This is a genomic window from Pseudovibrio exalbescens DSM 16456 (assembly GCF_000422785.1).
Taxonomy (GTDB): Bacteria; Pseudomonadota; Alphaproteobacteria; order Rhizobiales; family Stappiaceae; genus Pseudovibrio; species Pseudovibrio exalbescens.
Genome location: NZ_KE383920.1, coordinates 1 through 57,671 on the forward strand (window position 1 = coordinate 1; position 57,671 = coordinate 57,671).

52 protein-coding genes (1 of these 52 running past the window's edge) are annotated in these 57,671 nt (G+C 56.1%); 44 read left to right on the top strand and 8 right to left on the bottom strand.

Features of this window, described 5'->3' with window-relative positions:
- Window positions 1–449 precede the first annotated feature (449 nt).
- The gene (locus tag G512_RS0118690) at window positions 450–1,355 is read right to left on the bottom strand and encodes a MurR/RpiR family transcriptional regulator (protein ID WP_228130542.1); all 906 of its coding nucleotides are present in this window, start codon (window positions 1,353–1,355) and stop codon (window positions 450–452) included.
- 114 nt (window positions 1,356–1,469) lie between these two features.
- Between G512_RS0118690 and G512_RS0118695 the strand changes: the two genes are divergently transcribed.
- From G512_RS0118695 to G512_RS0118725, 7 genes are all read left to right on the top strand, one after another.
- Complete coding sequence (locus tag G512_RS0118695; protein ID WP_028483022.1) at window positions 1,470–2,252, top strand: N-formylglutamate amidohydrolase; 783 nt, start codon at window positions 1,470–1,472, stop codon at window positions 2,250–2,252.
- Window positions 2,252–2,761: a TRAP transporter small permease subunit gene (locus G512_RS0118700; RefSeq protein WP_028483023.1), complete on the top strand. Its 510-nt coding sequence runs from the start codon at window positions 2,252–2,254 to the stop codon at window positions 2,759–2,761. Before G512_RS0118695 ends, G512_RS0118700 begins: the two co-directional genes overlap by 1 nt.
- Window positions 2,751–4,076, top strand: a complete 1,326-nt coding sequence (locus G512_RS0118705; protein WP_028483024.1) for a TRAP transporter large permease — start codon at window positions 2,751–2,753, stop codon at window positions 4,074–4,076. The genes G512_RS0118700 and G512_RS0118705 overlap by 11 nt, the downstream gene beginning before the upstream one ends.
- Window positions 4,077–4,133: 57 nt before the next feature.
- Window positions 4,134–5,168 carry a TRAP transporter substrate-binding protein gene (locus G512_RS0118710; protein ID WP_028483025.1) on the top strand — a complete coding sequence of 345 codons (1,035 nt, stop codon included), beginning with the start codon at window positions 4,134–4,136 and terminating at the stop codon, window positions 5,166–5,168.
- A 68-nt stretch (window positions 5,169–5,236) separates the two neighbouring features.
- The gene (locus tag G512_RS0118715; protein WP_028483026.1) at window positions 5,237–6,601 is read left to right on the top strand and encodes a glutamine synthetase family protein; all 1,365 of its coding nucleotides are present in this window, start codon (window positions 5,237–5,239) and stop codon (window positions 6,599–6,601) included.
- 10 nt (window positions 6,602–6,611) lie between these two features.
- On the top strand, window positions 6,612–7,994 hold the full coding sequence (locus tag G512_RS0118720) for an aldehyde dehydrogenase family protein (protein ID WP_028483027.1): 1,383 nt from the start codon (window positions 6,612–6,614) through the stop codon (window positions 7,992–7,994).
- The gene (locus tag G512_RS0118725; protein WP_028483028.1) at window positions 7,991–9,136 is read left to right on the top strand and encodes an iron-containing alcohol dehydrogenase; all 1,146 of its coding nucleotides are present in this window, start codon (window positions 7,991–7,993) and stop codon (window positions 9,134–9,136) included. The genes G512_RS0118720 and G512_RS0118725 overlap by 4 nt, the downstream gene beginning before the upstream one ends.
- A gap of 136 nt (window positions 9,137–9,272) precedes the next feature.
- Here the strand turns inward: G512_RS0118725 and G512_RS0118730 are convergent, their stop codons facing one another.
- Window positions 9,273–10,514, bottom strand: coding sequence for a Zn-dependent hydrolase (locus G512_RS0118730; protein ID WP_028483029.1), 1,242 nt, complete (start codon window positions 10,512–10,514; stop codon window positions 9,273–9,275).
- A gap of 145 nt (window positions 10,515–10,659) precedes the next feature.
- Here G512_RS0118730 and G512_RS0118735 point away from each other — a divergent pair, with 145 nt between their 5' ends.
- From G512_RS0118735 to G512_RS0118840, 22 genes are all read left to right on the top strand, one after another.
- Window positions 10,660–12,213, top strand: a complete 1,554-nt coding sequence (locus G512_RS0118735; RefSeq protein ID WP_028483030.1) for an ABC transporter substrate-binding protein — start codon at window positions 10,660–10,662, stop codon at window positions 12,211–12,213.
- A 79-nt stretch (window positions 12,214–12,292) separates the two neighbouring features.
- Window positions 12,293–13,237 (top strand): ABC transporter permease, encoded by a 945-nt coding sequence (locus G512_RS0118740; protein WP_028483031.1) that lies wholly within the window; start codon window positions 12,293–12,295, stop codon window positions 13,235–13,237.
- Window positions 13,237–15,180 (top strand): dipeptide/oligopeptide/nickel ABC transporter permease/ATP-binding protein, encoded by a 1,944-nt coding sequence (locus tag G512_RS0118745; protein WP_028483032.1) that lies wholly within the window; start codon window positions 13,237–13,239, stop codon window positions 15,178–15,180. Before G512_RS0118740 ends, G512_RS0118745 begins: the two co-directional genes overlap by 1 nt.
- Entirely contained in the window at window positions 15,177–16,199 is a 1,023-nt protein-coding gene (locus tag G512_RS0118750) for an ABC transporter ATP-binding protein (protein ID WP_081657574.1), read from the top strand. The genes G512_RS0118745 and G512_RS0118750 overlap by 4 nt, the downstream gene beginning before the upstream one ends.
- Before the next feature lie 30 nt (window positions 16,200–16,229).
- Window positions 16,230–17,000: a FadR/GntR family transcriptional regulator gene (locus tag G512_RS0118755; protein WP_028483034.1), complete on the top strand. Its 771-nt coding sequence runs from the start codon at window positions 16,230–16,232 to the stop codon at window positions 16,998–17,000.
- Between the two features lie 154 nt (window positions 17,001–17,154).
- A complete protein-coding gene (gene ehuR, locus G512_RS0118760) occupies window positions 17,155–18,558 on the top strand; it encodes a MocR-like ectoine utilization transcription factor EhuR (RefSeq protein WP_028483035.1) in 1,404 nt (467 codons plus the stop codon).
- A gap of 155 nt (window positions 18,559–18,713) precedes the next feature.
- Window positions 18,714–19,523: an ectoine/hydroxyectoine ABC transporter ATP-binding protein EhuA gene (gene ehuA / locus G512_RS0118765; RefSeq protein ID WP_028483036.1), complete on the top strand. Its 810-nt coding sequence runs from the start codon at window positions 18,714–18,716 to the stop codon at window positions 19,521–19,523.
- 24 nt (window positions 19,524–19,547) lie between these two features.
- Window positions 19,548–20,420 (top strand): ectoine/hydroxyectoine ABC transporter substrate-binding protein EhuB, encoded by an 873-nt coding sequence (ehuB, locus tag G512_RS0118770; protein ID WP_051269679.1) that lies wholly within the window; start codon window positions 19,548–19,550, stop codon window positions 20,418–20,420.
- A gap of 111 nt (window positions 20,421–20,531) precedes the next feature.
- A complete protein-coding gene (gene ehuC / locus G512_RS0118775; RefSeq protein ID WP_028483038.1) occupies window positions 20,532–21,188 on the top strand; it encodes an ectoine/hydroxyectoine ABC transporter permease subunit EhuC in 657 nt (218 codons plus the stop codon).
- 9 nt (window positions 21,189–21,197) lie between these two features.
- The gene (gene ehuD, locus G512_RS0118780; protein WP_028483039.1) at window positions 21,198–21,857 is read left to right on the top strand and encodes an ectoine/hydroxyectoine ABC transporter permease subunit EhuD; all 660 of its coding nucleotides are present in this window, start codon (window positions 21,198–21,200) and stop codon (window positions 21,855–21,857) included.
- Window positions 21,858–21,864: 7 nt separating this feature from the next.
- Entirely contained in the window at window positions 21,865–22,638 is a 774-nt protein-coding gene (locus tag G512_RS21870; protein WP_051269683.1) for an aspartate racemase/maleate isomerase family protein, read from the top strand.
- Window positions 22,635–23,627, top strand: a complete 993-nt coding sequence (gene eutB, locus G512_RS0118790) for a hydroxyectoine utilization dehydratase EutB (RefSeq protein WP_028483040.1) — start codon at window positions 22,635–22,637, stop codon at window positions 23,625–23,627. Before G512_RS21870 ends, eutB begins: the two co-directional genes overlap by 4 nt.
- Before the next feature lie 8 nt (window positions 23,628–23,635).
- Window positions 23,636–24,619 carry a cyclodeaminase gene (locus G512_RS0118795; protein WP_028483041.1) on the top strand — a complete coding sequence of 328 codons (984 nt, stop codon included), beginning with the start codon at window positions 23,636–23,638 and terminating at the stop codon, window positions 24,617–24,619.
- A gap of 28 nt (window positions 24,620–24,647) precedes the next feature.
- Complete coding sequence (doeA, locus tag G512_RS0118800) at window positions 24,648–25,841, top strand: ectoine hydrolase DoeA (RefSeq protein WP_036490303.1); 1,194 nt, start codon at window positions 24,648–24,650, stop codon at window positions 25,839–25,841.
- A gap of 24 nt (window positions 25,842–25,865) precedes the next feature.
- The gene (gene argE / locus G512_RS21875; protein WP_036490306.1) at window positions 25,866–27,029 is read left to right on the top strand and encodes an acetylornithine deacetylase; all 1,164 of its coding nucleotides are present in this window, start codon (window positions 25,866–25,868) and stop codon (window positions 27,027–27,029) included.
- A gap of 12 nt (window positions 27,030–27,041) precedes the next feature.
- Complete coding sequence (locus tag G512_RS0118810) at window positions 27,042–27,542, top strand: Lrp/AsnC family transcriptional regulator (RefSeq protein ID WP_028483043.1); 501 nt, start codon at window positions 27,042–27,044, stop codon at window positions 27,540–27,542.
- 119 nt (window positions 27,543–27,661) lie between these two features.
- The gene (locus G512_RS0118815) at window positions 27,662–29,149 is read left to right on the top strand and encodes an NAD-dependent succinate-semialdehyde dehydrogenase (RefSeq protein ID WP_028483044.1); all 1,488 of its coding nucleotides are present in this window, start codon (window positions 27,662–27,664) and stop codon (window positions 29,147–29,149) included.
- A gap of 41 nt (window positions 29,150–29,190) precedes the next feature.
- Window positions 29,191–30,573: an aspartate aminotransferase family protein gene (locus G512_RS0118820; protein WP_028483045.1), complete on the top strand. Its 1,383-nt coding sequence runs from the start codon at window positions 29,191–29,193 to the stop codon at window positions 30,571–30,573.
- A 183-nt stretch (window positions 30,574–30,756) separates the two neighbouring features.
- Window positions 30,757–32,151, top strand: coding sequence for a glycoside hydrolase family 1 protein (locus G512_RS0118825; RefSeq protein ID WP_028483046.1), 1,395 nt, complete (start codon window positions 30,757–30,759; stop codon window positions 32,149–32,151).
- Window positions 32,152–32,312: 161 nt separating this feature from the next.
- A complete protein-coding gene (locus tag G512_RS0118830) occupies window positions 32,313–33,062 on the top strand; it encodes a class I SAM-dependent methyltransferase (protein ID WP_028483047.1) in 750 nt (249 codons plus the stop codon).
- Window positions 33,063–33,506: 444 nt separating this feature from the next.
- Window positions 33,507–34,574 carry a class II fructose-bisphosphate aldolase gene (gene fbaA, locus G512_RS0118835; protein WP_028483048.1) on the top strand — a complete coding sequence of 356 codons (1,068 nt, stop codon included), beginning with the start codon at window positions 33,507–33,509 and terminating at the stop codon, window positions 34,572–34,574.
- A 167-nt stretch (window positions 34,575–34,741) separates the two neighbouring features.
- The gene (locus G512_RS0118840) at window positions 34,742–35,635 is read left to right on the top strand and encodes a sugar kinase (RefSeq protein ID WP_028483049.1); all 894 of its coding nucleotides are present in this window, start codon (window positions 34,742–34,744) and stop codon (window positions 35,633–35,635) included.
- An 85-nt stretch (window positions 35,636–35,720) separates the two neighbouring features.
- Here G512_RS0118840 and G512_RS0118845 read toward each other — a convergent pair whose 3' ends face one another.
- Window positions 35,721–36,599, bottom strand: a complete 879-nt coding sequence (locus tag G512_RS0118845; RefSeq protein WP_102867391.1) for a LysR family transcriptional regulator — start codon at window positions 36,597–36,599, stop codon at window positions 35,721–35,723.
- 106 nt (window positions 36,600–36,705) lie between these two features.
- Between G512_RS0118845 and G512_RS0118850 the strand changes: the two genes are divergently transcribed.
- From G512_RS0118850 to G512_RS0118870, 4 genes are all read left to right on the top strand, one after another.
- Complete coding sequence (locus G512_RS0118850) at window positions 36,706–38,277, top strand: NADH-quinone oxidoreductase subunit L (protein WP_028483051.1); 1,572 nt, start codon at window positions 36,706–36,708, stop codon at window positions 38,275–38,277.
- A gap of 10 nt (window positions 38,278–38,287) precedes the next feature.
- Window positions 38,288–40,807: a YbcC family protein gene (locus tag G512_RS21880; protein ID WP_051269689.1), complete on the top strand. Its 2,520-nt coding sequence runs from the start codon at window positions 38,288–38,290 to the stop codon at window positions 40,805–40,807.
- 1,178 nt (window positions 40,808–41,985) lie between these two features.
- Window positions 41,986–42,396: a transposase gene (locus G512_RS0118865; protein WP_051269692.1), complete on the top strand. Its 411-nt coding sequence runs from the start codon at window positions 41,986–41,988 to the stop codon at window positions 42,394–42,396.
- Window positions 42,397–42,591: 195 nt separating this feature from the next.
- Window positions 42,592–44,217 carry a GMC family oxidoreductase gene (locus G512_RS0118870; RefSeq protein WP_028483054.1) on the top strand — a complete coding sequence of 542 codons (1,626 nt, stop codon included), beginning with the start codon at window positions 42,592–42,594 and terminating at the stop codon, window positions 44,215–44,217.
- An 8-nt stretch (window positions 44,218–44,225) separates the two neighbouring features.
- Here G512_RS0118870 and G512_RS21885 read toward each other — a convergent pair whose 3' ends face one another.
- Window positions 44,226–44,843: a TetR/AcrR family transcriptional regulator gene (locus G512_RS21885; RefSeq protein ID WP_051269695.1), complete on the bottom strand. Its 618-nt coding sequence runs from the start codon at window positions 44,841–44,843 to the stop codon at window positions 44,226–44,228.
- Between the two features lie 102 nt (window positions 44,844–44,945).
- Here G512_RS21885 and G512_RS0118880 point away from each other — a divergent pair, with 102 nt between their 5' ends.
- On the top strand, window positions 44,946–45,449 hold the full coding sequence (locus G512_RS0118880; protein WP_028483055.1) for an HPP family protein: 504 nt from the start codon (window positions 44,946–44,948) through the stop codon (window positions 45,447–45,449).
- Window positions 45,450–45,598: 149 nt separating this feature from the next.
- Window positions 45,599–46,087 (top strand): GyrI-like domain-containing protein, encoded by a 489-nt coding sequence (locus G512_RS0118885; protein WP_143181320.1) that lies wholly within the window; start codon window positions 45,599–45,601, stop codon window positions 46,085–46,087.
- 38 nt (window positions 46,088–46,125) lie between these two features.
- Here the strand turns inward: G512_RS0118885 and pobA are convergent, their stop codons facing one another.
- Complete coding sequence (pobA, locus tag G512_RS0118890; RefSeq protein WP_028483057.1) at window positions 46,126–47,316, bottom strand: 4-hydroxybenzoate 3-monooxygenase; 1,191 nt, start codon at window positions 47,314–47,316, stop codon at window positions 46,126–46,128.
- A 306-nt stretch (window positions 47,317–47,622) separates the two neighbouring features.
- On the opposite strand from pobA, the gene pcaD reads away from it, so the two are divergent.
- From pcaD to G512_RS21890, 9 genes are all read left to right on the top strand, one after another.
- Window positions 47,623–48,441, top strand: coding sequence for a 3-oxoadipate enol-lactonase (gene pcaD / locus G512_RS0118900; protein ID WP_028483058.1), 819 nt, complete (start codon window positions 47,623–47,625; stop codon window positions 48,439–48,441).
- Window positions 48,431–48,829, top strand: coding sequence for a 4-carboxymuconolactone decarboxylase (gene pcaC / locus G512_RS22890; protein ID WP_028483059.1), 399 nt, complete (start codon window positions 48,431–48,433; stop codon window positions 48,827–48,829). The genes pcaD and pcaC overlap by 11 nt, the downstream gene beginning before the upstream one ends.
- Entirely contained in the window at window positions 48,826–49,557 is a 732-nt protein-coding gene (gene pcaH, locus G512_RS0118910; protein WP_028483060.1) for a protocatechuate 3,4-dioxygenase subunit beta, read from the top strand. The genes pcaC and pcaH overlap by 4 nt, the downstream gene beginning before the upstream one ends.
- A gap of 2 nt (window positions 49,558–49,559) precedes the next feature.
- Entirely contained in the window at window positions 49,560–50,171 is a 612-nt protein-coding gene (gene pcaG / locus G512_RS0118915) for a protocatechuate 3,4-dioxygenase subunit alpha (RefSeq protein ID WP_081657575.1), read from the top strand.
- A 9-nt stretch (window positions 50,172–50,180) separates the two neighbouring features.
- Window positions 50,181–51,035: a CoA transferase subunit A gene (locus G512_RS0118920; RefSeq protein WP_028483062.1), complete on the top strand. Its 855-nt coding sequence runs from the start codon at window positions 50,181–50,183 to the stop codon at window positions 51,033–51,035.
- Window positions 51,032–51,823 (top strand): CoA-transferase subunit beta, encoded by a 792-nt coding sequence (locus G512_RS0118925; RefSeq protein WP_028483063.1) that lies wholly within the window; start codon window positions 51,032–51,034, stop codon window positions 51,821–51,823. The genes G512_RS0118920 and G512_RS0118925 overlap by 4 nt, the downstream gene beginning before the upstream one ends.
- Complete coding sequence (pcaF, locus tag G512_RS0118930) at window positions 51,823–53,028, top strand: 3-oxoadipyl-CoA thiolase (protein WP_028483064.1); 1,206 nt, start codon at window positions 51,823–51,825, stop codon at window positions 53,026–53,028. The genes G512_RS0118925 and pcaF overlap by 1 nt, the downstream gene beginning before the upstream one ends.
- Before the next feature lie 5 nt (window positions 53,029–53,033).
- A complete protein-coding gene (locus G512_RS0118935; RefSeq protein ID WP_028483065.1) occupies window positions 53,034–54,086 on the top strand; it encodes a 3-carboxy-cis,cis-muconate cycloisomerase in 1,053 nt (350 codons plus the stop codon).
- Window positions 54,087–54,234: 148 nt separating this feature from the next.
- Window positions 54,235–54,708, top strand: coding sequence for a YbjN domain-containing protein (locus tag G512_RS21890; protein WP_051269698.1), 474 nt, complete (start codon window positions 54,235–54,237; stop codon window positions 54,706–54,708).
- Window positions 54,709–54,790: 82 nt separating this feature from the next.
- Here the strand turns inward: G512_RS21890 and G512_RS0118945 are convergent, their stop codons facing one another.
- The 3 genes in view from G512_RS0118945 to G512_RS0118955 are tightly spaced (at most 1 nt apart) and all read right to left on the bottom strand, a layout consistent with a single transcriptional unit that may run on beyond the window.
- Complete coding sequence (locus tag G512_RS0118945; RefSeq protein WP_028483066.1) at window positions 54,791–56,149, bottom strand: TRAP transporter large permease; 1,359 nt, start codon at window positions 56,147–56,149, stop codon at window positions 54,791–54,793.
- Window positions 56,142–56,666 carry a TRAP transporter small permease gene (locus tag G512_RS21895; protein WP_051269701.1) on the bottom strand — a complete coding sequence of 175 codons (525 nt, stop codon included), beginning with the start codon at window positions 56,664–56,666 and terminating at the stop codon, window positions 56,142–56,144. The genes G512_RS0118945 and G512_RS21895 overlap by 8 nt, the downstream gene beginning before the upstream one ends.
- Window position 56,667: 1 nt before the next feature.
- On the bottom strand, window positions 56,668–57,671 hold the 3' portion of the coding sequence (locus G512_RS0118955) for a TRAP transporter substrate-binding protein (RefSeq protein ID WP_028483067.1). Its footprint extends 40 nt past the window's final position; only the last 1,004 of its 1,044 coding nucleotides appear in the window; the start codon falls outside the window, past its right edge; the stop codon is at window positions 56,668–56,670.

Genomic DNA, 57,671 nt, shown 5'->3' on the forward strand with positions numbered 1-57,671 from the left:
TGACGACCTGGGGCAGTTCCTCGGTGAACCCGTATCCGTCTGCCATCACCCACCGATGTCATGCCGGACATGCGCCGCGCAGATCCGGCATCCAGAGCCACCAAGCCCGGAGAGCCTGGCCACCGCTCCGCTGGATCCCGCGTCAAGCGCGGGAGGACAAATGAGGCAACGAAAGGAAAGCGGGAAAGAGGATAAAGCCCCGGCAAGGGCATATGAGGAGGGATGCAACAATCAGCGGCTTCACAATAAAATAGGCCGAGCGACCACTACCACCCGCTTCATGCGGGACACAGATCCGGCATCCAAAGCCACCAAGCCCGGAGAACCTGGCCACCGCTCCGCTGGATCCCGCGTCAAGCGCGGGATGACAAATGAGGCAACGGGAGGGGGCGGGCGAAATTTTCAGTCGCATCGGAGGGCGTGTGCAGGTGTGACCTGTTGCAGCCTCGTCAACTGACATCATCCTCGGTTTTGCCAAGATCTCTGAATATAGGTGTTTCACCCAGCATCTCCTCGAGCGTCTTGATGCGCTCCGTGCTGCGGCTGGCATGACGTTTCTGGATTTGCGCGATCATGGCCTCTACGATCAGGTTCAATGCCAGTGATGAATCCCAGGCCGAGGGGGCCTCAACCATAGCGCGGAAAGAGGCCGAGGCCTGCTTTTCGATGGGTGAGCCCCACTGATCCGTAAACAGGATGATTCGAGCGCCCTGACCCACGGCAAGCGATGCAAGGCGCTCCAGATCTTTTTCGTAGCGCCGTATGTCAAACAACACCAGCACTGTGTCTGCCGTGAAATCCAGCAGCGTCTGAGGCCAAACATTTGGCGAGGAGTCCATCAGGGTGACGCCGGGCCGAATAATCTGCAAGTGATTGAAAAAATTTTGCGCATTTGCGCGGGTTATCCGACCTCCCAGCAGATACACAGCTTTGCTTGTGTCCGCGAGTTCTTCCGTAACATCATCGAATGCGGCCAAATCCAGATGGGATAGGGTGCGATTGATATTACTGACTGCTTGCTGAGCAAAGCGGTTGAGAATGTGGTCCTGCTGGCCGGCCATCTCTGCGGCCTCAAGCTTTGCCAAGGGCTTCTTGATCCGATCGGCCAATTCCGCCCTGATGGCGTTTTGCATATCATGAAACCCGTCGAAGCCCAGCTTGCGCGCAAATCGCACAATGGTAGGCGTGGAGACCTCCGCCGCCTCGGCCAGCTTCGTGATGGATTGTAGCGCAACCTCCAGCGATTCACCTTGAAAAAACGGTGCAACGCGGCGCTCTGCCGGGGTGAATTGACGGGAGTGTGCTTTCACCAGATCCCTGACGAGGGGCTTTTCATCCATCCACTTGCCTAACACGCTGATCAATCTCTCATTGTAATATAGTATACAGAAAAATTATTGACAAAGAAATATATTCTGTAATTACTGTTACGTAAGAGGGGTAAGAAAAAGAACCTAAGTGAGATAACTATGCCGGACGATAATTGGTCGCCGGTAGGCGTGCGGGGTGTGTTTGGGCGCTCTCCGATCGTACTTGCGTGCGAGCATGCCTCCCGTCATATACCGGTTGAATTGAATAATCTGGGCTTGGATGAGGCCGCGCGGATTTCTCACGCAGCGTGGGATCCCGGCGCGCTCCACGTGGCTGAAAAGCTGTGTGATCTGCTCAAGGCGCCGCTGATCTTTGGCGGCGTGTCGCGGTTGGTTTATGATTGCAACCGCCCCCCGGAAGCCTCCGACTGCGTTCCCGCCCGTAGTGAAATCTTTGAGATCCCCGGCAATGCTGCTTTGACCGACCAGGAAAAAGACCGGCGGTTTGCTCTCGTTCATGAGCCTTTTCATACCACGCTTGCAAATGCGATCACCCAACAACAGCGGGCGCTGGCCGAGCCCATCGTGCTGGTCACCGTTCACAGCTTTACGCCAGTATATCATGGTGAGCGGCGATCTGTTGAGATTGGATACCTTTACGATACCCGAAGTGATCTCAGTGAAGCGGCGTGCACGACGGAGCAGACCAAGGGCCAGTATAGCGCAGCTTTGAATGAACCGTACGGGCCGGGAGATGGTGTGACCTACACCTTGCGAAAGCATGCGGAAGCGAACGGTCTGTCCTCCACCATGATTGAGATCCGCAACGATTTGATCCTGACACAGGAAGCGGCGCATTCCATGGCCAGCCACTTGGCCGGGGTACTGCGGACGGCATTAGCCAGCCTCTCGCGATCGCAAGAAGGAAGGAGCACGTCCTGATGGAGCTTTACATTCGCTTCGTCGAGAGGATCAACCGGCGTATTGGTCGGGTTGCCATGTATGGCATCTTCGTCATCATGGCCATTCTGCTTTGGTCCTCCATCTCTAAAACATTCTTCAATCCATCTTTATGGACACTGGAAATGGCTCAGTTTGCCATGGTCGCCTATTACATTCTGGGCGGGCCGTATTCCATTCAGATGGGCGCCAACGTACGGATGGATCTGCTCTATGGAGGCTGGAGCGTCCGTCGCAAGGCTGTCGTAGACTGTATTACAGTGCTGTTTCTTATCTTCTACCTTTCCGTGCTGCTTTGGGGTGGCATCGACAGCACGATTTATTCCTTTCAGTACGGCGGTGAACGAAGCCCAACGGCGTGGCGCCCCTATCTTTGGCCGATCAAGGTGATCATGTGCTTCGGCATTGTCCTCATGCTGCTGCAGGCCATTGCGGAACTATTCAAGGACATCCTGCGCCTGCGAACGAAAGGGGGCATCGATGTCCTATGAGATGATTGCCATTTTCATGTTTGCCACCATGATGGCCATGTTGCTGACGGGCCAGCGTGTGTTCGGTGCTATCGGCTTTGTGGCGGTTGTCGCCGCTCTGGCGCTATGGGGCGATCGGGGCGGTTATGACATCGCGTTTTCAAGCGCCATGAAGCTGATGAAGTGGTACCCGCTTCTCACCCTGCCCATGTTCATTTTCATGGGCTATGTGCTTTCGGAATCCCGCATCGCAGATGATCTTTACCGTATGTTTCATGTCTGGATGGGCGGTGTTCAGGGTGGGTTGGCGATCGGCACAATCGGTCTGATGGTGTTGATTTCCGCCATGAATGGCTTGTCCGTTGCAGGCATGGCCATTGGTGCCACTGTTGCTCTGCCAGAACTGCTCAAACGGAACTATGACAAGCGAATGGTCACCGGCGTCATCCAGGCGGGGTCCTCACTGGGCATTCTGGTGCCGCCTTCAGTGGTGCTGGTGCTCTATGCCATGATCGCTCGGCAGCCGGTCGGCCAGCTTTGGCTGGCTGGTGCCATTCCCGGTCTGATGATGGCGACCATGTTCATCTTCTACATTGTGATCCGCTGCCGATTGAACCCGGAGCTGGGACCGGTGCTCAGCAAGGAAGATCGGGATCTGCCTCTGGGCGAGAAGCTTGCCTTGTTGCGCGCAGGCCTGCTGCCGGTTGGCATTTTCGCGTCAATGATGGTGCCGTTCGTCAATGGCTGGACCTCCTTGGTGGAAAGCTCTGCTATCGGGGCACTGGCAGCTTTTGCCGCTGCCGTTCTGAAGGGACGCATGACACGTGAGGTCTTTGAAACCTCGCTTCGTCAAACCCTGGGCATCTCCTGCATGTTCATGTGGATCATCCTTGCCGCACTGGCCTTTGGCGCCGTTTTCGACGGTCTGGGTGCCGTGAATGCCATCCGCGATTTGTTTACCGAGCAGCTGGGCCTCAGCCCGTGGATGATCCTGATCCTCATGCAACTGAGCTTCATCATCATGGGTACCTTCCTTGATGATACGGCCATGTTGGTTATCGTGGCGCCCCTTTACGTGCCGTTGGTCAAGGTCTTGGGCTTTGATCTGGTCTGGTACGGCGTCCTTTACACCATCACCACGCAGATCGCCTACATGACACCGCCATTCGGCTACAACCTGTTCCTCATGCGCGCCATGGCGCCACCGGAAATCACGCTGCGCGACATTTACGGCTCCATCCTTCCTTTTGTTCTGGTGATGGTACTGGCTTTGTCGCTGGTGATGATTTTTCCGCAGATCGCGTTGTGGCTACCTGAAACCATCTATCAGAACTAACCAAAAGAGAGCTTTGCCAAAAGGCCAGAAAACTCAACCTTCCAAGGGAGTCTCGTTATGACAACAAGACGCAAGTTTCTGAAAACCGCAGGTGTCGGCCTTGCCGCCGCACCACTGGCAACCCCGGCACTGGCCCAGTCCACCATTCGCTGGCGGATGCAGACCTATGCCGGTCCGGCACTGGCCGAGCATGTCATCAAGCCAGCCATTGACATGTTCAACAAGATCGCCGGCGACCGTATGCAGATCGAGTTGTTCTTTGCAGATCAGCTGGTGCCGACCGGAGAGCTTTTCCGGGCGCTGCAGCGCGGCACGATTGACGCTGTCCAGTCCGACGATGACTCAATGGCATCGCCGACTGAAGTTGCCGTGTTCGGTGGCTACTTTCCATTTGCCTCCCGCTATTCACTGGATGTGCCTGTCCTGTTCAACCAGTACGGCCTGGCAGAAATCTGGGATGCTGAATACTCCAAGGTGGGCGTAAAACACATTTCAGCCGGGGCGTGGGATCCTTGCCACTTTGCTACCAAGGATCCGATCCGGTCGCTGGAAGACCTGAAGGGCAAGCGTGTCTTCACCTTCCCAACGGCTGGTCGGTTCCTGTCCCGCTTCGGTGTTGTGCCAGTAACTTTGCCTTGGGAAGACATTGAGGTTGCTGTTCAGACCGGAGAGCTGGATGGGGTTGCCTGGTCAGGCATCACGGAAGACTACACGGTCGGCTGGGCGGATGTGACCAACTACTTCCTCACCAATAACATCTCGGGTGCTTGGGCTGGCTCTTTCTTTGCCAACATGGAACGCTGGAATGAGCTGCCAGAGGATCTGCGCACCCTGTTCCAGGTCTGTTGTGATCAGTCGCACTACTATCGCCAATGGTGGTACTGGGGCGGCGAAGCGAACCTGCGCGTCAACGGCACAAAAATGGAACTGACCTCCATTCCAGATGCAGAATGGGCACAAGTGGAAGAGGCCGCCTTGTCTTTCTGGGATGAGATTGCCGAAGAGTCTGAAACCAAGGCCAAGGTCGTAGAGATCTTCAAGAAGTATAACGCCGACATGCAAAAAGCAGGGCGTCCATACCGCTACACCTGATCCTTGTGAGACCGGATGGCTCCTGAATGCGGTCAAGCATTCAGGAGCTCCCCATGAAAGAGCACTCAATGAACGGGCAACTCAATCTAGATACATTGCAAGGTCTCATTGCCGATGGCAACATTGATACGGTGCTGACCTGCATCGTGGATATTCAGGGTCGGTTGATGGGCAAGCGGTTCCATGCCGAAGCCTTTCTTGAAATGGCGGAGGACGAGACCCACTGCTGCAACTACCTTCTGGCGACAGACCTTGAGATGGCCACACCCGATGGTTTCGCGTCGACAAGCTGGCAGCAGGGATACGGTGACTATGTCATGAAGCCGGATCTGACCACGCTTCGTCTGGTGCCGTGGATCGAGGGTACGGCGATGGTACTCTGTGACGTGTTGGATCATCATACCCACCAGCCTGTTCCCATCGCGCCGCGCGCCGTTTTGCAAAAACAGGTGGCACGCGCCGAGGCGATGGGATTGACGCCGGTGATGGCGACGGAACTGGAATTCTTCCTGTTCAATGGCACGCATGATGAAATCACACGAAACGGCTTCCAAAACCTGCAGCCTATTTCGAATTACAATCAGGACTACCACATCTTCCAAACTTCCAAGGAAGAACATGTGATGCGCCCGATCCGCAACAAGTTGCGGGAGATGGGCATTCCCGTGGAGGGTACGAAGGGGGAGGCTGAAGCTGGTCAGGAAGAACTCAACATCAAGTATGCTGAGGCCCTGTTGACCGCAGATCATCACACGCTGGCCAAGCACGCCGTCAAGGAAATCGCCCACATGAACGGCCATGCAGCCACGTTTTTGCCAAAACTGGCCGTAAACAAGGTGGGGAGTGCCGCCCATGTCCATCAATCCATGTGGCGTGAGGGCGAGAATGCTTTTTATGATCCGGCTCGACCGCTCGGTAAATCCCGGCTGATGGACCACTACATGGCTGGTCTGATCAAGTATGCCGCTGATTACACATACTTTTTGGCTCCCTACATCAACAGTTACAAACGCTTTGCAAGGGGCACATTCGCACCAACGCAAATTGTGTGGTCCGTCGACAATCGCACGGCTGCGTATCGCCTCGTTGCCGATGGTACTCCCGGTGTTCGCGTTGAGTGCCGCACACCCGGTTCCGATATGAACCCGTATCTGGCTCAAGCAGCTCAACTGGCCGCTGGGTTGAAGGGTATCGAAGACGAGCTGGAATTGCCTGAACCGTTTTCGGGGGATGCCTATTCTGATGACGATGAGCACCATATCCCGCGCAACCTGCGCGACGCACGGGATGCGATGATCCGATCAACCATGCTGCGAGAAGCATTTGGCGATGAAGTGATCAGTCATTATGCGCGTGCGGCTGAATGGGAACTCGAAGAATTCGACCGGGTTGTCACCGACTACGAAATAGCCCGTGGTTTTGAACGCGCCTGATGAGGTACAAATGACACAAACTCTCACATGCATCTCACCCATCGACGGGTCCGTGGTTGCCGAGCGGCAAACATTGGAAACTCGGCAGGCAAGCGAGCGTATAGCGACCCTTCGTGCTGCGCAGGCCGACTGGGCAGCGCGACCGATTGACGAGCGTATTGATCTGGTCATGGCTGGTGTCGCGCGTGTCGGGGAAATGAACGACATCATCGTTCCGGAACTGGCCCGGATGATGGGCCGTCCCGTGCGATATGGCGGAGAGTTCGGAGGGTTCAACGAGCGGGCAACGCATATGGCAGCGATTGCCAAGAGTGCCCTTACCGATATTGATGTAGGCGAAGACGCCTCTTTCAAGCGATACATAAAGCGCGTGCCTCATGGCGTGGTTTTTGTTGTCGCGCCATGGAACTATCCATACATGACGGCCATCAATACGGTTGCGCCGGCATTGATCGCTGGCAACACGGTGGTTCTGAAGCACGCCACACAAACGCTTCTTGTTGGCGAGCGGATGGCCGAAGCGTTCCACGCCGCAGGTATCCCTGAGGATGTCTTTGCCAACCTGTTCCTGTCCCATGAAACCACTTCGGAACTGATTGCGGCCAATGCCTTCGATTTTGTGAATTTCACGGGATCAGTTGGCGGTGGGCAAGCGATGGAGCGCGCCGCGGCTGGCACATTCACCGGTGTGGGAACCGAGTTGGGTGGAAAAGATCCCGGCTATGTGATGGAGGATGCCAACCTCGATGCAGCCGTTGACACGCTTGTTGATGCGGCGATGTTCAATTCCGGCCAATGCTGTTGCGGTATCGAGCGCATCTACGTTCATGAAAGCCTGTTTGATGCCTTCGTTGATAAGGCGAAGAAAATCGTCAATGGCTACAAGTTAGGTAATCCGCTTGATGCGGAGACAACCATTGGCCCCATGGCCAATACGCGTTTTGCTGCCGAGGTACGCGCTCAGATTGATGAAGCCGTCGCAGCCGGGGCCACGGCGCACATCGCCAGATTTGCGGAAGACGATGGGGCGGCTTACCTCACGCCGCAGATCCTAACCGGCGTGACCCATGACATGCGGGTCATGCGTGAGGAAAGCTTTGGGCCCGTTGTTGGCATCATGCCGGTCAAGAACGATGAAGAAGCCATCGCCTTGATGAATGATAGTGAGTTCGGTCTGACTGCGAGCTTGTGGACGCAGGACCTGGCGCGTGCGGAGCGTGTTGGTGATCAGATTGAAACCGGCACTGTATTCATGAACAGGGCGGACTATCTGGATCCGGGGCTATGCTGGACCGGATGCAAGAATACCGGGCGCGGAGGTGGTCTCTCAGTCATTGGCTACCACAACCTCACACGTCCCAAATCCTATCATCTGAAAAAGGTGACGACATGACCCTCGTTGGAAACTGGTCTTATCCCACAGCCATCAAGTTTGGGGCTGGGCGTATTCGCGAACTGGCTGAGGCCTGCGCGCAGGTGGGCATCAAACGCCCTTTGCTTGTCACCGACCGCGGGTTGGCAACATTGCCCGTTACCATGTCCACGCTGGGTGTATTGGAAGAGGCGGGGTTGGGGCGTGCGATCTTCAGTGAGGTTGATCCCAATCCAAATGAAGTGAACCTTGAAGCCGGTGTAACGGTCTTCAAAGAGGGGCAGCACGACGGTGTTATCGCCTTTGGTGGTGGTTCGGGTCTTGATCTTGGCAAGATGGTCGCGTTCATGGCGGGCCAAACCCGCCCGCTTTGGGATTTTGAGGATATTGGCGATTGGTGGACTCGCGCAAACCCGGAGACAATTGCGCCGATTATCGCGGTACCAACAACAGCAGGCACCGGATCGGAGGTCGGTCGCGCAAGCGTGATTACAAACTCGCAAACTGCGGAGAAGAAGATCATCTTCCATCCCAAGGTTTTGCCATCGGTGGTGATTTGTGATCCCGAACTGACGGTTGGCATGCCCCCTGCGATAACCGCAGGGACGGGCCTTGACGCTTTTGCCCATTGCGTTGAAGCGTTTTCGTCGCCGCACTATCATCCTATGAGTCAAGGCATCGCGTTGGAAGGCATGCGCCTTGTCATTGAAAACCTGCCTCGAGCTTACAAAGAAGGGACGGATATCGAAGCGCGCGCCCACATGATGTCGGCGGCGGCAATGGGCGCGACCGCATTCCAGAAGGGCCTAGGGGCCATTCATGCACTTAGCCATCCCATTGGGGCCATGCATCATACCCATCATGGGACGACCAATGCGATTTGCATGCCGGCAGTTTTGCAACTGAACAGGCAGGTTATCTCCGCGCGGTTTGACAAGGCAGCGGGATATCTGGGTGTAGAGGGCGGCTTCGAAGGTTTTTGTGAATTCGTCAATCGCTTCAACGACAGTCTCGGAATTCCCAAGCGAGTTTCTGATCTCGGTGCCTCAGGTTATGACATGGATCGACTGATAGAGGGGGCTTTGGCTGACCCATCGTGCGGGGGCAATCCGGTGCCGCTAACCCACGGAAATGTCAAGCAACTTTTTGAAGAGGTGCTCTGATCTTACTGAATAATGAAAGGGTCATGAGACCCTGGCTGCGTTTCGCCTCCGATGAAGTGCAGCACTGGCCCTGGCTCATATGAGCCAGGGCTTTTTACTGGCGTGATGTCCCTGCCCATCATGGGGTAGGCGACGGCTATGATGTCAGCTTGATGAGAGTATGCAGAAGCGCATTCGCCCCGTTTTCAATATCGGACCATACACTGTACTCTTCCGGGCTGTGGCTGATGCCACGCTGGCTTGGTATGAAGATGAGACCCGAGGGACACAGAGTCTGCATGGTTTGGGCATCGTGCCCGGCACCAGAGGGCATGCGTTGGTAGGTGAGCCCTAACTCCTTGACCGCGTGCTCCGTGGCTTCGGCGAGTTCTAGTGCGAGCTTCTGAGGGTCCAGCCAGCTTTTTGGTGTCAGGGTAAAGGTTAATCCGTGGCGCTCCGCCGCGTCTTCTGCGCGGCGCTGCATCGCGTCACGCAGTGCGCACATCACATCCCGACTGGTGTCCCGGATGATGATGGAAAAGGTGGCTCGCCCAGCAATGGTGTGCGGGTGGTTTGGTACCAGATCTACCTTGCCAATTGTGATGCGGCTTTGCTCTGTGCCCAATTTTGCTATGAGTTCGGGAATACTGGCTGAAATGTCTGTGAGGCCGGCAAAAGCGTCACAGCGCAAGTCCATGGGCGTTGTTCCGGAATGATTAGCCACGCCAGAAAGCTGAACCTCCAGATAGCATACGCCCGAGACTTCTTCAGCAATACCAATGGCACACCCGGCGCGCTCCAGAACCGGGCCCTGTTCGATATGCAGTTCCAGAAATGCTTTGACGTCCTGCGGGCTACGCCGGGCTTCAGGAACACGCGCCCAATCAAGTCCGGCGACCCTCATGGCCTCCTTAAGCAGTACGCCATCTGAATCTCGGGCCGAATTGACCCAGTCCAGACTCGCCTGTCCGGTCATGGCTTGAGAGCCCAACATGCCTCCGAACCGGCCTTCTTCCTCTGAGGTTGCCACCACTTCAATGGCGCAGCTTGGGGCGTAGTTGGCATCGCGTAGCGCAAGTGCTGCTTCCAGCGCTGCACAAGCGCCCAGCGACCCGTCGAACGCGCCGCCATCAGCCACCGTGTCCAGATGAGAGCCAACAATCACACAAGGTCCGTCTGCAGGCCCGAACCTTCCGAAAACGTTGCCGACCGGATCCATCCGCACGTCCAAGCCTTCAGCCTGCATTTTTTCCATGAACCAGTTTCGGCATGCCATGTCTGATTCTGAAAAAGCCAGCCGGTTGTATCCACCTGTCTCCGGTGAGAATCCGAACTGATTGACGCCATCAAGCAGGCTTTTGAGGCGGGTGCCATCCACGGAAACTGTGGCGTGTTTCATACGGATTTCTCCATAGTTGGGAACAGGTTAAGCGATTGTCGGAGGTGAGGTGCAACTTCAGATTTGGTTTTATTATGAATTAAAGATTGCATGAGGACAATTAATTATGAATAATTATTTTCATAAATAACCAGGGGAACAAGTCATGAGAAAGTTTATTGCTGGGGTGCTCGCCTCGGCCTTTCTGGCGTTTGCGCCTGCCGCAACCGCGCAGATTCCGCCCAACGTTCTTGTGGTCGGTCAGATTGCCGAACCCAAGTCACTGGACCCACATGCTGTTACCGCGGTGAATGACTTCCGCATTCTGATGAACATGTACGACGGGTTGGTTCGTTACAAGGACGGGACACTTGAGGTGGAGCCTGCGCTCGCCGAAAGCTGGACCATCTCCGAAGATGGGACAACCTATACCTTCAAGCTGCGTGAAGGGGTGACTTTCCATGACGGGTCGGCGTTTGATGCAGAAGCGGTGAAGTTCAATTTTGATCGCATGCTCAACGAAGATCATCCATATCACGACACTGGGCCGTTCCCGCTGGCATTCTTCTTTTCATCGGTCGAAGATGTTGAAGTTGTTGACGAGTTTACAGTTGCCTTCAATCTGTCCGAGCCATATGCGCCGTTCCTGTCCAATCTGGCCTATCCCACTGGGCTGATCGTTTCTCCGACGGCCGTGGCGGAATATGGAGAGAACTTTGGCCGTCATCCAACCGGCACCGGCGCCTACAAGTTCGGCGAATGGGAAGCCAACGCCAAGGTTGTTGCTGTCCGCAATGAAGAGTACTGGGATGGTGCACCGGCTCTGGAAGCCGTCATCTATCGCCCCATCACGGATGCCAACACCCGTGTTGCGGAAATGTTGTCGGGCGGTCTGGACATCATGGTGGAGGTTCCACCGGACAGCTTGCAGCAGTTCAAGGGCGACAATGCGTATGCCGTGCATGAGCAGGCTGGGCCACACGTCTGGTTCTTGATCCTGAATGCCAAGGAAGCGCCGTTCAATGTCAAGGCAGCGCGTCAGGCAGCCAATTATGCGATCAACAAGACGGCTTTGGTGGAGAACATTCTGCAAGGGACCGCGGACGTGGCTGCCGGCCCGACACCTCCCGCGTTTGCATGGGCATATAACGAAGCGCTGGAGCCATACCCCTATGATCCTGCCAAAGCCAAGGAACTTTTGGCGGAGGCCGGATACGACGGTGAAGAAGTTACGTTCTACGTGACCGAAGGCGGCTCCGGCATGCTGGATCCGATTGCCATGGGAACGGCCATTCAGGCCGATCTTGAAGCTGTCGGGATGGACGTAAAGATAGAGACTTACGAATGGAACACCTTCCTGGGCAAAGTGAACCCGGGTCTGGAAGGCAAGGCCAACATGGCCGAAATGGCCTGGATGACCAACGATCCTGATACGCTACCGTTCCTGGCTTTGCGCTCCGATGCTTTCCCAGACAAGGGAGGGTTCAACTCAGGCTACTATTCCAATCCGGAGGTGGACACCTTGCTTGAAGCAGCGCGGCGCGAAACCGATCAGGAAAAGCGCGCTCAGCTCTACAAGCAGATGCAGGAGATCGTGCAGGAAGATGCCCCGTGGGTATTCGTGGCAAACTGGAAGCAGAACGCCGTTACCCGTGCTGAAGTCAAGGACTTTAAGCTTCAGCCGTCCTTCTTCCTGATGCTTCAGGACGTGAAAAAGTAAACACGCTTTTATCGCGTGACTCCGGCGGCGCCGCCATGTGCTGCCGGAGTTTGTTTTTGATGCCAGCGAGGGTGCTGCCTTGTCCGCCTACATATTGAAACGTCTATTGACGGCGATCCCCGTTCTGTTCGGCCTTACCATTATCGTGTTCTTGATCATGGCCATGATACCGGGGGATCCGGCAACCGCCATTCTCGGTTCTTATGCAACACCGGAAAACGTGGCGAAGCTCAATCAGGATCTTGGGCTCGATAAAACGCTTGTCGAGCAGTATTTCATTTGGGTTGGCAATCTGCTTCAAGGAGACCTCGGTCGCTCGTATACCTTGAATCGGCCCGTTCTGGATGAGGTCTTGGAGCGGTTCTCGGCGACGCTCATCCTTGCAGGAACGGCACTACTGCTATGTTCAGTGCTGGGGTTGATTGCCGGTATCATTTCGGCCGTTCGCCAGTATGGCTGGGCCGACAAGATGATCACGCTTTTGGTTCTGGTTGGGATCTCGACACCATCGTTCTGGCTCGGCCTTCTGATGATCTTGTTCTTCGCAGTCAAGGTTCGGTTGTTTCCGGCTTCAGGCATGTATGCGATTTACGGCGGCGGAGATCTGCCGGACCTGCTTCACCATCTTGCGATGCCCGCGTTCACGTTGTCCGTAGTGGCAACCGGTGTCATCGCCCGGCTCACCCGAACAGCCATGCTGGAAGTTTTACGACAGGATTATATCAGAACCGCCCGCGCCAAGGGGCTGAGCGAGCGCAAGGTCATATACAAACACGCTTTCAAGGCCGCATTGGTCAGCGTTGTTCCGGTCATCGGCATTCAGGCCGGATTTGTTATCGGCGGAGCTGTTTACATCGAAACGGTTTTTCAATGGCCCGGGATCGGGTCCATGTTGGTCACAGCCATTTCAACGAGAGACTTGCTGTTGGTACAAGGGGGCGTCCTTATCGTCGCTGCTTCCTATGTCCTCTTCAATCTGATGGCTGATGTCGTCCAATCACTTCTGGATCCGAGGTTGCGTTGATGACTGCAGTGGCTGATAGCACCGTGAAAACCAAATCCCGCAGCAAGTCCTCCCGGCCGGGAACAATTGCTTTGTTGCTGAACAATACGCTGGCAGCAACCGGGCTTGCTTTGCTTGTCCTCGTCTGTCTGATTGCTTTGGCCGCGCCGATCCTGCCACTTCCGGATCCGGATGTGACGGCACCGGCACAGCGTCTGCTGCCGCCCCTCAGTCCCGATCACTTGTTGGGCACGGATCATTTGGGGCGAGATCTGCTGTCTCGCCTTGTTTGGGGCACTCGCGTTTCGTTGGCCGTTGGCCTTTCGGCGACCTTTATTGCCGCCTTTTTCGGGTCTTTGATTGGTTTGGTAGCTGGATATGCCGGAGGCCGGGTTGATAACGTGCTCATGCGCGGTATCGATATGGTGATGGCATTCCCCTATATCTTGCTGGCGCTCGCCATCGTTGCGGTGTTGGGCCCCGGCCTTTTGAATGCGCTCTACGCCATCGCGTTGGTCAACATCCCTTTCTTTGCAAGAAACATTCGCGGTGTTGCGCTGGGGTTGGCCCGGCGCGAATTTGTAGATGCTGCCCGGCTTTCTGGTAAAACCCCGATCCAGATTCTGTTCACCGAAATCCTTCCGAATGTCATGCCGGTCATCGTGGTGACCATGTCCACCACTGTGGGCTGGATGATCCTCGAAACCGCTGGTCTTTCGTTTCTCGGTCTGGGGGCCCAGCCACCGCAAGCCGATCTTGGCTCCATGTTGGGTGAGGGCAGGAAAATCCTGTTCACCGCACCGCATGTGTCCATCGTGCCCGGCCTGATGATTTTTGTCCTTGTCATGAGTATCAATCTGTTTGGGGACGGCATTCGTGATGTTCTCGATCCGCGCCTGCGTGCCGGTTCTCTCACCCGCCCGGTCGCACGCACGGCAGTCACTCGTGATCCTGGAAAGCCCGTTCCAGCACCAGGTGCAGAAGACCGTCTTTTGGACATTCGCGGCATGAAAACCGAGTTTCAGATCGGGTCGTCCATTTACAAGGCAGTTGGTGGTGTCGATCTGCACTTGAAAGAAGGGGAGTGTCTGGGCGTTGTGGGTGAGTCCGGATCCGGCAAGTCTGTAACGGCCATGTCCGTCATGGGAATGGTGCCAACCCCTCCCGGGCGCATTGTCGAGGGTGCCGCCTATCTGGATGGCGAGGATCTGTTTGCGGCTTCTGATCAAAGGATCAGGGATTTGCGTGGCGGCTCGGTCGCCTATGTATTCCAGGATCCTTTGTCTACTCTGCATCCGCTGTTCTCCATCGGGCATCAATTGGTTGAAGCCATTCAAGCTCACCAGTCATTGACCAAGTCTCAGGCGCAAGAACGGGCGGTTGAGCTTCTTTCGTTGGTGCGAATTCCAAACCCCAAAGATCGCCTGTCGGCCTATCCGCACGAACTGTCCGGAGGGATGCGGCAGAGGGTCTGCATTGCCATGGCACTGGCCAATCAGACCAAGGTTATCATCGCAGATGAGCCGACCACGGCGCTTGATGTGACTGTGCAATCGCAGATCCTGTCACTGCTCAACCGACTGCGCCGGGAACGAAATGCGGCCATTTTGTTCATCACGCATGATTTTGGCGTCGTCTCCGCGCTGTGTGATCGGGTGGCGGTGATGTATGCCGGGCGCATTGTTGAAACGGGCACAACTGAAGAGGTGTTGAACAGTCCTCAGCATCCCTATACCGCCAAGCTCATTGAATGTGTGCCGGTTCTGGGGGAACCGGATCGGCGGCTTGACGCAATTGAAGGACGCCCGCCACTGGTCAACAATTTGCCGGATGGATGCGCCTTCGCGGACCGCTGTCCGCGAGTCCAAGCGGCGTGTCGCACGGCCGATATTGATCTTGTGATGAGCACGCCGGAGCGGGGTGTTCGGTGCCTTTTCCCTTTGAAAGAGGACACAAAAATATGAGTTTGGTGCGGTCAAATGAGACACCTGTCGGTTCGGCCTCCTCCTTGCTGGCCATGAAACAGGTGGAACGACACTTCGGTGGCGAGCCGCGGCTTTTTGGCGGGCGCGCACCGACGGTTCATGCAGTACAGGGGGTGACCCTGGATGTAAAACGCGGGGAAACACTTGGCATCGTAGGTGAATCTGGATGCGGCAAGTCGACTCTGGCCCGCATGATCGTAGGGCTCGACCAACCGACTGATGGCGCGATCTATTTTGATGGCCAGGACCTGAGCGCCTTGGTGCGTCAGGACCGGCGCGCCTTGGCTCGCAAGGTGCAGTACATTTTTCAAGACCCGGTATCCTCGCTGAACCCTAGAAAGACCATCGGCCGCATTCTGGAAAGTCCCCTGAAGCATCTGACGGATCTGGATGCGAGCGGTCGGCAAGCCCGATTGCGAGAGCTTCTTGAGGCTGTGAATTTGGCGCCGGAGTTTCTAGAGCGCTATCCCCACGAGTTCTCCGGCGGGCAGGCTCAACGCATCGGCATTGCCCGTGCATTGGCCGCAGGGCCGGAGCTTCTGGTTTTGGATGAACCTGTGTCTGCTTTGGACGTTTCGGTTCAGGCTCAAGTTCTCAACCTGCTTGATGATCTGAAACAGCGCTACGGCCTGACCTACGTGTTCATCAGCCATGACCTGTCTGTGGTCGAAGCGGTGAGCGATCGAATCGCCGTCATGTACTTTGGGCGAACAGCGGAACTGGGGCCGGCTGAAGGTGTGTTCTCCGCCCCACTGCATCCCTATACCGCGTTGTTGATGAAGTCTGTTCCAGTTCCGGGCCGGCGAGATCTCACCTCCGAGGATGCCTACGCCGAGTTGCCGGATCCATTGAACCCGCCACCGGGATGTGCTTTCGCAGCGCGCTGCACTTATGCCACGGCGCAATGCACCTCTGTAAAACCGGAGCTGTCTCAGGACATTGGCGTTGATAGAGACCACTCGGCAGCTTGCTTTCATCCCTTGTCACGGACTATCTAACATCCTGAAAGGCATAATAACGAAGAACGAATGAACAGCTCTCCCAACTCAACAGACTGCGGTCTACCGCGGCGCTTGCGTCGTCCGGATATCGTGGCTCGAAATCTGCGTGAACAGATCATCGAGGCCGGCTTGCGCCCCGGCGATCGCGTTCCAAGTGAGTGGATCCAGCCGGAGACGGTGAAAGCCTCGCGAGGAACATTGCGCGAGGCCTTGAAGTTGCTGGAGTTTCAGGGCTTGATCTGGACCCGAAGTGGTCCGGGGGGAGGGGTCTTCGTTTCGAGCGTCAAGCCGTCGGATGCTATCGGTTTTCTGGACAACCTCTTTCTTTTCCAGCAGCCGTCCATTTCCGACATATACACCCTGCGCAAGCAATTGGAGCCCGAGCTGGCAGCCTCTGTTGCAGGGGCGTTGTCCGAGGAGGCATTTCAAGCCCTGCAAAGTTGCATTCGGCTTTACGAAGATGAGCCACAGACGGCGGAGCAAGAATACGCACAAAGGCTTGCAGAGCTGGATTTCCATGAAGAACTGACCCGTCATTGCCCAAATCAGATACTGGCGTTCACGTGTGCGTTCCTGCTCAGTCTGCTGCGCGACATGACGGTTTGCCGATCTATATACAGTGAGCCCAACCCGGCGCTTCGGGAAACCGGATTGCATTACCAGGTCAGGCTGTTGCGTGCCATGCGCGCCGGCGACAAGGAGCTGTGTCGGATGCTGATGCGCAATCACATGATTGAAGCCGAACGATACATGCTGGAACGTGCCGAGATGCGTGGCCCAGCCCCCCAGAAATCATGACAAGCTACAGCTGCAAGTAGACAGGTGGAAGCGCTTGAGACCCGACGGCAGGAGTGTGCCCATTGCACCAAGCGCGACGACCTTCTCAACCTCTAATTGTTCGTAGTTGCTGCGGTCAATTTGCTCTTTGGGGACTCTGGTGCTATGAGAAACCATGACAAGTTGGCTTCCTAAATCAGATCAATTATCTCGGCCCGTCTACAAGTCTCTTCAGAACGAAATAATCCATGCCATTGATCGTGGTGATTTGCAGCCCGGGGCCAGGCTGCCGACGCATCGCGATTTGGCTTATGGCTTGAACGTATCTGTCCAAACGGTCACCCGCGCCTACGAGGCCCTTCGCGACCTTGGTTATCTCAGCGGGGAAGTGGGGCGGGGAACCTTTGTTCGCGAGCGTCCCACAGAGACGCCCATGCCCTTTCTACCGACCCGGGAGAGCGAGCTTATTGACCTTTCAATGCTCAAGCCGGTCATAACCGAAATGCATCACGAAGTGCTGCAAAACTCGCTCCAACGCCTCTCCGCAAACCTCACTCCCAATCTAACCCAGTCCTTTCGCCCGGAATGCGCATTTCAAAAGCACTCCATGATTGCGTGCCGTTGGCTGCAACGGCGCAATATTCCCGCCCGTCCGGCTGAGATCTTGTTCACCAACGGGGCCTCTCCCGCACTCACCGCTGCGGTCATGACGGCGGTTCCCCCCGGGGCTGCGTTGTGCGTTGAAGAAATTAGCTTTCATAACTTGAAGCCGTTGGCGAGTTATTTGGGAATTCGCCTGTGCGTGGCGGAAATGGACGAGGAAGGTCTGACCCCCGATTCGTTTGAGGCAGTCTGTGATGAGCACAAGGTGCGCGCCGTCATGCTTTGCCCAACAGTAGCTAATCCACGATCTTCTGTGATGAGCGTGCGGCGTCGCAGAGAAATCATTCGGATCGCAGAAAAGCACGAAGTTTACATCATTGAAGACGATGTCATGGGCGCAACCGTGCGCAACGCACCGCTGACTTTCAAAGCCCTCAAACCCGATTTGACGTTCTACATAACCTCCTTCAGCAAGCAAATCATGCCGGGCCTTCGAGTGGGTATTTTGCTGGCGCCTGAAGAGATGTCGGTGGCGGCTCGGAACAGGCATCTGGTCACGAACTGGATGGCGGATGCCTTAACGGTAGAGGTTGTTTGCGGTTGGCTGGCTGACGGAACGGCAGACAAACTGGTCGAATTTCAGGCAAAGGCACTGGCCAAGCGCCACAAGCTTGTCCGTAAGGTTCTGTCGGATATAGCTTTTTACGCTCACGACAACAGCACGCATGTGTGGGTGCCCCTTCCGGATGGATGGGATGAGGCCGAATTCATCAGCCGCGCTCGCAGCGAAAACGTTGCAGTGGCAGGAAGTAAGCCTTTTGTCATGATACAATCAGCTAGCGGCGGTGAGTTGGCTCATGACAATGCCATCAGAATTGCCGTTGGGGCAGGCGATGAAGACAGGCTGAAACGCGCTCTGACCTCTCTCGGGCGTCTGATCAAGTCGAGAGCCGAAAAACCGCTGCCAACTTTTTAACGACTTCCTCAAGGTTGTGGAGCTTGTTGAACCCCGCGCAAATGCGCTGGGTAATTGTTTTGATTTATTTCTGAACGATTGTAATGATTTAATATAAGTATTGACGCTTAATTGTCCTTGTTTGAAGGTACGTCGATCTCAGCTTGAGGGAGACAATGGCTCAGCCAATTATAGACATACAATCAATTACTAAGCGTTTCGGGGATCTCACTGTGCTGGACAACCTGTCGTTTCAGGTGCAGCCCGGAGAGAAACTCGCTCTCATCGGGCCGTCCGGCTCAGGCAAGACGACGATCCTGCGCATTCTCATGACGCTGGAAACACTCACCTCCGGTCATATTTTGATCGAGGGCGAGCAGCTCTGGCACATGGAGAAGGGCGGTGAGTTGGTTGATGCCGATGAAGCGCATCTGCACAAGATGCGCGAGAAAATCGGTATGGTGTTCCAACACTTCAACCTGTTCCCGCACAAGACTGTTCTGGAAAACATCACCCTCGCACCACGGCTCACGCTGGGCGTTCCAGCCCGTGAGGCGGAGCAGCGCGCGATGGAGCTTCTGGACATGGTCGGTCTGGCTGACAAGAAAGACGATAAACCGGCTTCCTTGTCGGGTGGTCAAAAGCAACGCGTGGCGATTGCCCGTGCGTTGGCGCTGGAACCCAAGATCATGTTGTTTGATGAGGTCACGTCGGCCCTTGATCCAGAGTTGGTGGATGAGGTGCTATCCGTCATGCGCCAGCTTGGCGAGGAAACGGACATGACCATGCTTCTGGTAACACATGAGATGGGCTTTGCACGCGACTTCGCAGACCGTGTGCTCTTCTTTGACCATGGCCACATCATTGAGAGCGGTCCTCCGGAACAGATCTTCACAAATCCAGAAGAGGAAAGAACGCAGTCGTTCCTGCGCAAAGTGCTGTCTGCGGGCAAACGAAAAGCAGAGAAGCAAGCTGCTGTTCTCTAAACACTCAAAAAAGGGGTATTCAATATGTTTGGCAATTTTAAGCGAAATCTTTTAGGCGTTTCGCTGGCCGTCGCGGGCATCGCGGCTGCTGGTCTCAACCCAATGGGCGTAACCTCCGCGCAGGCGCAAGACACGCTAGAGCGTTTGAAGGAGCAGGGTTATGCGCGCATTGCAATTGCAAACGAGCCTCCGTACACGGAAGTGACAGCTGGTGGCGAAGTAACCGGTGCAGCGCCGGAAGTTGCGCGCGCGGTACTCAAGCGTTTGGGCGTAAATGAAGTCGTCGCTTCCGTTTCTGAATACGGTGCCATGATCCCGGGTCTGCAGGCCGGTCGTTTCGACCTGGTAGCTGCAGGTCTGTTCATCAAGCCAGAGCGTTGTGCAGCGGTCATTTTCTCCGAACCGGATCTTTGTGACGCCGAAGCGTTTGCAGTCAAGAAGGGCAACCCGCTGGGCCTGACCACCTATGAAGAGGTAGCAGCACACGAGAGTGCTCGCATCGGTGCACCGGGTGGTGGCACGGAAGAGCGCTTGGCACTGGAAGCGGGTGTCCCGCGTGACCGCGTTGTCGTTGTTCCGGATGGTCAGTCCGGTATCAAGATGCTGCAGGATGGCCGTCTCGACGTGTACGCCCTGCCAACTTTGTCCATCGGTGATCTGCTCAAGAAAGCCGATGATCCGAACCTTGAAATGGTAACGCCAATTGAAGGTACGCCGGTGTACTGCGCAGGCGCAGCATTCCGCAAGCAGGATACTGCTTTGCGTAATGCCTATGATGAAGCGCTGGCCGAGATGAAGGAATCCGGTGAGTTTCAGGAACTGGTTGCATCCTTCGGTTTCCCAGGCGATGCACCGAACCTGACAAGCCGTGAAGAGTTGTGTGGCGGTCCTAACTAAGCCTTAGGCTCTTGTCCAAGTCATCGGGTGGGCGATGCCGCCCACCCTGCGAGTGCCTGATGCGTCGGGCACTCGTTTTGTTACCCAGGTTTTTGAGAAAGTTACATCCACATGCAACAGTGGTTAGGCTACCTTGAGTTGATCCTGGATGGGGCTGTGCTCACAGTTCAACTCACCGTATTGGGTTGTGCGCTGGCCTTGTTCATGGCCTTTGTGGCGGGATTGGCAAGAATGTCCAAGTTCCGCATTCTGCGCATACTCGCCACCACTTACATCGAGTTTTTCCGCGGAACGTCCATTTTCGTCCAGCTGTTTTGGGCCTATTTCGTGCTGCCGCTTGCTGGCATTCCCGTGTCGCCGTTCATTGCTGGCGTACTTGCCCTGGGCTTGAATGTGGGCGCATATGGCGCCGAAGTCGTACGCGGAGCCGTTCAGTCCATCGACAAGGGCCAGAAGGAAGCAGGGCTTGCGCTCAACCTGACACCTTGGCAACGCATGCGCCATATCATCCTGCCGCAGGCCGTTGTGGTCATGCTGCCCACCTTTGGCAACAATGCCATTGAGTTGTTGAAGGGAACCGCAGTGGTCTCCTTGATCTCACTGGCGGACATGACCTTTCAGTCGCAAGTTGTCCGAGCCCAAACCGGCAGTACCGCCATGCCATTCCTGACCATTTTGGTACTGTATTTCGCCATTGCCATGGTCATCTCCACCACCGTTCGCACGCTGGAAAAGCGGTTGTCGGATGGGTTGGACGTAACGAAATAGGAGGCCTCCATGGAATGGGACTGGCAATTTGTAATCGAGTCACTACCCACCTTGTGGCAGGGCGTGGTGGTCACCATTCAGGCGACCGCGCTGGGCTCTGTCCTCGCTCTTACCGTGGGGTTGTTTCTGGCAATCATGTGTCGCTCACCAAACTGGTTTATCTCGCAATGCTCGAAATGGTTTATCGAGTTCGTGCGCGGCACCCCGCTTTTGGTGCAACTCTATTTTCTGTTCTACATTCTGCCGGATGTTGGCATTTTGCTCTCGCCGTTGGTCGCCGGTGTCATTGGTCTTGGGCTTCACTACGGAACCTATACCGCAGAAGTCTATCGTGCCGGCATTGACAATATTCCGAAGGGACAATGGGAGGCGGCCAAGGCTGTCAACCTGACCAAGTCACAGACCTGGAAAGAGATCATCATTCCGCAGGCGATCCCGCCAATGATCCCGGCTCTGGCGAACTACATCATCGCCATGTTCAAGGAAACGCCATTGTTGAGCGCCATCACCGTTCTGGAGTTGATGAATCAGGCCCGCAGCCTTTCCAACTTCCACTACCGGTATCTTGAACCGATGACGATGGTAGGTGTGTTCTTCCTGCTGATCAGTATCCCCTCGGTTATCTTCCTGCGCCGGCTGGAGCAACGCTACGCACGGCCACACCATTGAGATCGCCATGAAACTTCTGAGCATGCCGATGCACTATTTGACCTCACCCGTTGAAAAACGGGTGGGGTTGATTTTGTTGGCGACAGATAACATTACCGAACTCGATTTCCGGCGCGCTATGCCGCAGGATCGGGTTGGGGTGTATTGCAATCGCGTTCGCTACGTCAATCCTACCACCGCCGACAATCTGCGGGCGATGTTGCCGCATATCGAAGATGCCGGAGGGCTGATCCTGCCGGATCAGCACCTTGATGTGTTGTACTACAGTTGCACCTCCGCCTCTGTTACCTTGGGCGAGGATGAGGTCTGCAAGCTGTTGCGAAGAGCCAAGCCGGACGCCTTACCCATTACACCCACGATTGCTGCGACCAAGGCATTGAACGCCTTGGGCGCGCGCAAGATTAGCCTGTTGACGCCTTACTTGCCGGAAACATCCGTGCCGATTCAAAGGTATTTTGAAGCCAAGCACTTCGATGTGGTTTCACACGCTTGTATGGGGTTGGGGGACGATCGCGATATGGCGCGCCTGAGTGCGGAAACCATCGTTGAGGCGGCGGTGGAAACCAGTGACCCGGCGAGCGATGCCTTGTTCATTTCCTGCACAGCGTTGCCCGCTCGGCAGACGGTGACGACAATTGAGGGAAAAATCGGAAAGCCGGTCGTGACGAGTAATCAGGCGGCTGTCTGGCTGACATGGCACCATCTGGATCTACCATTGCCAGCAGGGATCAAGGATCGTCTGTTTGCAGTCAAACCGGGACGTGAGGAAAGCGAACCATGAATCAATCGAGACAGTCGGAGCCGGATTTCACTCAGGTTTTACAGGCACAGCACCGCATTAGTGCCCACATCGCCCAGACGCCGACTGTTCTCGATCCAATCCTCTCGCGGAAGCTGGGCTGTACCGTTTCGATGAAATTCGAACATCGGCAAACCACTGGCAGTTTCAAGCTGCGTGGGGCCACGAATGCGGTTCTTTCTCTCAGTAACGAAGAAAAACGCCGCGGTGTGATTGGCGTGTCCACTGGCAATCATGGGCGGGCCTTGGCATATGCTGCGGCGCAGGCCGGCGTTTCTTGCATTGTGTGCATGTCCAAACTGGTGCCGGAAAACAAGGTGCAGGCCATACGCGACCTCGGTGCGGATGTCAGGATCATCGGCAACTCTCAAGATGAAGCGCAGAGTGAAGTCGATCGGCTGATCGAACAGGAAGGGCGAACCATGATCCCGCCTTTTGATCATCCTCAGGTCATTTCAGGGCAGGGTACGCTCGGACTGGACATCATGGCCCAGGACCCCACACCGGAGTGCCTTTTGGTGCCCCTTTCAGGTGGCGGGCTTCTTGCCGGTATTGCTGTGGCGGTCAAGACACTTCGCCCGCAAACACGCATCATCGGCATTTCCATGCAACGCGGCGCGGCGATGGCTGCCAGCTTGCAGGCCGGCAGCCCCGTTCAAGTGCGTGAAGAGGCGTCTCTGGCAGATTCGCTCGGCGGCGGTGTGGGATTGACGAACCGATATACATTCAATCTCGTGAAGCGGTATGTAGATCAAGTAATTCTACTTTCGGAGGAGGAAATAGCCTCTGGTATTCGATATGCATACTGGCAGCTTGGGGAAATCCTCGAAGGAAGCGGTGCTGTGGGAATTTCTGCTTTACTTAACGGAAAAGTAAAGCAAGCTGGTCCAGTTGCCGTTGTCTGTAGCGGCCGAAACATCGATTTACACGTTCATCACAAGTTGATTTCGGGTGAAATGGTCAATCTTTAGGAGGGGCGATGGCCGTTCGCGTATTGACGGAAGCCGAGCTCAAGGCAGCGGTCACTCTGACACCGGAAAGCATAGCCTGCATAGAACAGGCCATTGCGGCACTGTCCCTCCGCTCGGTGGTGATGCCACCGGTGCTGTCCATGGAAATCCCCGAGCATAACGGTGAAGTTGACGTAAAGACCGCCTATGTGCCTTGTCTGGACAGTTTCGCCATCAAGGTCAGCCCTGGTTTCTTTGATAATCCGAGTATTGGATTGCCCAGCCTCAACGGGTTGATGGTTGTTTTCAGCGCCAAAACCGGACTTGTAGAAGCGCTGTTGATGGATAATGGCTACCTGACCGATATCCGCACAGCGTGCGCAGGGGCTGTTGCAGCCAGATTCCTGGCGCGCCCGGACGCCCATAACGCCTTGATTGTTGGCACAGGTGTACAGGCGCGTCTTCAACTTCAGGCCTTGTGTCAGGTGCTCCCCATAAAATCCGCAGAGGTTTGGGGACGCTGTAAGGACAAGGCAGCGCGGCTCGCTCAGGATCTCGGACAAAAGCTATCCATCACGATCCAAGCCGTTGACGATTTGTCATTGGCGGTGCCAAGGGCCGATGTCGTGGTCACGACAACACCTTCCAGATCACCACTCTTGCAGGCCGAGTGGCTGCGTCCGGGTCAGCACATCACAGCGATGGGTTCGGATGCAAATTACAAGAACGAAATAGATCCAGCCTGCTTCAATCACCTTTCCAGATACGTTGCAGACCGCCGAACACAAACAATGACACGCGGCGAGCTGCGCACAGCGCTGGCGTACGGGAACGCGCCAGCAACGGAAGACATCCCTGAACTGAGTGAAATAATCACCGGTCACCGGGATGGCCGCGTTTCAGCGGCAGATATCACCCTTTGCGACCTGACGGGCATGGGGGTGCAAGATACGGCCATAGCGGCTTTTGCTCGGGAACGCGCCGAGAAAGAGGGGGCGGGTATCCTTATATAAAACAACAGGTTGATCTGGAGGAGACCGTATGGAGATCAACGCGCTGGAACCAATTTTGCATTTCGAGCGAGCCGAGTATGAGGCGCGGCTCTCGAAAACACGCAGGGCCATGCAGCAGGCAGGGCTCGACGTTATTATCGTGTATGACCCATCCAACATGGCGTGGCTGACAGGCTATGACGGGTGGTCCTTTTATGTGCATCAATGCGTGGTGCTCACTTTGGAGGGCGAACCCCGCTGGTTTGGACGAGGGATGGATGCCGCGGGTGCACGCCGCACCACCTACCTCTCGCCGGATAGTATCATCGGCTACGAGGACCATTATGTGCAGTCCAAGGACCGTCATCCTATGGACTATCTGTCACAACTTCTGGAGTCATGGGGCTTGGGGCGCGCCTCCATTGGTCTGGAAATGGACAACTATTACTTTTCCGCAAAGGCCTACACGTCGTTGCTTTCGGGGCTACCCAATGCGTCCTTCAAGGATTGCAACGGGCTGGTAAACTGGCAGCGGGCGGTCAAATCGCCACGTGAGCTGACATACATGCGGATTGCCGGCGAGATCACCAACAAGATCCACGAGCGTATTCTGGCAGTTGCCCGACCCGGAATGCGCAAGAACGATCTTGTGGCGGAGATTTTTGATGCAGGCATTCGCGGTACCGCAGAACATGGCGGCGATTATCCGGCGATCGTGCCGTTGTTGCCGTCAGGAGTGGATGCGTCTGCCTCTCATCTGACGTGGGACGATCGGCCCATGCGTGAGGATGAAGGCACGTTTTTCGAGGTCGCTGGATGTTACCGCCGCTATCATGTGCCGCTCTCCCGTACGATCTACTTCGGCAAACCACCGCAGCATTTTCGCGAAGCGGAGGCTGCGGTGCTGGAGGGAACGCTGGCCGGGTTGGAACAGGCCAAGGCTGGAAACCTGTGTGAAGACATCGCAAATGCGTTTTTTGCGGTCCTAAAAAAGCATGGAATTCATAAGGATAGCCGTACAGGATACCCGATTGGACTGTCTTATCCGCCGGACTGGGGGGAGCGTACCATGAGCCTGAGGCCCGGCGACAAGACGGTGCTGGAGGAGGGCATGACCTTCCATTTCATGACAGCGCTCTGGCGAGAGAGCTGGGGGCTGGAAATCACCGAGAGTATTGCCATTGGAGCACAAGGGGCCGAGTGCCTTGCAAACGTTCCAAGGCATTTGTTTGTAATCTCCTAATCCTTCCGGAAAGTGAGTGGCGTCATGCAAGATACCCTCGCGAACACAAAAGCAATCCTCTCTCAGTTGATTGCCTTTCCAACGATCTCGGGCGAGTCGAATCTTGACCTGATCGCGGCCATTCTGGCGTATCTGGAGGCCCATGGCATTGAGGCCTCCGTGACCTATGACGAGACGGGTGAACGCGCCAATCTGTATGCCACCATCGGCCCTGAAGTTGATGGTGGCATCGTGCTCAACGGCCATACGGATGTGGTGCCTACAACCGGTCAGATCTGGAGTAGCGATCCCTTTACGATGGAGGAGCGGGACGGCAAGTTGTTCGGCCGCGGTGCCGTGGACATGAAGGGGTTCATCGCCTGCATGTTGGCCATGGTACCAGAGTTTCAGAGGGCGGAATTGAAACGCCCTATTCATCTATCCGTTTGTTTTGACGAAGAAATCGGCGGATTCGGTGCGCCTGTTCTGGCGCGAGATATTGAATCCAAGCCGATGCGTCCAGCCGCAGCGATCGTTGGGGAGCCCACGTTGATGCGTCTGGTTACCGGGCACAAGGCGGGTTTCGAACTGCGCACCGAGATTGTCGGTCTGGAGGTGCATGGTTCCGATCCGATCAAGGGTGTGAACGCTATCGACTATGCGGTGCGCTATATCGGCAAGATTCATGAGGTCGCTCGGCGTCTGCGGGAAGAGGAAGCGCAGGATGACAAGTTCACACCCTCCTTCTCAACTCTCAATGTCGGGCGCATCGAGGGCGGGGCCGCGCGCAACATCACAGCAGGCTTTTGTTCCTTTGATTGGGAGTTACGCCCTATTCCGGCTGCAGATGGCTATGCCATTCTGGATGAGATCAGCCGGTTTGGTGAAGAGGTGTTGCTACCGGAAATGCGCGAGATGACGGAAAATGCGGAAATCCGGACGATTGTGGAGGCCGACGTGCCCCCGTTGCTGGCAGATGAAAAAAGTGAAGCGATGCACTTGATCCGCGCCCTGACCGGATCAAATACCAGCGAGTTTGTGTCGTTTGGGACGGACGCGGGCCACTTTCAGAAGATTGGCATTCCCACGGTGGTTTATGGACCGGGAAGCATCTATCAGGCTCATAAACCCGATGAATTCATTGCGGTTTCCGAAATTGAACGGTGTCTTGCATTCCTGCAAAATGTCGCTCACCATCAGTCATTCTGACGGGGAAGGCGGATGGTGAAAACGCGCATCAAACTTGATGACAGAGATTGGGAGATCCTGAAAATCCTTCAGGAAGAAGGCCGGATCACCAAGGCAGCGTTGGCGGAACGAGTCAATCTTTCGCCTGCGCCGTGCTGGGAACGGCTGAAGCGGCTGGAGCAGGCCGGATTTATTGAACGCTATGAAGCACGCTTATCCCTCAAGGCCTTCACGCCGCTTACATTCGTGTTGGTGGAAGTGGAACTGGACAGTCACCGCACACAAGACTTCGAGCGTTTTGAAAACGCAGTCCAGCTGTATCCCGAAATCATGGAATGCTGGGCAGTCGGTGGTGGAATTGACTATATTTTAAAGGTAGTTAGCCGTGATGTTGATAGCTATCAACGCTTCATTGACGAACTGCTGGATGCCAACATCGGCCTGCGTCGTTACTACACCTATGTGGTAACCAAGGCTGTCAAAAGTCAAACCGCTCTGCCGCTGGACCGTCTTTATCCCACAGTGCCCCAATAATTCTTCTCGTCAGTTGCGGTCGAAACGAAGAAACGCCTGCGCATTCCTTCCAACTCAGATGCACCTTCTACGTAGAATCCATCAGGATGCTCCAATGGCTTTCAGAGGAGGGTTAGTTGATGAGCATGACGTTGGAGCGACCGCGCAGTGCAGCGCTCGAGAAGTTGTCCGACCCAAAACTCTTCAAGGAATTCAGTTATATAAACGGTGAATGGTGCGCGGCGGATACCGGAGAGAGCTTGGCAGTGACCGATCCGGGCTCCGGGGATTTCATCGGCACGGTGCCGGCGCTGGGCACATCAGAAAGCAACCGAGCCATTGAGGCTGCAGACGCTGCATTTACCGAGTGGAGCGATAGGCTGCCTCAGGATCGGGCTGCGTTATTGCGTCGTTGGTTTGAACAAATTTGCATAAATCGCGAAGATTTGGCGTTACTCATGACCCTGGAACAGGGCAAACCCTTGTCAGAGGCACGCGGCGAAATTGACTACGCTGCCGAGTTTGTCGAATTTTACAGCGAAGAAGCAAAACGCCCCAACATCGAGGGGATAACTTCCCACTTGCCGGATGGTGAAGTGGAAGTTTGGCGCGAGCCGCTGGGTGTCGTGGCACTTGTAACGCCATGGAACTTTCCCAGCGCCATGATCACGCGCAAGGCGGCAGCAGCTCTAGCCGCTGGATGTACTTGCGTCATACATCCGTCAAAAGAGACACCCTTTTCTGCGACCGCGCTGGCCGAGTTGGCTGAGCGCGCTGGAATACCCGCCGGCGTTATCAATGTGGTCACCGGCGAACCAGCCGCCGTAGTGGAGCCTTGGACCCAGGACACCCGTGTGCGCGGCTTGTCTTTCACCGGGTCTACGCAAGTGGGACGGCTGCTTTATACCCAATGTGCTCCGACGATCAAACGGCTGGTGCTGGAGTTGGGCGGACATGCGCCTTTCATCGTTTATGCTGATGCGGATCTGGATCATGCGGTCAACAGTGCCATTGCGGCGAAGTTTGCAACGTCGGGGCAAGACTGTTTGGCGGCCAATCGGATTTTTATTGAACGTCCGATCTATGAAGCCTTTGCCGAACGCTTTGTGGCCGCGACCCGGCGATTGACCGTTGATCACGGTTTGGAAGACCCGGATATCGGGCCGCTGATGAACGCGGCTGCCGTGGCCAAACAGGAAGACCACGTGCGTGACGCGCTGGAAAAAGGGGCCAAGCTTTTGTGCGGTGGCGCGAGAAGCGATCTGGGACCGTTGTTTTTTCAGCCTACCGTACTCGGCGACACACCCGCTCATGCCCGGATTTATCAGGAAGAAACCTTTGGCCCAGTGGCCGCGTTGTCGGCGTTCGACAGCGAAGAGGATGTGATCGCGCGTGCAAACGACAGCGAGTACGGCCTGGTGGCCTATCTGCATACGTTGAATGCACGGCGCATCTATCGGGCAACCCGGCAGTTGGACTATGGCATGGTGGCTGTCAATCGCACCAAGGTTACCGGTGCGCCAATTCCCTTCGGTGGCATGAAGCAATCGGGTATCGGCCGAGAAGGCGCACGCCAGGGCATGGAGGCCTTTACCGAAATAAAATACGTCTGCCGCGACTACCGATAATTTCCTTTTTCTGAACCCATTGAAAACCAGAGGCTTTTACAATGTTGAGAAACGACCAGCTTGCGGAATGGGACCGCGAAAACTTCTTTCATCCCTCCACTCATTTGGCCCAGTTTGCCCGTGGTGAGCAGTGCAACCGGGTCATTCGTGGAGGGGAAGGGGTCTATATTGAAGACCGGGATGGCACACGCATGCTGGATGCGTTCGCCGGCCTTTATTGCGTGAACATCGGTTACGGCCGCCAGGAGGTGGCGGAGGCCATTGCAGAGCAAGCCAGAGAACTGGCCTACTACCACGCGTATGTGGGGCACAGTACGGAGGCTTCGATTACTCTGTCGAAAATGATCTTGGATCGGGCGCCTGCCAATATGTCCAAGGTCTACTTCGGTTTGTCCGGATCCGATGCCAATGAAACCAACATCAAACTGGTTTGGTACTACAACAACGTTTTGGGTCGTCCTGAAAAGAAGAAGATCATCTCCCGGTGGCGAGGCTATCATGGTTCAGGTTTGATGACCGGTTCCCTGACCGGGCTGGAGCTGTTTCACAAGAAGTTCGATTTGCCATTGGAGCAAGTCATTCACACGGATGCACCCTATTACTTCCGCCGTCAGAACCTTGAGCAAACCGAAGCCCAGTTTGTCGAAAGCTGTGTTGCCAGCCTTGAAGAGCTGATCGAGCAGGAAGGCGCCGATACCATCGCCGCTTTCATTGGCGAGCCCGTACTTGGGACAGGCGGCATTGTTCCACCGCCAACTGGCTACTGGGAAGCCATTCAGGCCGTGCTGAAAAAACACGACATTCTGTTGATTGCAGACGAGGTTGTTACTGGTTTTGGCCGCCTGGGGTCCATGTTCGGATCTGACCACTACGGCATTGAGCCGGATATCATCACCATTGCAAAGGGGCTGACATCTGCATATGCGCCGCTGTCCGGTTCCATTGTGTCCAAGAATGTCTGGAAGGTACTGGAACTGGGAACAGACGAGTTCGGCCCTATCGGTCATGGCTGGACGTATTCCGCCCATCCCATTGGCGCGGCTGCGGGCGTGGCAAACTTGCGTTTGATCGATCAATTTGATCTGGTGACCAACGCCAAGGACACGGGTGCTTATTTCAATGCGACATTGAAGGAGGCACTTTCCGATCTGCCGATCGTGGGTGATGTGCGCGGGGAAGGGATTCTGGCCGCTGTGGAGTTTGTTCGTGACAAGGATACCCGTCAGTTCTTTGATGCATCGGAGAAGGTCGGGCCGCAAATCGCCGCTGCCTTGCTGCAACGCTCAAAGGTGATTGGACGTGCCATGCCGCAGGGCGACATTCTGGGCTTTGCTCCGCCGCTTTGCCTGAGCCGACAGGAAGCCGATCTGATCGTGGGAGCCGCACGAGATGCGATTTCGGATGTGGCCGAAAACCTGCTGTAACAGTTGTCTGGCTTCGGTGGTCCAGGAGGGCGTGTGGAAATGGCCGCACGCCCCTTGGTTGGCCGGTAGCATGGACCTGGCGAGGGTTCACGGTGTCATCCGCCTTCATCTGCTTGCGAATATTGTGTAGGGTCAGCGCCCGCGAGATGAAAACGCTCACATTGAGCCTGAGGGATGCGACCCATGACACACTTTCCCGACAATTTTCTTTGGGGCGGCGCTATTGCGGCCAATCAGGTGGAAGGCGCTTTTGACCGGGATGGCAAGGGCTTGTCCACGTCGGACATGTTGCCAAACGGCATTTTGAGCCCGCATCAAAGTCGAGAGGAACGCACGCCGGGCATCAAAGATCTGGCGATCGATTTTTACAATCGGTATCCCGAGGACATTGCGTTGTTCAAGGAGATGGGATTCAACTGCTTGCGTTTGTCCATCGCCTGGAGCCGGATCTTCCCTAATGGTGACGACGAGGCTCCCAATGAAGCGGGGTTGGCGTACTATCACAAGATTTTTGATGAACTGGCGTGCCATGACATCACCCCTTTTGTGACCCTGTCCCACTATGAAATGCCGTATGCGTTGACAGAGCGCTATAATGGCTGGGGAGACCGCCACCTCATCGGCTTTTTCGAGCGCTATGCCCGCACTGTGTTCGAGGCTTACAAGGACAAGGTAAAACTGTGGCTCACCTTTAATGAGATCAACATGTCGCTGCACGCCCCGTTTACAGGCGTGGGTCTGCCGGAAGGGGCCAGTGAGCAACAGATCTATCAGGCCATTCACCATCAGTTGGTAGCGAGCGCGCGGGCTGTGCGCTTGTGCCACGATATTGTGCCCAATGCCCGGATCGGCAACATGCTCTTGGGAGCCATCACCTATCCTTATAACTGCAATCCGGATGACGTGATTGCGGCCATGAATGAAAACAACAAGTGGCTGTTCTTTGGGGATGTGCAAACCCGTGGCAAATATCCGGGCTACATGCTGCGCTATTTCCGTGATCAGGGCATTGATATTGCCATGGAAGACGGCGATCTTGACGAACTGGCTCAGGCCAGCGTGGACTTCATTTCGTTCAGCTACTATGCGTCGGGCTGCGCCAGCGCCGATCCCAAACAAAAGGAAGTGGGCAACATCGTTGATAGCGTGCCCAATCCCTATCTCGAAAAGTCCGAATGGGGCTGGCTGATTGATCCGAAGGGACTGCGTATCCTTTTGAATTTCCTTTACGACCGCTATCAAAAGCCACTGTTCATAGTAGAAAATGGACTGGGTGCTCGTGATGACGTTCTGCACACCGGCGAGATCAATGATGATTACCGCATCGCCTATCTGAACGATCACCTGGTACAGGCCCGCGAGGCGATCCTCGATGGGGTCGATCTGATGGGCTTTACCAGTTGGGGACCGATCGACCTGGTCTCTAACTCAACGGCGCAGATGAGCAAACGCTATGGGTTCATTTACGTCGATCGCCACGATGACGGAAGTGGTACGCTGGAACGGTCCCGAAAGAAAAGTTTCGAGTGGTACAAAAAGGTCATCGCCAGCAATGGTGCTGCGCTGCAGGATAAGTGAAGACGGGCATCACCCAGTTGTGGTCGACGCTGGGTGATGCGCGCATACAACACAAACATGCAATTTATGGTTGGTATGCTGAATTAGGTATAACCTCTGATTTTTTTGAGGTCCCATCCTGCGCTTATCTGGGGGAGGCTCAGGTTTCTCGGGAGGCAGGCATGTCAGCAGAACAAGCGTTTCAGGCGATTTTTGGCGGGTTGGATCGGCAAGGGCCGGGGAGTGTAGCTTCAACGCGCAAAGCGCTCTCCTTGCTGCCCAAACTCCCTGAAGGTGGATCTGTACTGGATGCTGGCTGTGGTACGGGCGGATCTACACTGACACTCGCGCAAACCTTGCCTCGTCCGATCATTGCTTCTGATGTGAATGCGCAGTCCCTGCAAATTCTCTTGGAAAGAGTGGGAAAGAAGGTGCCAGAAGCAGATGTGAGCGTGAAACAGGCTTCCATGGATGACCTCGGGCTTGAACCAGACAGTTTGTCGCTCATCTGGGCCGAAGGAGCGGTGTTCACGGTTGGCCCCGAAAATGCGCTGCGCCATTGGTACCCGCTGCTTAAATCCGGCGGTGTGATCGCTTTTTCCGACCTGATGTGGGTCAGTGCTGAGCGGCCGGAACCGGCAGAGCTGTTCTTCAATAAATGCTATGAAGGTCTAGGCGCCATGCCCGATGTTGTGGGCCTTCTGGATTTGGCACTGAGTGTGGGCTACCGGCTGCATACCTGTTTCACCTTGCCGGAAAGCGACTGGTGGGATGAGTATTATGCGGGGTTGAGTGCTCGGGTAGAGGAATACGCGGGAAGTGAAGACCCCGACATTCAAGGTGTGGTTGCGCACTGCAGAACCGAAATGGACATTGTTCGGCAATATCTCGGTTCGTTCGGATATGTCTTCTTTATTCTGGTGAAACCTTAACGGCGAAACCTGCTGGAAGGAAAGCTGATTACGCGGGCGATTTGCATCACCAAGGCTTGTCATGTCCCCCCAGTTGTGGTGAACTCTTGTCCGCGTGAAATGGCCCATTTGAAATAGGGAGACAGCGTCCTGAAATGACAGCGCAGGTGGCGCTTTTCTGGTCCGCTCCTTCCAGTTTCATGGGCGCACATCCACGCTGATCTCTGTGACGTTTCGAGGGGTCTGTGCCCTTTGAAACAACGCAGTACGGCGCTTACGTTCACCGACACGCGGGCATGAAATTGGCTCGCACGATACTGCGACAACATGTCGCAGGTAATCCGCGCGTAAATAGCGCTTTATACGTGTCTGTGCATAGGTTGTGGCGATTTAAATCGGTTTAAATTGTACCCGTCAAAGCTCTGAATCACCCATAACTGACCAAAAGGTCTATAGGAGGACTAAATGGGAAAGTTGCAGCCAGGCGTCGTTTATGGCGACGATTATAAGAAACTGGTCGATGCGTGTCGTGAAGAGGGCTATGCCCTGCCGGCCGTAAATATTGTTGGCACCAACTCCCTGAATGCGGTCCTTGAGGCAGCAGCAAAAAACAAGTCTGACGTGATCATCCAGCTCTCCAACGGCGGCGCACAGTTCTTCGCTGGCCAGGGCATGGAAGATGACTTCAAGGCGCGCGTGCTTGGCGCAGTTTCCGCAGCGCAGCATGTTCACCTTCTTGCCAAGCATTATGGCGTGTGTGTCGTACTCCACACCGACCACGCCAACCGCAAGTTCCTGCCATGGCTGGAGGCGCTGGTAGATGAAGGTGAGGCCTATTACAAGCAGCATGGCAAACCGCTGTTCACATCCCACATGCTTGACCTTTCCGAAGAGAGCCTGGAAGAAAACCTGGCCGAAAGTGAACGTCTGCTCAAGCGTATGGCTCCGCTGGAAATGAGTCTGGAAATTGAACTGGGCTGCACCGGCGGGGAAGAAGACGGCGTTGGTTCCGATGAGGACATCGGCGCGGACAATCCAAAGCTTTACACTCAGCCCGAAGATGTGTTGCAGGCCTATGATCGCCTGTCACCGCTTGGCCATTTCTCTGTTGCTGCCTCGTTCGGCAACGTGCACGGCGTCTACAAGCCGGGCAATGTGAAGCTGCGTCCTGAAATCCTGCGTGAAAGCCAAAAGCTGGTTCAGGAAACACATTCGCTGGAGAAGAACCCGCTGCCGCTCGTGTTCCACGGCGGATCCGGTTCTGAAAAGGCCAAGATCACAGAAAGCCTGGGGTATGGCGTGTTCAAGATGAACATTGATACCGACACCCAGTTCGCTTTCTCTAAGCCGATCGGCGAATACGTTGAGGCAAATCCGAAGGCGTTCAAGTATCAGGTGGATCCGGAAGACGGCTCGCCCTACAAGAAGCTCTACGATCCGCGCAAAGTGCTGCGTGCCGGTGAGTTGGGCATTGTCGAGCGTCTGACCGAGGCCTTCAAGGACCTTGGAAGCACCGGCAAGTCACTGGCCTAATCGTGAAACAAAACGGAGGGTGGTCCGAAACCGGGCCACTCTCTTCTTTCATTCCCAGTAAGCTTGGGCAAGGTTGTGTGTGAGGCATCGGATACGTTGCGAGCACTTTGCCCTTGCAGTACGCTCCAGGCCTGCCTCCTGGAATTGCGGACCATTTGGAGACCGTTATGAAAGCACTTTTTATAGGCCAGTCCTACATCGACGTCACATTTATCGCCGACTCCATGCCGACCGGTGATGAGAAGACGATTGCGAATGATTACGCTGTCGCCTTCGGCGGTAACGCGGTGACGGCGGCCTTCGTATGCGCCAAGCTCGGCATCGCGCCGGATCTTTTGTGTTCCATGGCCGATGACTGGCTGGCACGTATGTTCCGCGATATGGCGGCGAAGTACCAGATCCCGATCCACAGCTGCAAGGTGGCTGAAAGCTCGCTGTCTTTCATCATGCCGAAGGACGGCAAGCGTGCGATCGTTCGTTGTCGTGACAACGATTTTCTGCACCCGTTCCCGAACCTGAATCTGGCCGGGTGCCGCGCATTGCACGTGGATGGGCACATTCCGGAAGCTGCACTGCATTATGCCAAGCAATGTCGCAAATACGGTATTCTGACCTCTCTGGACGGCGGTGCCGTGCGCGAGAACACGGAAGAGCTGTTGGGTTACATTGATGTGGCCGTTGTCTCTGAACTGTTCTGCGAACAGCTCGGCAAGTCCGTTGAAGAAACGCTGGAATACCTGCGCACGCGCGGTGTGAAGGTGGGAGCGGTTACTCTGGGCGAGCGCGGCATGCACTGGTTCGAGAACAACGGTCCGATCCGTCATCTGCCGTCCTTGAAGGTGCCCAAAGATCGCATCGTGGATACCAACGGTGCAGGTGATACCTTCCACGGCGCTTATGTTTATGCCTACCTCGCCAATCCGGAAGGCAAGTGGGAAGACCACTTCAAGCTGGCCCGTGCAGCATCTGCCCACGCAATCCAGCATCTGGGTAACGAGGCATCGCTGCCGACCCTGGCGGACATTGAAGATGTGAAGCAGGAGTTTCCGGCAGGGACCTGATCCTTCGTCTTCCGATCTTGAAAAAGCCGCCGCTTCGGCGGCTTTTTTATTGGCATTTCTTACCTTGGCTCTATTGGGAGGCATCTTACACTTGCGGCGAGTCGAGCAGCGGGCGCAGCAAAGGGTTGGGGAAGCGCCGCGATATGGTGACCGCGTAAAAGGTTTCGACAATGCCTGTGAGGTTCGCTGCCTCCATCAACCGGCCGGAGGCCAACTCGTCCTTCACAACAATGGGCGGCACAACGGCAAGCCCCACATTCTCGCGAGCCAAGAGCCGGATCATGGCCATGTCGTCCACCTCTGCGGCAATCTTTGGACGCACACCCAACCGATCCGCGAGGGCATCGAACCCCGCGCGCATCGTGCTGCCCAGCGGTGGCAAGATCACGGGGTGATCGCGCAGCAAGCCAGCAATGGAGAGCTTGCCTTCCACCCGTTCCGGCATGCCGATGAGGCTCGCCTCCTGCTGGGCGATCTTGTGGGTAATCCACGGTGTTGCGCCATCATGGGTCGGGGCGAGATTCACAAGGGCCACGTCAAGGTGCAGCGCTTCCAGCTCTTTCAACAAATCGGCAAAGCTGCCGGAGGACAGGATCACTTCAACATCAGGACGGGTGAGAACCGGGCGCAGGAAACCCACCTGAAAGTTGCGCGACAACGTCGCAAGCGCGCCCACACGCAGCACTTGCCGTGCGGTGCCGGTTTCTCGCAGTGTGCCCAGAAGCTCTTCGCCGGCACTGAAAATCGCATCTGCATGATCCAGAGCGATCCGGCCCGCTTCGGTCAGGCGCAATTGTTTTCCACGGCGTTCAAAGAGCTTGTGGCCAAGCTGTTGTTCCAGTTTCTGGATTTGAGTGGACAGCGCGGACTGCGAAACATTCAGGTTTTCTGCGGTGCGCGTCAGGTTGCCCTCGTGAGCAACCGCCCAGAAATAGCGTAGGTGATTGTAATTAAGTGCGGCCATTTTCATTCTCCAAAAAAGAACGATAACCGACATATAATGAATTTTTAAGATCGAACAATCGCTGCTATCTCCGAAACCAACAAAAACACGTCGGAGTAGTTAACCCATGTCGATTCTCAGTCTTGCCCCATTGGCTGCCCCGCTCGCGCTGATTGGCGCTGGGCTTGTGGCGCGGGGCCAGAAAGGCATCCGGCCCACCAAAGCGCTTGAAGTGTCTCGGTGGGCGACAGTCGCCGCCCTTGTCATTGCAGTCGCATCCGCACTTGTCCTTCCGTTCACTGGCAGCGCCACGTCGCCGCTTTTGGGTGCCATGGAAGTGGGCGTGTCGATCCGACTGGATGCCTTGAGCGTTATCATGATGGTGCTGGTGGCCTTTGTGGGCACCATCGTTGTTCAGTTCAGCCGGAATTACATGGACGGCGATCCGGAGCAGGGCCGCTTCATGGGGCAGCTCTGCATTACAGTGGCCTGTGTCATGCTGCTTGTTCTTTCTGGCAATCTTGTACAACTGGCAGTCAGCTGGATCATGACCAGCCTTGCCTTTGACCGGTTGCTGGTGTTCTACAAGGACCGGCCGAAGGCTCGGCTGGCCGCCCGCAAGAAGTTTATCGTGGCCCGCATCGGCGACATGTGCCTTATCGCAGCCGTGGTTCTGGTCGTCTCCGCCTTCGGTACCTCTGACATCGCACAGATCCTGAGTTCTGCAGATGGGTTGACCCGGGCGCCGGACGGCGTGACGCTCGCGACCTTCCTCTTTGTCGTCGCTGCCATTACCAAATCAGCCCAGTTTCCGACCCATGGTTGGCTTACGGAAGTGATGGAGACACCCACACCGGTTTCCGCCTTGCTCCATGCGGGTATCATCAACGCCGGTGGTTTTCTGATCGTCCGCATGGCCGACGTCATGGTTCTGTCGGGATCAGCTTTGCATGTGCTGGCCATGGTCGGCGGGTTCACGGCACTGTTTGGCGCCATCGTCATGCTCACTCAAACGAGTGTGAAAGTTTCACTGGCCTGGTCAACGGTCTCCCAGATGGGTTTCATGCTTCTTCAGTGCGGTCTTGGCCTGTTCCCGTTGGCAGTCCTGCATATCGTCACGCATTCGCTTTACAAGGCGCACGCCTTCCTGTCCTCGGGCAGTGTGGTGGAAATCGCTCGTGCCTCCTGGATCCCGGATGCCACCAAGCCGGATGCAGGCCGTCTGGCGCTGGGCCTTGTGATGGCCTTGGCTCTGTACGGTGTGATTGGCGCTTTGTTCGGCCTTTCGGTACAAACGCCGGTACAGGTGTTTGCGCTCGGCACGATCCTGGTTATGGGCTTGACCTTTCTGTTTGCGCAGGCATCCACCGGCAAAACCAGCCAGTACATTCTGGTGCGCATACTGGGCACCAGTGTGGTGGTGTCCGTGGCCTATTTTGCGCTTCACGGCTTGTCGGGTCTGGCGCTGGGACACATGTTGCCAGCTCCATTGCAGCCTGATCTCTGGGCCGTGGCCATCATGGTGCTGGCAGTGGTGTCCTTTGCTGTCGTCACCTTTCTGCAAATCTTCCAGCCTTCGAACGCGACCTCTTCTTTCTGGCGCGCGGCACGGGTTCATGCAGCCAACGGCTTTTATGCCAATACCTACTTTGATCGTTTCGTCGGAGCGTTGAACCGGCCTGCTGGCAGCTCGAATTAAGGAGAACATCATGAACGCCCCATTTTCTTTCAGTGAAAGCGGTGTCGCTCCCAAGGCCCCGGCGGATGCTGTCAAAGCGCTGGAAGCCGCTCATGCGGCCACCAACAAGATCGCACCGTTGTGGTCTTTGAAAACCTTTGTCGCGGTCAATCCCTATCTTGGCCTGAGCAGTCAGCGCTTTGAAGACGCAGCCCAAACCATGGCGCAGGTGGCCGGAGCGCGTATGACCATGCCGCGGGCTTTCTATCTGGAAGCGCTGGACAGTGGCCGTATCTCAAAGGCCGATCTGGCTGCCGCGCTTGAGGAGGGCGGCTATCACGGTTTACCGCAAGATGTTGAGAGCTTTTTGTCATTGGCCCGCGCTGAAAAGGCCCAGAACCTAGAAGTCTTGCCGACTGTAACAGACATTCTTGGCCATCAGTCGGACAAGGACTGGACTGGCTTGATGGTCGACAAGATCTCGGCGTATGCCGCGGACTTTTTTGACGAAGGTCAGGCGTCTTGGGTCAATGTCGCGCGTGAGGCCGGTTTGTATGCGGGCTGGAAAAAGACTGCCAGCGTTGACCGCAGTGTTGATATCGCTGGGCTCAGGGGTTTTCGCAAAGCCGTCAAGGCCATGCCCGACACTGCCGAAGACCTGATCGGGCATGCGGTCTCGCTGCTTGGGGTCAATGAGGAGGCGATTGATCTTTATTTCCATCGGCTGTTGATGTCCGTTGGAGGCTGGGCCGCCTATGCCCGCCAGAAGGTTTGGCAAGCCGAGCTTTATGACAGGAAAGATACATGCCTTCTGGAGTTCCTGGCTGTACGGCTCGCATGGGATCTGGCGCTATGGGACCTCGCGGATCACACACCTCGGTTTGTCGGTGCATGGAAACAAGCGCTGCAGGAACATGCGACACCGCGCCATCAGCAGGCAGTCAGCATTGCTTGCGTGTTTCAGGCTGCCTACGACAAGGCGTGGCAGCGGGACTTCATCGGTCGGTTCAAGGTTACACAGGTGAACAAGACACCCCCGCGCAAGGCTGTTCAGGCCGCATTCTGCATTGACGTTCGATCCGAAGTATATCGTCGCGCACTGGAAACCGCTTCTGCAGACATCGAAACCATTGGGTTCGCGGGCTTCTTCGGCTTTCCAATCGAGTACGTGCCGCTTGGGCAGCGCCACGGTGGTGCGCAGTGTCCGGTTTTGCTGCAACCCAAGTTTATTGTTTGTGAAAGCGTTGCCGGAGCAGACAAAAACGAGCAAACCGGCATTCTGGACCTGCGCGTGTTCCGCAGGCAGGCGGCCAAGGCATGGAAATCATTCAAGCTCGCTGCAGTCGCGTCCTTTGCCTTTGTGGAAACGATGGGATTGACCTATCTCGGCAAGCTGGCAACCGATGCTCTTGGTTGGTCGCGCCCGGTACCCGATCCGCTGGTTGATGGCATTGACAAGGATGTTCAGGCCCGCTTGACCCCTGACATCCAGTCCGGGGAACTGGCGGGGCGGGTCACCGGCTTCAACGACACCACGCGGGTGGATATGGCGGAGGCAGTGCTAACCGCCATGTCGTTGAAAACCAACTTCGCTCGTATCGTTCTTCTGGCGGGTCACGGCTCCACAACCGTCAACAATCCCCATGCCAGCGGGCTGGACTGTGGGGCTTGCGGTGGCCATACCGGCGAGGCCAACGCACGGGTTGCAGCAGCGATCCTGAACGATGCGCAGGTGCGTGCAGGACTCAAGCAGCGCGGTATCGAAATTCCGGAGGATACGCTTTTCCTCGGGGCCTTGCATGACACGACAACGGATGATGTGCAGGTTTACGGTGAGGAGGCTGTGCCGGCTTCTCATCAGGATGATCTGGCTCAGTTGAAGCGCAATCTGGCCGAAGCTGCCAGCATGGCTCGGGCAGAGCGCGCCGCGACCTTGAACATTCAAAGCGGCAAGTCCGTGGATGCGCAGGTAATTGCGCGGGCTTCTGACTGGGCTCAGGTGCGCCCCGAATGGGGACTGGCGGGTTGCGCGGCCTTTGTTGCAGCGCCGCGTGAGAGGACCGCTGCTTTGGATTTGGGCGGACGCTCCTTCCTGCATAGCTACAATTGGCAGGACGACAACAACTATGGTGTTCTGGAACTGATTATGACCGCGCCCATGATTGTGGCGAGCTGGATCAGCCTGCAGTACTACGGTTCCACGGTGGACAACAAGGTATTCGGCAGCGGGAACAAGGTGCTGCACAATGTTGTGGGCACCGTAGGTGTACTGGAAGGAAATGGCGGTGACCTGCGGCCCGGTTTGCCTGTGCAGTCGGTCCACGATGGCGAGAAGCTCATTCACGAGCCGCTACGGCTCAATGTGGTAATCGAAGCCCCGATCGAGGCCATGAATGGGGTCATCGAGAAGCATGAGGCGGTACACCAATTGGTCGACAACGGGTGGCTCAACCTGTTTGCACTGGACGAGAACGGCCAGATCAGTGCGCGCTACACCGGCAACCTGAATTGGGAAAATGTCGCCGGTAGCCCATTGTCTGAAGCTGCCTAAGCCCCCGCCGCGGTTCGCTCTTTTGGTACTGGATCCCGGATCGGCGCTGCGCTGGTCCGGGATGACCTCCAGTGGAGCTGAACGGGTCGTGGCGATGGTTCTGAAGAAGATACCCAGGAGACTTTCATAGCGGTGTGCGCTCGATTGAACCAGATCTCTTGAGACCCAAGAATCTATCCTCATCCCACAACTGTGAACCGGCCTCCAACCTACCACCGTCACCCCAGCCTCATCCTCTCATTGTCACCCCGGCCACCGAGCCGGGGTCCAGTCGGGGGGGCGACCCCATCCTCTTTGCCATACTGCTCTGGATGCCGGATCAAGCCCGGCATGACATCGGTGCAGAAGATGATGGTGCATCACTCGTGGTGTGCTGGATCCCGGATCGGCGCTGCGCTGGTCCGGGATGACCTCCAGTGGAGCTGAACGGGTCGTGGATCTCGATGGTTCCGAAGAAGATACTCAGGAGACTTTCATAGCGGTGTGCGCTCGATTGAACCAGATCTCTTGAGACCCAAGAATCTATCCTCATCCCACAACTGTGAACCGACCTCCAACCGACCGCTGTCACCGTCACCCCAGCCTCATCCTCTCATTGTCACCCCGGCCTCCGAGCCGGGGTCCAGAGTCGGGGGGCGACCCCATCCTCTTTGCCATACTGCTCTGGATGCCGGATCAAGCCCGGCATGACATCTGTGCAGAAGATGATGGTGCATCACTCGTGGTGTGCTGGATCCCGGATCGGCGCTGCGCTGGTCCGGGATGACCTCCAGTGGAGCTGAACGGGTCGTGGCGATGGTTCTGAAGAAAAAACCCAGGAGACTTTCATAGCGGTGTGCGCTCGATTGAACCAGATCTCTTGAGACCCAAGAATCTATCCTCATCCCACCACTATAATCGACCTTCAACCTACCGCTGTTACCTTAGCCTCCGGCCTACCGCCGTTGTCACCCCGGCCTCCGAGCCGGGGGTCCAGTCGGGCGTCGACCCCATCCTCTTTGCCATGCTGCTCTGGATGCCGGATCCTGTCCGGCATGACAAGAACGAGGAAGAGACGCGCTTTGTAAACTCCCGCAGGCAGCCTCGGACGTGGGAACACGTAGTGTCTTGACGAGGTTGTGTCGAAGTCGCAATTTTGACGATGAACCGGGACTTGTAGCGGGAAGGTGACGGACGGCATGAACCACGAAAAGGGCATGAGCGACGCGGAATGGGCGTTCTTCAAGTCTTTTGTTGCCGAAAGGCAGGCGCGACGGGGTCGGCCACCGCAAGATCACAGACGAGTGCTGGACGGCGTGTTCTGGGTGGCTCAAAATGATCGCAAGTGGCGTGACCTGCCTGCCCAGTATGGAAATTGGGGCTCGGTGCACCGCCAGTTCAAGCGCTGGTCGGAAGCTGGTTTGTGGCAGGATCTGGAAACGGCATTGAACGACACCCTGGCCTGCTGTGAGGGCAATTGCCCTGTAGACGCCCATGCCGTTGCCATTCCCTGTGATGTGCTGTCCGGTGAACGCGAGGCCATCAAGGCCAAAATCGCTTCTGCCCGAACCGTTGCACGGCGCCGGCGAGGTGTCGTGGCCTCTCACTGAGTTCCGATATTTTACGCAGCGATTTCAATTGTATGAATGCGTTTTCCTTCGACTAAAGACAGGTTGAGTGCTCTCGACAGCTCGGCCATTTCCTGCTGAACTGACCAGAACCAGAACATCAGGCAGTCACGGGTATTGGCTGGATTGGGAGGTCCAGTCTACGGTGATCTGCGTCATCAGGGGAGGACGGTGGCAATGGCCGGGCACGCACAGGCTGCGCCCTTCGGCGAGGGCTATGATTACGTGATTGTGGGCGCAGGGTCTGCGGGGTGTCTTCTGGCCAATCGGCTCAGCCAGAACCCGCGCAACAAGGTGCTTCTGTTGGAAGCAGGTGGTTCAGATCGGTACCATTGGATCCACATACCGGTCGGGTATTTGTATTGTATCGACAATCCACGAACCGATTGGCAGTTTCAGACCGTGAATGAGCCAGGACTGAACGGGCGCTCCCTGATCTATCCAAGAGGCAAGGTGTTGGGTGGCTGCTCGTCCATCAACGGCATGATCTACATGCGCGGCCAAGCGGCAGACTACGACGGCTGGCGGCAACAGGGAAACGACGGATGGGGATGGGAGGACGTTCTGCCCTATTTTACCCGTCATGAGGATCACGCTTTCCGAAATGGCAAATACCACGGACAGGGCGGGGAACTTAGGGTCGAGAAACAGCGTCTTCACTGGGATATTCTGGATGCCGTTCGCGAGGCCGCCGTGGAACGGGGCATTCCCAAGGCCGATGACGTGAATGATGGGTGCAATGAAGGCGCGGCCTATTTTGAAGTCACCCAACGCGGCGGTGTTCGCTGGAGTGCCGCAAGGGCGTTTCTTGATCCCGCCAGGTCCCGTGATAACCTCAAGATCCTCACAGGCGCTCACGTCGAACGGTTGGTGTTCAACGGCAAGCAGGCAACAGGAGTGGTGTTTCATCACAAGCACCAGCGGTATCAGGTGGACGCACACCGGGAGACCATCCTCAGCGCTGGGGCGATCGGCAGTCCGCAGATCCTCATGGTGTCAGGCATTGGCCCGCAAGCGGAGCTGAAACGCCATGGTATTGACGTCCAAAATCTGCTGCCCGGCGTAGGGCAGAATTTGCAAGATCACTTGCAGTTGCGCACCATCTTTCGAATAAAAGGGGCGCGAACGCTCAACGAAATGCAGGCAACCTGGTGGGGCAAGGCACGGATCGCTCTTGAGTATGCCTGCCGACGTTCCGGCCCGATGGCCATGGCACCCAGCCAACTGGGCATTTTTGCCCGATCTCACGACCGCTACGCCACACCGAATATTGAGTATCACGTCCAGCCGTTGTCTTTGGACAAGTTTGGGGATGCGCTTCATGCCTTCCCGGCGATCACGGTATCGGTGTGCAATCTGCGCCCTCAAAGCCGTGGCGTTGTAAGGCTGACCTCGGCAGATACCACTTCCAAGCCGGAGATTCAGCCCAATTACTTGACTGCACAAGAGGATCAGCAAGTGGCCGTGGAGTCACTGCGCCATGCCCGCCGCTTGATGCAAACAGCCCGCATGCAGTGCTTCCACCCGCAAGAAATCAAGCCGGGTGCTCTGCTGCAAACCGAAGACGAACTGCTTCACGCGGCCGGTGATGTGGGAACGACCATTTTCCATCCAGTGGGTACGGCGAAGATGGGGCACGACCCCATGGCTGTTGTCTGCCCCAAATTGAAGGTTCACGGCGTGCATGGCTTGCGCGTCGTGGATGCGTCAATAATGCCCACCATTGTGTCGGGGAATACTCATGCCCCGGTCACGATGATCGCTGAAAAAGCCGCTGAGCTGATTCTTCAGGACGCCGGATAGGTGCCCCCTCAGGCTGCGCCGGCCACGGTTGGGGTGCGCATGGGATCTGCCCACGCATTGTTTGGCTTTTCAAGCGGTTGGTAGGTGATGCCGATTGTGTCACACAGCACACGCCACGAGGTATCAAGCTGCTCGTAGGAGCGAAACAGGCTGGCGTTTACAATCATGCCTTCCAGAGCCATTTGCAGATAACTTGCCATCGGCTCCACATCTTCGCGCCCCATGTCGCGCAAGATGTCGGCGATGACGTTGGCGATCCATTGCTTGTGACCCTGCGCCACCTCACGTAAAGGATCGCTGGCGTGAAATTCGCCCATTGCCTTTACAAACATGCAGCCGAAAAAATCAGGCGAAAAGAACCATTGCAGATGCCAGTTGAAAATTGCTCGCAGCCGTTGCTCCGGATCATCAATACCTTCAAGCGCAGAGGTGATCCCGTGACTGAACTTCTGATGCCGGTAGTTCAATACCGCTTCCACCAGATAATCCTTCGTCTTGAAGTGCTTGTAGATTGTCATCTTCGAGACATTGGCTTCGTCGCGGATAAGGTCCACCCCAACGGCAGTGTAGCCATACTCGTTGAAAAGACGCGTCGCAGCTTCAAGAATGTCTTCTTTTTTTGTCATTTGCCACTCCCTAAACCCACACCTTCCTTACACTGACGGCTTGCAAAAACCAACCCGTTTCAATATAGACAGACCGGTCTGTACACTTATGAGGGTTATTGTATGTTGAACAAGTTAAAGGGAACCGGCACGGCGCCAGCTCGTCCGTCATGGATTCAGATCATGAACGGACTTATCGGTGGCACACTGGGAATAGGTGTTGTGGCCTACATGGCGGATGCTGCTGATCTGCCGCTGTTGATGGCACCATTTGGCGCCACCTGTGTTTTGTTGTTTGCCGCCCCTCAAGCGCCTTTGGCACAACCACGCAGTGTGATCGCAGGACATGTTATCGCCGCAGCGGTGGGGTTGGTCATCATGCATTTGTTTGGGCCGGGCCTGATGCAAATGGCTGTGGGGGTTGGAGTGGCTATTGCGGCAATGCAGGCCTGTCATGCCGTGCATGCACCCGCCGGCGCAAACCCGCTGGTGATCCTGATGGGCGGGGTCACGGATTGGAGTTTCCTGATAACGCCTGTTCTTTTGGGCGCGGTTACGTTGGTGCTGATTGCGTTGGTGGTCAACAATGTGGGCCGCGGGCGCGCGTGGCCTGTTTACTGGTATTGAGGCACATAAACAGCATGACCCCGCTGGGCGGTTTTGAGTACCGGCGGGGGAGCGTGCGATTGGTTCTTCAGGCTCGCCGACGAAAACGAGAAGTCGCCTCTGGATATAAACTATGACGTGTGGTTATCTGGCCGCAGGGAGATCCGATCATGAAACAGCCAGAATTCAAAACCGTCCGCGCTCTGTCTCTTGTCGGGTGCGCTGAGCCGATCAAGTTGTCTGAAGGTGACGTGGAAGGGGTTGGCCGCGCCTGGCAGCGGTTGTTTGCCGAACCTTGCTTGAACGAAGCAAGCCGTCTTGAACCCTCTGTGTTTTGGGGAGCGACTTATGGGTTCGATCAGGACCAGCAAACCTTTTTCGCCGGGCAGGAAGGAACTGGCAGATCCGACGGGCAAGAAGCAAATGATAGGTTGGCTCGGCTGGAAACCACAGAGCGACTCTATGCGGTATTTGAACACCGCGGTCACCCTCACCAACTGGGCCGAACACACGGGCAGGCCTACGATTGGATTGTGGCCAGCGATGGGTACACGTTCGATGCGCCATTTACGCTGGAACGCTATGACGAGCGCTGCAATCCGGAAGACCCGGAAGGCTACGTGATAGATCTTTACTATCCGGTGCGCCCGCTCTCGTGAGAGCAGGCCGGTTGAAGGCCTGTGGGACCAGACTTTCCTCAGCCTTCGAAAGGCAGCCCCACATATTCATAGGCCAGTGCCTGTTGCATGGGTTCGTGGCTCAACAGCATGTCATAAGTGTTGGCCTGCAGCCGCCGGGTGAAGGGATCTTCATTCGGAAAGGCGTGTAACAACTGGGTCATGCGCCATGAGAAGTTCTCAGCGCTCCATACCCTGCGCAGAGCCGTTTTCGAATAGCGCGACAAGTGCGCGTCGTTGCGCCGGTTGAAATACTCGATCATGCCTCTTGAGAGATAATAGACATCGGAAAACGCCAGATTAAGGCCTTTAGCTCCGGTGGGCGGGACGATATGCGCCGCATCCCCCGCCAGATATAACCGCCCGTATTGCATGGGCTCGGCAACAAAACTGCGAAGCGGTGCAATGGACTTTTCAATGGATGGACCCGTCGTGATTTTTGCTGAGACATCTGCAGGCATACGACGCAACAGGGCTTCCCAGAACCGATCATCAGACCAGTTTTCAACCGCGTCATTGATATCACACTGGACATAATAACGGCTCAGCATGGGGTTGCGCTGGGAGGCGAGGGCAAAGCCCTCCTCATGATAGGCGTAGACAAGGTCCTTCAACGGTGGGACTTCGGCCATGATGCCCAGCCAGCCGAACGGATAGGCCCGTTCAAACGTGCGTAGAACGTCCGTGGGTATTGATTGCCGACTGACCCCGTGGAAGCCATCGCACCCGGCCACCAGTGTGCATGTCACCTCGAAGGTTTGCCCGTCCTTGGTGTAGGTCACGCGCGGTGCGTCACTCGTCAGGTCATGCAGGGTCACATCCCGCGCTTCGTTGATCACGTGGCCACCATCACGTTCCCGCGCCGCATACAGGTCTTCAGTAATGGCGGTCTGGCCGTAGGCCATCATCTGTTGGCCGGTCCATTTGGCTGTATCGATATAAAGGCCTTCCTTGCCTTGCCAAGCAATGGCGCCGCCGTTTTTCGGCAGGCCTTCACGGTCCATTCGCTCGCCAAGGCCAACGTCGCGCAGCAGCTTGATCGTTCCTGCCTCGAGGAAACCGGCCCGTATGCGTGCCAGAACATAGTCCTTGGATTGCCGTTCCAGCACAATGCTGTCAATGCCGTTCTGCTGAAGGATATGAGATAACAAAAGGCCTGCCGGACCTCCGCCGATAATGGCTACCTGCGTATGTTGCCGGTGTGCGCTCACGTTTTGTCCTCCCCGAAATTCCAATGGCTGCCCGGTGGTAGGCCGCCGTGCAGGCACCCCGGCGTTGCGGAAAACGAAAGGGTACATCACAGGAAAATTACATAGTAAAACCAAAATGAATAATCAAAATAATGCGGGTTATGATGCCTTTTTCGCTATGAGATTGGTAGGCGTCATTCTCTGGAAGATCGCTGAACGATCCCTGGGCATGGTCGGTGATTGATACCAGTTTGCGTATCAAAAGGCCCCTTAATATCATTTTTCAATTTCAAAACTGCATGCAATTCTCGCCGCTAAGGAGGACGCATGGAGTTCGTAAACCTCAACCATGTTGTTTTGCACTATGCTTTGAAAAAGGGGCGCAGTGTCGAGCCTGCCCTTGTGTTCATAAACTCGCTGGGCAGTGATTTGCGGATTTGGCAAGGCGTAGAAGCCCATTTGGGACAGGAGCACACGCTGTTGTTCTATGACAAGCGCGGGCATGGGCTCTCGGATGTGGGGGATCAGGCCTACAGTATTGATCGGCACGCGGATGATCTGATTGCGCTTCTGGACTACTGCAAGCTCCGGAAGGTCGTGCTCTTTGGTCTTTCCGTGGGTGGTCTTGTTGCACTGGCTGTCTATGCCAAGCGACCGGAGCTCGTCGCAGGCCTTGTTCTGAGTGATACCGCAGCGCAAATCGGTACCCCGCAAATGTGGCAGGAGCGCATAGATACCATTCGACGCGACGGGATTGCCGCGCTTGCCGATCCCATCTTGCAGCGATGGTTTTCTTCAGGTTTTCGGGCCCATCAGGCGGACAGGCTTGCTGGTTATCGCAATATGCTGGTGCGTACACCACGCAAGGGATACGTGGGCACCTGTGAGGCCATTCGGGACGCGGATTACACGGCGATTGCCAGAACAGTTGCAGTGCCGACCTTGTGCCTTTGTGGTGATGAAGACGGCTCAACGCCCCCGGAAGTGGTCATGAACCTGCAGCAGACAATTCCCGGCGCCTCGTTCGAGATGGTCGAGTACGCAGGGCATTTGCCATGTGTGGAGCAGCCGTCTGTTGTTGCAGGGTTTCTGAATGAATTCACCATGCGCCTAACGCCGCGAGGTTCGGATAACGATGACAAATAGCGCAAACAGATATGCTCAGGGCATGAGAACCCGACGTCAGGTGCTGGGGGACGCACATGTCGACCGAGTGGAGGCGGCAAAGGATGCGTTTGATGCACCCTTTCAGGACATGATTACCGAAGCGGCCTGGGGCCATCTATGGTCCCGCCCTGAATGGCCGGCCAGAGACCGCTCCATTGTGACAATTGCGCTTCTGGCAGCTCTGGGGCACCAAGAAGAACTGGCCATGCATATTCGTGCCGCTCGAAACACGGGTGCCACGCGAAGCGACATTCGCGAGGCCCTGCTGCATACGGCGATTTATGCCGGTGTGCCAGCGGCCAATACCGCTATCAAAACGGCCAAGCAGGTATTTGACGAGCTTGATGGGGAGGAAGCACGGCAATGACACAGCATGATGGGGCATATTTCCCGCGAGACCGAAACTGGCATCCCAAACTATTAACGCCGGACTACAAGACAAGCGTTTTGCGTTCGCCGCAAAAGCCATTGATTTCTTTCGGTAATAGTCTGAGTGAGACCACCGGGCCGGTGTTTGGCCATAACGATTTGGGAGAGCTCGATAGTGACCTGATCCAGAACTACGCCAGGTCCGGCGAAAGTGCTTTGGGAGAACGTATCATCGTTCACGGTCGCGTGCTGGACGAAAGCGGGCGTCCGGTGCCGCAGGTCTTGATTGAGGTCTGGCAAGCCAATGCCGGTGGGCGGTATCGACACAAGAAAGATGGCTATCTGGCACCGCTTGATCCCAACTTCGGCGGCTGCGGACGCGCTTTGTCCGATGACAATGGCTACTATGCCTTCCGCACAATCAAGCCGGGCCCATATCCGTGGCCCAACGGCGTGAACGACTGGCGTCCGGCCCACATTCATTTCTCGTTGTTTGGAAGCGGCTTTGCGCAGCGGCTGATCACGCAAATGTATTTTGAAGGGGACCCGCATATCGCCCTGTGTCCCATCGTCAACACGATCAAGGATCCGCAGGCCATCGATATGCTGACCGCCAAGCTGGATATGAACAACACCATCCCCATGAACGCGCGGGCTTATCGGTTTGATCTTGTGTTGCGAGGACGGCGCTCAACCCTGTTCGAAAACCGGTTGGAGGGCAATTGATCATGACCAAACTGGCGTATCTGAAAGAAAGCCCGTCGCAAACGGCCGGTCCTTACGTCCACATTGGCTGCACGCCAAATGTTATTGGAAATGATGGGATTTATCCGCAAGATCTGGGCGCGGCCATGATCACCGGGCCGGCAAAGGGTGAACAGATCACCTTCGCCGGTCGCATTTTCGATGGGACGGGAACGGTCCTGCGGGATGCCATGGTGGAAATTTGGCAGGCCGATGCACAAGGGATCTACAACAGCCCAGCGGAAACGCGGGGTGCCGCCGATCCGAACTTCACGGGCTTCGGACGTCAGGCCGTAGACATGGAGTCTGGTGCTTTCACCTTCGAAACATTAAAGCCTGGTCGCGTGCCATTTCCTGACGGACGGTTGCAGGCCCCGCATATCAATATCTGGATTGTGGCCCGTGGCATCAATCTGGGTCTGAACACGCGCGCCTACTTTTCGGATGAAGAAACAGCCAATGCGGATGATCCAGTGCTTGCCCGGATCGAACACAAGCACCGTATCCAGACTCTGATTGCCCAGAAAGAGCGCAATACCTACACCCTGGACATCTATCTGCAGGGCGAGCGCGAGACGGTCTTCTTCGACATTTGATGGAATGGCATGAGCAAGTTTGTTGAGTTGAAAGAAGCGGTTGCATCGACCCTGAAACCCGGTGCAACGGTTGCCTTCGAGGGGTTTACCCACCTCATTCCCCACGCCGCAGCGCATGAGGTCATTCGCCAGAACATCGGTGACTTGACTGTCGTCCGCATGACTCCGGACCTGATCTATGACCAACTCATCGGAATGGGGCTGGTGAGCAAGATCGTGTTTTCCTATGCCGGAAACCCCGGCGTCGGTTTGCTGCGCCGCCTGCGCGATGCGGTGGAGAATGGGTGGCCGCGCGCCATTGAGCTGGAAGAGCATTCACACGCAGCCATGGCCAACGCCTATGAAGCCGGCGCTGCGGGACTGCCGTTCGCGGTGTTTCGCGGCTACAAGGGAGCCGGGCTGAAAGAGGTGACACCAACCATTCGTTCGGTGACCTGCCCTTATACCGGGGAGGAACTGGCAACCGTGCCCGCCATTCGGCCGGATGTGACCTTCATTCATGCCCAAAAGGCGGACCGCAAGGGTAACGTACTGATTGAAGGGATTGTGGGGGTGCAAAAGGAGGCGGTGCTGGCTGCGGATAAGGCCATTGTCACCGTCGAAGAAGTCGTGGATGAGCTTGATGCACATCCCAACGCCTGCGTTTTGCCGTCGTGGACCCTTCATGGCGTGTGTGAGGTGCCCGGCGGTGCTCATCCTTCCTATGCACACGGTTATTACACACGAGACAACGCCGCCTATCTGGAGTGGGACCGAATTGCAGCGGACAGAGAGCGGTTTAGGAGCTGGATGCAAGCTCATGTGTTGAATGCAGGTGCCGCCGACTTCGCCGCACGGATCAAGCCAGTAGAGGTGACCTCATGATCTCACGTGATTTTACTGCAGATGAGATGATGACCATTGCTGCCTCGCGGGTTCTGAGCAATGAAGATGTGTGTTTTGTTGGCATTGGCGCCCCCTCGGCTGCCTGCAATGTGGCGCGCCTCACACATGCGCCGGATATAACGCTGATCTACGAAAGCGGCACCATTGGTACGGCGCCGGATGTGCTGCCCTTGTCCATTGGCGACGGGGAACTTTGTGAGACAGCACTGACCACCGTTTCAGTACCCGAGATGTTTCGCTATTGGTTGCAGGGGGGATGGGTCACGATCGGCTTTTTGGGCGCTGCTCAGATCGACCGTTTTGGCAACATCAACACCACTGTCATTGGTGATTACGCCGCTCCAACTGTGCGCTTGCCGGGCGGTGGAGGGGCTCCTGAAATCGCCTCGGCCTCCCGTGAGGTTTACATCACGATGAAGCAATCCACGCGTGGCTTTGTGGAGACCATCGATTTTTACACCTCCTTCGGACACGGTGAGGGTGGAGACCACAGGCAACGCCTTGGCATTTCGACAAAAGGCCCCAGCTTGCTGGTTACAGATCTGGGGATCTGGCGGCCGGATCCGCAAACAAAGGAGTTTACCGTCGTCTCGCTTCATCCCGGTGTTACCCGGCAGGACATGCAAGACACGGTGGGATGGCAGGTTCGATTTGCGCCTGAACTTGAACAGACAGTCGCTCCAACCGTGCTTGAGCTTGAGGTGCTGCGGGACTTGAAAGCGCGCACCAAGGCGGCTCATGAGGGTGCTGCGAGAGGGGCCGACTGATGCAGGACGTGTATATCTGCGATTACACTCGCACACCAATTGGCCGGTATGGTGGCGCGCTGGCGGCCATTCGCGCGGACGACTTGGGGGCCTTGCCCTTGCAAGCGCTGATGGAACGCAACCCTTCGATCGATTGGGAAAAGCTCGACGAGGTTGTCTTCGGCTGTGCCAATCAGGCTGGAGAGGATAACCGCAACGTGGCCCGCATGACTACGTTATTGGCAGGTCTGCCGGATGCGATACCAGCCACAACAGTCAATCGCTTGTGTGGCTCGGGCATGGATGCGGTCACAATCGCGGCGCGGGCCATCAAGGCCGGAGAAATGGATCTGGTGTTGGCTGGCGGGGTCGAATCCATGTCGCGTGCGCCGTTTGTAATGCCAAAAGCAACGACAGCGTTCTCGCGCAGCAATGAGGTTCACGACACCACTATCGGATGGCGGTTTATCAACCCGCTCATCAAACAGCAGTATGGCGTCGACAGCATGCCGGAGACCGGCGAAAACGTTGCCGAACAGTTTGGCATCAGCCGGGCTGATCAGGATAGGTTCGCAGTAGCCTCCCAGCAAAAGACAGCAGCAGCTCAGCGTCGCGGGCGGCTGGCACAAGAAATAATTCCGGTTTCTGTTTCCAATCGGAAAGGCGAGCCACATGTTGTCACAGAGGACGAGCATCCGCGCCCTGATACCACGTTGGAGTCACTCTCCAAATTGCCAGTGCCATTTCGTTCCGGCGGTACGGTAACCGCTGGAAATGCGTCTGGCGTGAATGATGGTGCCGCCGCGTTGATTGTGGCATCCGGTGCGGCTGTAAAGCGCCATCGCTTGACGCCGCTGGCGCGCATTGTGGCAGGTGCCACCGCAGGTGTCCCACCAAGGATCATGGGTGTGGGACCTGTTCCTGCCACGCGAAAACTGTGCGACATGATCGGATCCCAGTCGTCGGACTTTGAGATCATTGAGCTGAATGAAGCTTTTGCCAGTCAAAGTCTTGCAGTGCTTCGGGAGTTGGGGTTGGACGAAACGGCTCCGCACATCAACCCGAATGGCGGGGCGATCGCGCTGGGCCATCCGTTAGGTATGTCCGGCGCGCGAATTGTCGGCACGGCTGCGCTGGAGTTGAGCTTGTCCGGCAAGAGGACCGCGCTTGCTACAATGTGCGTCGGGGTAGGGCAAGGTATTGCCATTGCGTTGGAGGCGGCATAGCAGCCATGGACAGCCAGAGATTCTTTGCAGCTGATCTGTTTTTTGATGAGGCCGTCGATTCCTTGTTCAGTGAACAAAAGATGGTGGCGCATGCGGTGCAGGTTGAGTGGGCGGCAGCCAGCACCATGGCGCAAGCTGGCCTTGTGCCAAGCGAGCACTCGGCAGAAATTGACAAGGTATGCGCAACCTTTACCCTCCCACATGAGGATTTTGTCACGGGTTCACTGCGGGACGGCGTTTTTGTTCCTCAGTTGGTGAAACAGTTGCGGGCTGATTTGTCGGCGTCCGCTGCCAAGAGCCTTCATTTTGGCCTGACAAGTCAGGATGTGATTGACACCGCTTTGATGATGAGCCTTCAAGCTGCTGTCGAAATTCTGTCCAGTCGGCTGTCTTGTGTTCGCGAAGAAATCGCAAGACTTGACCGAGAGTTTGGCAGCGAGCCGCTCAGTTCATGGACCCGGATGCAAAAGGCGATTTCGGGTACCGTGTCCGATCGTTTGTCGAGTTGGTCTCACTCTCTTGATGATTTGGCGGTGCATTTGGCCCGAGTTGAGGCTGAAGATCTCAAGGTACAGGTTGGCGGCCCTGTTGGAACACGTGCCGCCTTTGGTGAAAAGACGCAAAAGGTGGTGGCTGGGATTGCTGACCGTCTGAACCTTTCTGAAGGCCAGGCGTGTTGGCATGCAGATCGCAAGGGGCCTGTGAGGCTGGCCAGTACCTTTTCGGGGGTTTCCGGGAGTCTGGGCAAGATAGGTCAGGATTTGGCGCTCATGAGCCAGCAGGGCATTGAGACCGTGCGGTTGAGCGGTGGTGGCGGGTCCTCTGCCATGCCGCACAAACAGAACCCCGTTCTCGCTGAAGTGTTGGTGACATTGGCCCGTTTCAATGCAAGCCAGATCGGCGCCATGCATCACAGTCTGGTCCATGAGAATGAGCGCTCGGGCGCAGCATGGATGTTGGAGTGGATGATTCTTCCCAAAATGGCTTCGGTTGCTGCGCGGAGCCTGTCATGTGCCTTGGAACTGTTAAAATCCGTTGAGGCGCTGGGGGAAAGCTGAAAATTTCTGTTTGAAACGTGAAGCCAGATGCCGCGCTCTCTGCAGGGCGCGTTTTTTTTTGCAATGGTGCTGCCACCGGTCAGTTTGACGCGAGACCAAGGCGTCAAACTTGTGCAAGGACAAAAACAAAGTAGGGCAGGATGAGCGAATGCTGAAGAAACTCGCGCTCCTCGTGGCAATGGTCACGGGCTTCACCTCTGCGGCCATTGCCAATGAGATCAACGCGAACCAACCTGAAAGTGTCGCGAAGGCATTGCAGGATTTGGGCTATCAGGCCCGCATGGATACGGATGCTGAAGGCGATCCTGTCATTCATAGCTCTGTGTCCGGGGACCGCTTCAATATTCGGTTTTACCTGTGTGAGGACGGCGAAGACTGTGAGGGTCTCCAGTTCCGCGCCGGATGGGACCTGGATGACGGTTTTGACATGGAGCGGATCAACAAGTGGAACCTTGAGAGGTTGGTTGGTAAAGCTTATCTGGATCCAGAAAGCGACCCGTTTCTTGAAATGTATGTCACCACCAAAGGTGGCCTCAACGAAGCAAACTTTGCTGATGTCGTTGACTGGTGGCGCGTGGTCATGGGCGAGTTCATGGTCTACATTCAACAAGAAGGCGCTTGAGGCTCTCAAGTTGGCGGAAATAAAAAGCCCTCTCGTTGTCATGACGAGAGGGCTTTTTGTGTTTGTCGATGGCTGGATGACGTCAACTGCTCAATACGTGGGGCAGCCATAAGGTGAGTGCGGGGAAACTGAGCAGGATAAGAACCCGCACGACTTCTGCCATGAAGAAGGGCAAGACACCCTTGAAGGTTTCAATCATCGGAACATCGCGAGCCAACGCCGAGATGACGAATACATTCATGCCAACTGGCGGGGTGATGAGCCCAAGCTCCACGACGATCAATGCCAAGATGCCGAACCAAACCTTCAGGTCTTCCGTGCTCATGCCATATCCGGACCCCTCAGCCAACTGATAGATGCCCCCGTTCATTTCGGAAAGCACCGGCCAGAAGAACGGGATCACCAACAGCATCATGGACAGGCTGTCCATCAGGCAGCCAAGCAGGATCAGCGCAACCAGCAAGATCACCATGACCGTCATGGGTTCAAGCCCGGATCCGGCTATCCATATGGCTGCTTCTTGCGGTAAGCCACTGCGGGACATGAAGATTTTGAGAAGTTCAGCCCCTAGAAGGATCAGATAGATCATACCTGAAGTGCTGGCGGTTTCTTTCAGGGCATCGCCCAGAACCGGAAGGGAAATCTTGCGTTGCAATACCCCGAACGCCAGCACAAGGAACACCCCGACAGCCGCTGCGGGGGTGGGATTGTACAGGCCAACATAAATGCCGCCGATAACCAGACCGAACACGATCAGGACCGGGATCATTCCCAATGTGGCAGAAACGAACTCTTCCCGCGTTCCCGCACCGCCCTTGGGCCCCGCTGCAGGGTTGATCAGCACATAGGCGGCAATGGTGAGCAGAAACAAGATGACCGCAAGCACGCCGGGAATGAAAGCCGCCACGAACATGGTGACAATGTTGGCTTCGACGATGATGGCGTAGATAATCAGAACAACGGAAGGTGGAATGAGAATTCCCAGTACACCGCCGGCTGCCAGCGTTCCTGTGGCAAGCGCGCCTGAGTAGTTGTAGCGGCGCAACTCGGGCAGGGCGACTTTTCCCATTGTGGAGGCGGTGGCCAGCGACGAGCCGCAGATGGCGCCAAACCCGGCGCAAGAGGCGATTGCGGCCATGGCCGTGCCTCCGCGCAACCATCCGAGCCATGCGTTTGCGGCGCGGAACAAGGCTTGGCTCAGCCCGGTTTTGGCGGCCAACGCGCCCATGAGCACAAACATTGGCACCACGGACAGATCGTAAATGGAGAATTGCCCATACGCCAACGTTTTCAACTGGCTAAGCAACAGGGCCGGGCCGTTGATGAGAGCAATGCCTGCGCCGCCAACAATGATCATGGCGTAGGCAATGGGAATACGAATGCCGATGAGCACGATCAGAACAAGCAGCCCACCGACGCCCATGGAAAGGGACTCAGCCATAAGGGTATCTCGTCAGCGCCGTAGAGGCGGCATTGTGCAGGGTTATGACAGCGGCCACGGCCACCAGACCAAGAGAAATCAGAATGGGAATAAAGGCCAGCCAGTGGGGAATCTGAAGAATTGTGGTTGTGTAGTCGTAAAGCCGCTGATCTTCCATGCCCAGATACATGCGCCAAAGCAACAACACACTGAACCCGAATGCGATGACAGAGGCCAGTAGACTGAGCACGGCTTTCACTCTTGCAGAAGCCCGCGATGTAAACACATCCGCCGTCACATTGGCATCTTTCAGTTGGCAGTAGGGCAGGAAGGAAAACGCCGCAATGGCAACGCCCATTTCCGTCAGTTCAAAGTCTCCGGGAAATGGGGTCCCGAACATGCCGCCAACAACCGAGATCATGTTGACGGCCACCACGAGCAGCAACACGACACCGCCCATCAACGCCCAACCCGTAATCACGGCTTCGGCCAGCCTCTTGAGGCTGACCGCTGCGCGTGTGCCCGCTTGGCGGCGCATTCTACTGGCCACCGTGCTTTGCAACAGCTGCGCGGGCCTTTTCAACCAGACCAGCACCATCGATACCCTTGCTGCTGACCTCCTCGACCCAACGGTCGACAACCGGCTCCAGGGCTTGGTTGAAGGCCTCGGTCTCTTCCTCGGACAAGATGATGTGCGTGTTGCCCGCCTTTTCTGCCAGACCGATGCCGAAATCATCTGCACCGCGCCAGATATCGCCAACCTGAGCCAGCCACTCTTCGTCAGAAGCCTCTCGGAAGGCTTGCTTGATATCGTCGGGCAACCCGTCCCAGCGTGCCTTGTTCATGGAAACCTGAAAGACGGCGGTGCCGAAACGTGCTTCTGCAGCCCCTTCGATTTGATAATCGGTCTGTTCCTGAATCTTCAGCGGAGGGATGATTTCCCAGGGAATAAAGGCACCATCAACCACGCCCTTTTGCAGCGCTTGCGGTAGATCTGGCACCGGCATTGCAGCAGGTGATGCGCCGAGCGCCTCAATAACCCACGCACCGGTACGGGACGGGGTGCGGATCGTGGTACCGGCCAGATCTTCTGGACTGCGCACTTCCTTGTCGCGCATCTGGATGCCATTGCCCGCATGGACATGCAGGAACATGACTTCGAGGCCCTTGTATTCCTGCTTTAGGTCACTTTCGAACAAATCCTTGAGAGCCAGATTGGCGGCCTTCGGATCATTCACATAAACCAGCGGCAGTTCCATCACTTCTGTGCGTGGAAACAGACCGGGGGTGTATCCATTCAAGGTCCAGACAAGATCAACAACACCGTCTCGAGCCTGCGAAACGAGTTCGGGCGGGCGCCCGCCTAGTGTCATGCTCGGATAGATCTCGATCTCGACCTGCCCGTTGGAATTCTCCTCTACCGCCTTGGCCCAGGGTTCCAGCATTTGGGCGTGGGCAGGCGCCTTGTTACTCAGAAAGTGATGCAGTTTGAAGGTATAGTCGGCAGCTTGCGCACCAGATGACAGGGCGATGGCGGAAACCG

Bases quoted from the DNA above. Each gene is read 5' to 3' on its own strand.
- G512_RS0118695 (WP_028483022.1), top strand. From the start codon at position 1,470: ATGCCGGACGATAATTGGTCGCCGGTAGGCGTGCGGGGTGTGTTTGGG.
- G512_RS0118700 (WP_028483023.1), top strand. From the start codon at position 2,252: ATGGAGCTTTACATTCGCTTCGTCGAGAGGATCAACCGGCGTATTGGT.
- G512_RS0118705 (WP_028483024.1), top strand. From the start codon at position 2,751: ATGTCCTATGAGATGATTGCCATTTTCATGTTTGCCACCATGATGGCC.
- G512_RS0118710 (WP_028483025.1), top strand. From the start codon at position 4,134: ATGACAACAAGACGCAAGTTTCTGAAAACCGCAGGTGTCGGCCTTGCC.
- G512_RS0118715 (WP_028483026.1), top strand. From the start codon at position 5,237: ATGAACGGGCAACTCAATCTAGATACATTGCAAGGTCTCATTGCCGAT.
- G512_RS0118720 (WP_028483027.1), top strand. From the start codon at position 6,612: ATGACACAAACTCTCACATGCATCTCACCCATCGACGGGTCCGTGGTT.
- G512_RS0118725 (WP_028483028.1), top strand. From the start codon at position 7,991: ATGACCCTCGTTGGAAACTGGTCTTATCCCACAGCCATCAAGTTTGGG.
- G512_RS0118730 (WP_028483029.1), bottom strand. From the start codon at position 10,514: ATGAAACACGCCACAGTTTCCGTGGATGGCACCCGCCTCAAAAGCCTG.
- G512_RS0118735 (WP_028483030.1), top strand. From the start codon at position 10,660: ATGAGAAAGTTTATTGCTGGGGTGCTCGCCTCGGCCTTTCTGGCGTTT.
- G512_RS0118745 (WP_028483032.1), top strand. From the start codon at position 13,237: ATGACTGCAGTGGCTGATAGCACCGTGAAAACCAAATCCCGCAGCAAG.
- G512_RS0118750 (WP_081657574.1), top strand. From the start codon at position 15,177: ATGAGTTTGGTGCGGTCAAATGAGACACCTGTCGGTTCGGCCTCCTCC.
- G512_RS0118755 (WP_028483034.1), top strand. From the start codon at position 16,230: ATGAACAGCTCTCCCAACTCAACAGACTGCGGTCTACCGCGGCGCTTG.
- ehuR (WP_028483035.1), top strand. From the start codon at position 17,155: ATGACAAGTTGGCTTCCTAAATCAGATCAATTATCTCGGCCCGTCTAC.
- ehuA (WP_028483036.1), top strand. From the start codon at position 18,714: ATGGCTCAGCCAATTATAGACATACAATCAATTACTAAGCGTTTCGGG.
- ehuB (WP_051269679.1), top strand. From the start codon at position 19,548: ATGTTTGGCAATTTTAAGCGAAATCTTTTAGGCGTTTCGCTGGCCGTC.
- ehuC (WP_028483038.1), top strand. From the start codon at position 20,532: ATGCAACAGTGGTTAGGCTACCTTGAGTTGATCCTGGATGGGGCTGTG.
- ehuD (WP_028483039.1), top strand. From the start codon at position 21,198: ATGGAATGGGACTGGCAATTTGTAATCGAGTCACTACCCACCTTGTGG.
- G512_RS21870 (WP_051269683.1), top strand. From the start codon at position 21,865: ATGAAACTTCTGAGCATGCCGATGCACTATTTGACCTCACCCGTTGAA.
- eutB (WP_028483040.1), top strand. From the start codon at position 22,635: ATGAATCAATCGAGACAGTCGGAGCCGGATTTCACTCAGGTTTTACAG.
- G512_RS0118795 (WP_028483041.1), top strand. From the start codon at position 23,636: ATGGCCGTTCGCGTATTGACGGAAGCCGAGCTCAAGGCAGCGGTCACT.
- doeA (WP_036490303.1), top strand. From the start codon at position 24,648: ATGGAGATCAACGCGCTGGAACCAATTTTGCATTTCGAGCGAGCCGAG.
- argE (WP_036490306.1), top strand. From the start codon at position 25,866: ATGCAAGATACCCTCGCGAACACAAAAGCAATCCTCTCTCAGTTGATT.
- G512_RS0118810 (WP_028483043.1), top strand. From the start codon at position 27,042: ATGGTGAAAACGCGCATCAAACTTGATGACAGAGATTGGGAGATCCTG.
- G512_RS0118815 (WP_028483044.1), top strand. From the start codon at position 27,662: ATGAGCATGACGTTGGAGCGACCGCGCAGTGCAGCGCTCGAGAAGTTG.
- G512_RS0118820 (WP_028483045.1), top strand. From the start codon at position 29,191: ATGTTGAGAAACGACCAGCTTGCGGAATGGGACCGCGAAAACTTCTTT.
- G512_RS0118825 (WP_028483046.1), top strand. From the start codon at position 30,757: ATGACACACTTTCCCGACAATTTTCTTTGGGGCGGCGCTATTGCGGCC.
- G512_RS0118830 (WP_028483047.1), top strand. From the start codon at position 32,313: ATGTCAGCAGAACAAGCGTTTCAGGCGATTTTTGGCGGGTTGGATCGG.
- fbaA (WP_028483048.1), top strand. From the start codon at position 33,507: ATGGGAAAGTTGCAGCCAGGCGTCGTTTATGGCGACGATTATAAGAAA.
- G512_RS0118840 (WP_028483049.1), top strand. From the start codon at position 34,742: ATGAAAGCACTTTTTATAGGCCAGTCCTACATCGACGTCACATTTATC.
- G512_RS0118845 (WP_102867391.1), bottom strand. From the start codon at position 36,599: ATGGCCGCACTTAATTACAATCACCTACGCTATTTCTGGGCGGTTGCT.
- G512_RS0118850 (WP_028483051.1), top strand. From the start codon at position 36,706: ATGTCGATTCTCAGTCTTGCCCCATTGGCTGCCCCGCTCGCGCTGATT.
- G512_RS21880 (WP_051269689.1), top strand. From the start codon at position 38,288: ATGAACGCCCCATTTTCTTTCAGTGAAAGCGGTGTCGCTCCCAAGGCC.
- G512_RS0118865 (WP_051269692.1), top strand. From the start codon at position 41,986: ATGAACCACGAAAAGGGCATGAGCGACGCGGAATGGGCGTTCTTCAAG.
- G512_RS0118870 (WP_028483054.1), top strand. From the start codon at position 42,592: ATGGCCGGGCACGCACAGGCTGCGCCCTTCGGCGAGGGCTATGATTAC.
- G512_RS21885 (WP_051269695.1), bottom strand. From the start codon at position 44,843: ATGACAAAAAAAGAAGACATTCTTGAAGCTGCGACGCGTCTTTTCAAC.
- G512_RS0118880 (WP_028483055.1), top strand. From the start codon at position 44,946: ATGTTGAACAAGTTAAAGGGAACCGGCACGGCGCCAGCTCGTCCGTCA.
- G512_RS0118885 (WP_143181320.1), top strand. From the start codon at position 45,599: ATGAAACAGCCAGAATTCAAAACCGTCCGCGCTCTGTCTCTTGTCGGG.
- pcaD (WP_028483058.1), top strand. From the start codon at position 47,623: ATGGAGTTCGTAAACCTCAACCATGTTGTTTTGCACTATGCTTTGAAA.
- pcaC (WP_028483059.1), top strand. From the start codon at position 48,431: ATGACAAATAGCGCAAACAGATATGCTCAGGGCATGAGAACCCGACGT.
- pcaH (WP_028483060.1), top strand. From the start codon at position 48,826: ATGACACAGCATGATGGGGCATATTTCCCGCGAGACCGAAACTGGCAT.
- pcaG (WP_081657575.1), top strand. From the start codon at position 49,560: ATGACCAAACTGGCGTATCTGAAAGAAAGCCCGTCGCAAACGGCCGGT.
- G512_RS0118920 (WP_028483062.1), top strand. From the start codon at position 50,181: ATGAGCAAGTTTGTTGAGTTGAAAGAAGCGGTTGCATCGACCCTGAAA.
- G512_RS0118925 (WP_028483063.1), top strand. From the start codon at position 51,032: ATGATCTCACGTGATTTTACTGCAGATGAGATGATGACCATTGCTGCC.
- pcaF (WP_028483064.1), top strand. From the start codon at position 51,823: ATGCAGGACGTGTATATCTGCGATTACACTCGCACACCAATTGGCCGG.
- G512_RS0118935 (WP_028483065.1), top strand. From the start codon at position 53,034: ATGGACAGCCAGAGATTCTTTGCAGCTGATCTGTTTTTTGATGAGGCC.
- G512_RS21890 (WP_051269698.1), top strand. From the start codon at position 54,235: ATGCTGAAGAAACTCGCGCTCCTCGTGGCAATGGTCACGGGCTTCACC.
- G512_RS0118945 (WP_028483066.1), bottom strand. From the start codon at position 56,149: ATGGCTGAGTCCCTTTCCATGGGCGTCGGTGGGCTGCTTGTTCTGATC.
- G512_RS21895 (WP_051269701.1), bottom strand. From the start codon at position 56,666: ATGCGCCGCCAAGCGGGCACACGCGCAGCGGTCAGCCTCAAGAGGCTG.